Genomic DNA, 57,671 nt, shown 5'->3' with positions numbered 1-57,671 from the left:
CATTGAATCGATTCCTGAAATAACTTGGAAACTGTCATATTCAATTTTTCTTAAATCTCTTAAAGCAACCCGGTAGCTAATACTTTTGTTCACCGCTTTAGTGTTAACAATAAAATTAACAAATTGGTTAATACCTTTTAAATTATTATGTTTGGCAATAACGAAAATAATGCCTCAAAGATAGTGTTTGAATAAACCGTTAAAGAGTTTATTGTGCGCGGCTGTAGTAGCTAATTCGGCGTTCATGTTATTTACTAATACATTATTTCTTAAGCTAAAGAAATAATTTAAATTAGCTTCTACAACATTTGTTTGTAAATCATAAATTGGTTGGGAATTTAAACGAATTTCACGTAAATTTTCGATTAAATCAGGATAATAAGCAAAGTTTTTTGATTCTTTTCCTAAAGAATATTTTTCGGGATAAAGCAATAGGTCGTTCAACATTACAATTTCTTGGTTTTGAATATTTTCAAAAATATTAGCTTTATCAAAAACTTGGTTTTTATAAATACCGGTATCTCAATCTTTATATAACACTTGGTAAACAGTAAAAATAGTAGAGATAAATAACTCGTTATTTTCGTATTGTTCCGTTACGACGTGTAAGTATTTATTTTGTTTCACTTCACTCACTAATTGTTGTTTTTTCTTGTTCAAAGCGATTTCTTTTTTAAAGTTCAATAACAATGAACTTAAGCTATGAACCGTGTCTAATCAATTAGTTGCACCTTTAGTAATCATTGGTTTCACATCACGCGCTAATTCTAATTTTCATGTTGTTGAAGTTTCTAAAGTTTGTTGTAGTCTCTTTAAAATCATCATGATCATTAAAGCGATGCTAGTGATGTTATAAAATAAATCATTTTTAATGTAATTTAATGTATTAGGATCACAATTTACTAACTTATCTTCCACCAAACGGCCTCATTGGTTAACTAAGTCGTTTAAAGTAATTTTGTAGAAGTTAGTGGAATTGAATTTATCAGTGTAGTCAACTTTGACTTGTTCGGACACACTGCAACTAGGTCTTTGTTCAAAGATTTCTAGTAAGTTGAAGAATGATAATGGTAATAATTGTTTTTCAATAAAGTGTTTCATTAAATCAATTAAATACACTTTATTTACTGCATCTAAAAAGGTTAAATTTTGGAATTCGAAGTTAATACCCACTGAGCCTTCTAACATTCTTTTTTTAGGAAAGAAGGTTGTGTAGAAGTCAAAGCTAGGTGTTAAATTACAAAATTGGTTGTTTAAATTGAATGTAGCTCTTAGTTGAGAAACGTGTTCAAATTTGTTAGAAATATCTACGTTTCAGCTACTTTCGTGACTTAAATCAGTTAAATAGTTATTACTATTTTCGATATTAATGAGTTCGAATAACTCTTCGTTATTCAACACATTGGCAATTCTCATTAAGCTGTAATTAATGGAGTTTTTAATTGCGGCTTGAATATCATTTCCTGCGACACTAGGGTTTCCATAATTTGCGTTAATTTTGTTAAATAGGAAAGGCAATAAAACCTTTGGTTTTAATGCAGTTAGCAGGATTTTGTTATCCATGATGAAATTAAATGCTTTCTACAGTGGTTTGTTTAGGTTCGCTTGATGTGTTGGGCGCAAAGAATCTCTTGTTACCCATGAATTTCACTTTTCAACCAATAATTTCTTTTCCTTTTTTATCGCTACCGTCAGCGCCAAGAGTTTGAAGAGAAGTGTAGCCAAAGTAAATGTTGGCATCTTTTCGCTTTTCAACATCTCTCAACTTCTTCCGTCTGATAATCAGATAAGCAAGGGTTGTGGCCAGAATAATGGTGTTAATGATGGCAAAGAAGGTTGCAACACCGATTGAGAAAAGAATTCATTGTCAAGTAATGTTTCCGTATGAACAAGGAGCAACGGAGAAGACACAAGCGAAGAAGTCAATATATCCAATAACTAAAGCGACAACGAAGGCCAAGACAATTGAAAGTCTTTCCCCTTGTCTCTTGTAGATTTCGTCTTCGTTTTTTACCCGAAGTGTTAGACTCTTTAGATTATCATGGAAGCTGTCTTTAGCATCGATTTGTGAAACAATATGTTTAATTTGGGGAATGCCGTTAAAGTGGTCATTTTCATTAAAGTCTAAACTGTGCAAATCACAAATTAATTTTCTAAAAGTAACAATTTTTCACTTTTGATTACTTCTAAATAAGTAGTTTGTAAAGTTTTCGATATCTTTTAATTCAATGATTTTAGATTGCAAGTAAATTTGAGCTCAGAAGTAGTAGTAATGCACTTTTTCTGTAGCACTATTAGATTCTTCAGTGGGGTTTTTTAAAATGATTACTTTATTGTTTTTAATTAAAGACATGTATCAGAAGTTCATTTCGCATAAAGCTTCTTCTAACTGTGCCTTTTTGTTTTGTTCAATGAAGTTTAATTCATCGTTTTGTTTATTTTCTTCAATTAAATCTACTAAAGTTTGGTAATTCATTTGGAATAAGTTGTCGTTACCTAAACCGAATGAGTTAGGGAATAATAAAACGGCTAAGATTGAAGATAAGTTTTTGTTTTTGATAAGTTCGTTAATATCTAAAAAGACTTGTTGTTCGTTTAAAGTCAATTCGTAGAATTCAATTGGTAAAGCAATTGTGTAGTTATCGAACTTATAGTATGATTGGTTACCTTGGGTTCTGATGGTATTAATATCAGTTTCTTGGTTTAAATAATTAATTAAACATCTTAAGTCTTCGATTTGGTTTTGGTCATCATTATGAATTAATGATAATTTCTTGTTTTGCTCTTCTAGTAAACTAGCAGCATTATCGCAAGTGAAGTATTCATCGATTTGTTCCAAAATGTGAATCATCACGAAAATTAAGATTAAGAATGTTTCAAAGAACTTTGTTTTATTAGTGTTAATGTATTGAATTTCTGGATCACTACTTGTCAAGTCATAGCTTGATTCAAGTAATTGGAATCATTTGCTTTTGTATTCTTCAAATAATGCTTTTTCACTTTTAAAAATACTTAATAGCGAAGGCATGTTTAAAGGGAAGATTTGGGTTTGTAAGAATGTGTTCACTAAGTTTAAGAAGTAGTAAGTGTTCACAATGTTTTTCTTAACTTTATTGACCCCAAATGATCTTCACACGAAACCACCAGTAATGTGTCTTGTTTCGTGGTCTAGATAGAAGGATAAGTCAATTCCTTCTGCAATATCAGATAAGTAGTTGTTGTCATCGAATTCCATGCTGTAAGAAAATAACATGTCGTCGTGCACGTTACCTAGAACTGATTGCAAATTTTTGTTTACTGATTCTTTTAGGTATAGGTTATTTTGGTAGCTGTCAATACCTTGTTTTTTAAAGAATTCGTTTTTAGAAGCACCTGTTATAGAAACGATTTTGTTAAGAATCAAGTTGATGTTGTTCTTCACGTTGTTTCTATCTAATAAAAATTCAAGGTTTAATAATTTGGCATCATTTTTATTTGATTTTTGAGACTTGATGTCATCTAAACCTTCATCATGGGTAGCAAAGAATAAAGAATTCACGTTTCTAATGTAGAACGGGAACACGTTATTAAACTCGAACCCACTGAAATTATTATTGCGATTCATAAAAACTCCTTTCTACTGAGAAAATAGTTCATTAAGGAACTTAAGAGGCACACTTGCTCAAAAGTTCTCATTATTTATATAAGAAAAAATAATATTTGACATGAAAAAGGTATATCAAAAAACACGTAATTTCGTGTTCTACGAAAAAATGTAAAATTGTTCTACTATTTTACTTATTTTTTAAAAGAAATCTGCTATGTTTTTTCGTTATTTTTTTAATGAGGATAGATGAGTAATATATTACTCATCCATCAATAAGGAGGCTTTTATGGAAAATAAACATGTAGCTAAACAATTATTTTGTCAGTACTTTCAACAGTGAATTCACGTCTATAAAGAGGGAGCTATTCGCCCTGTTACTTTAAAGAAATATTGAATGACGTACAAATGATTAACTAAATTAATTCCGGATTTAAAAATTTCCGAATTAACTCGAATTAGTTATCAAACACTATTAAATGAATACGCGTTAACGCACGAAAGACAAACCACTTTAGACTTTCATCGGCAAATTAAAGGCTGTATTTTAGACTGTTTAGAAGAAGGTTTATTAACAAAAGATCCGACTCGTAAAGCCATCATTAAAGGAGTGGTCAGTAGACATAAAAAACCTAAATTTCTTAACCAATTTCAACTCCAAACTTTATTAAATCACCTTAATTTAAACCATGAAATTAATTGAGATTATTTAATTTTATTAATAGCTAAAACAGGACTAAGATTTTCTGAAGCTTTAGCTTTAACACCACAGGATTTTGATTTTAAAACTCAGACTTTAAGTGTGAATAAAACTTGAGATTACAAAAATCACACTGGATTTTTACCTACCAAAAATAAAAGTTCAGTGCGTAAAATTACTATTGATTGGATGATTAGTATGCAATTTATTAATTTAATTAAAGATAAAGCGATAGATTATCCTATTTTTATAAAACCTAGGCAGTGTGTTTATAATGCTACAATTAACGAACGTTTACAAAAACTGTGTAAACATGCTAATATCCCTGTTATTTCCATTCATGGTCTAAGACATACACACGCCTCTCTTTTGTTGTTTGCTGGGGTTTCTATGGCGTCGGTAGCACAAAGGTTAGGACACTCTAGTATTAATACCACTCAAAAAACTTATATTCACGTAATTCAAGAGTTAGAAAATAAAGATGTGGATCTTATTATGAGAACACTTACTGCACTAACTTAATAAACAAAAAATGAGACGTCTTTTAAACATCTCATTTTTAAGCTAAATTTTGTAACCAATAATTTCTTGCGACACAGTCGCTAAAGTTATATCATCAATTTCGCTGATAGATAACAAGCTCACCGTATTAGTACGGGGATTAAAAAAACCTAAACTAGTTAGTTGCTGATAGATGTTTGAATCTTCAGAATGTAACCCCATCAAATAATACATTAAAAGTTGTAAAGTGTGTACTTTTGTAAAACTGCGATTATCCTTTAATACCTTTAAATCTCATAACGTTTCTGCAGTTAAAAAATCACCATCACCAGTCGTAACTTTAGGTGTGTAGGCACCAGGAAAGATAAACCCTTCCATAACTATTGGCCCGTATTTTTTAAAAAACTGTACCATCCTGTTCATCATTATTTGAATGTGTTGAATAGTCTTAGAATCCGGTTGAATTTTAGAGACAGGAAAATAAGTTTTTACGCCGGCACGAAAAGCAGTATCAAAACCTGCTAGCTGACAAGCAGCAATAATCGTGTCAGAATCATTTATGTTCTTAATTTGTTGTACTAAACCCGACGCTTGCTTTACATGCATTTTAGTGAAATAAAATTTATCCAAACATTTTGCACCTTGCAAAGAGATAATAAAAGCGTTTTCGGCGTCGTTTGTCAAATAAAACCGAGTTAAATAGTCAATAGTCATGCCAACTAAACTAGCTGGAATATTTTCTTCTTCAGGATTTAAATAATCGTATTCGTCGCTTAAAAAAATATTTTGAAACTTTTGTGGCGATAAATATCCACCGTAAGGTTGCTTAACCGTTTTACAAATTTGAGTAACTGATGGCATTATATATACTTTATCCTTTAAAAAGTAAAAACTCCTCCCAGAGGAGAAGTTATAGTTTTATAAGATTATTTTATTACTTTAGCGTATTCCACAGCAATTAAGGCAGCTACTTTAGCGTTATTAAATACTAATTGAATATTAGTTTCTAATGATCTTGAGGCTGTTTTTTCTACGATAGTTTTCAGTAAGAATGGGGTAATTTCTTTTCCATTAATATTTTGTTGAACACTATCTGCAATAGCTTGATCAATAACTGCACCAATTTCTTCGTTTGGAATTGAATATTGTTCAGGAACCGGATTAGCCACTAAGATACCAGAATTTAAAATATCTCATTTAGCATTCATAATATGAGCTACTTCGTTAGCGTTATTAACTGAATGAACTACATCTAAATCTGAGGTATTAGAATAGAATGCTGGAAGTTTTTTAGTTTGGTAGCCTAAAACTTCTACCCCTTTAGTTTCTAAGTATTCTAAAGTTAAAGGAATATCTAAAATAGCTTTAGGTCCAGCACAGACTACTAAAATTTTATGGTTGCCTAAAACTTCTAAATCGTTACTAATATCGAAAGTTTGTTGTGCATTTCTGTGTACACCACCAATTCCTCCGGTAGCAAACACTTTAATACCTACCATTTCACTAATTAGTGATGTAGTAGCTACAGTTGTAGCACCAGTCTTCTTTAAGCCGATAACATAACCTAAGTCACGTGTGCTAGTCTTAATTACGTTGTCTGCTGTTGCTAAGTATTCTAAATCAGCATCAGATAAACCGACCTTAACAACGCCGTTGATAATAGCAATAGTTGCTGGTACAGCGCCATTTTCTCTTACAATAGCTTCACATTGTTTAGCCATTTGTACATTTTGCGGATAAGGCATACCGTGAGAAATAATTGTTGATTCTAAACTTACAACTGGTAAGTTATTTGCGATTGCATCTTGAATTTCTTTTAAAATTTCGATTTTCATTTTAACACCTCATTTTCAAGTAATTTAGGAGATAATTCAGGATTATTAGTGTATGGCGATTCTAAAGTAATCTTAGATGCAGCGGTTGCATATTTCAATAAATCTAGATGGCACGCATCTGCGTATAAAAAACCACTTATAAAAGCATCGCCAGCTCCAGAAACACTTTTTACCTTTACAGGAATTGTAGTTTCAAATTGATAAGTATTATTTACTTTAGTTGTGTAGTAATAGCTGCCATTAGCACCATCAGTGATCAAAGCACTTCTAATTGAAGAGTTATATAATTTTGTCCACATCTCATCTAAAGTCTTTACCTTAAATAAAGTTAAAGCTTCCAATTTATTCATTTTAATATGCTGTACTTTATCTAAAAAGGGTAAAATTTTGACTACTTTATGAGCAGATACTGCTTCAAAATAAACATTATCAAACGTTTCCATAATGTACTTTATAACATCAGCATTTAAAGTCGCGTCGCAAACGACATAATCATATTTTCTTTTATCTAATCCATACGTTTGCAATGAATCAATTGTAATTCGCTTAACGCAAACCATATCATTAATTGCCACAATCATTTCTTTATGATCATTTAAGACCGATAAATATGTGTCAGTTTTGTTATTTACTTCTTGATAATAAGGTGTTATGTTTAAAGATTTAACGTAATCTACACCTAATTTACCATTTTGATCAGAACCTACATTAAAGACAAAGTCAACTTCAAAACCTAATCTAACTAAATTTTCAGCAATGTTCTTAGCTACTCCACCAAAATTTTGATAAATTTTTCCTGGATTAGAATCAGCTAGTATAACTTCTTCTTCAGCAGCAGCATTAATATCAATATTAAATGCGCCAATAACTAAAATTTTCACTAAATATACCTCACCTTTATATAAAAATATTTTATACAACAATTGGTAAATCGCACCTTTTTTTATGTGTTTTATTGTACAAAAAAAGAAGTCCCCTTTAAAGGACTCCTTTTTTTAAAAATTAATTATTTATTAAAACCGAAAATGTTAAGGTGAGCGTAAGCTACATTAGCACCTGTACCAATTTGTAAAGGAATTGAAATTTCGCCTTTTTGTGCATTGAAATTCATTGTGTTATTGAAGTCAGTGATGCTGTGGCTAATTAATTTAGTAACTTCATTTACAAATGGTTTAAATTCCTTATCAGCGATTCAAGCTTCGAATTTATTAGTATGTTCGTATTTTACTAATTGTTCATTTAAATGATTGCTAAAGTTTTCTAATCATACTTCTTTATCTTGAACGGTTTGTGGTAAGTTTGCTAATTTAGTTCCTTGAACATTTAAATGTAAATCATTAAACATATTTGTCATAAAGTTAGCCAATTGAGTGTTAGCTTCTTTGTATGAAACTGTTTTAAAGCCTTCGATTTTAATTGTAGCTTTTGCCGCATTAGCACCTTGACCAATTACGATTGGTACATTAATTTCACCTTGTGTGCCATTTACAGATACTACACTATTAATTCCGTTAATTACTGAGTTAAAAATAGTTTCAGCAGTGTTGTAAACTTGGATACCTTTATTAACATCATTTATTAAAGCTTCAGCAAAGTTAACAATTGCATAAGCTTCTGGATAAGCTGTTAATAACGTATTGATAATTGTTTTTACAACTGGATAGTTTAATGGTGACTTTGGTCCAAAGATATAGTTGTAGTATTCTAAGACTTTGTTCATGTCTTTGACAAAGCTGTTATTTGCTACTGTAGAATCGTGACTAAATTCACTAATTAGAGTTAACACTGTACCTAAATTTGATAATTTAGTATTTGCAACTGATAAAATACCTAATTTGTTAATAACGTTAGCAACATCATCTAATAAGTATTGATTCTTTTGTTGTTGTGTTAAAACATTGTTGTTTGGTAAGAATAATGTTAATGGAATTGTTACATCTTGGCCTTTGTATTCCATTTGTCATGGTAAATTTAATACTTGTGTTTTTGGATTAAATGTAGCATGGACGATTGATTTCTTAAAGTCTTGGAAGAAAGCTTCTAAGCCTTCTAAAATTAATTGACCATCATGTTCTAAACCAGCTTTGCTGTTTAATCCTAAGTCAGTTAGAATGCTATTAATTGCATTTTTTAAGTGTTGAGCAGCAAATTCAGCTTCAGCTTTTGCATGACTTGTTAAACTTGAAGTGATAACTTTAGCATTCTTTAATAAAGCATTAACATCACTTTCCATTTTGTTTACATTAGCAATAATTTGTTCTTTTGTTTGAGCAAAAGAATGAGCGTCGTGATTTAATACTTCTTTAAACTCATGTTCGATATTGTTAAATGATGCTTTTAAACTAGTACTTTTTACATCTACTTCATGTTCAATGTGTTTAAAATGGCTTTTAAACATTTGTTCTACATTGTTCATGTCATGGTGAACATCATTAGTTAAATGGTTTCATTCACTTTTTGCATGGTTAAAGAATCCTTCAAATGAGAAAAATTCTGCAGCTTTCATTGTTTGCAATGTGTTGCTGTCTTGGTGAACTTTCACAGTTTGAGTTGTTTGAGTTGTGCAAACAACAGTTGGAACTACTACGGCTGTAGTCATTAAGGCAACTCCAGCAAGTGCGAATCCGATTTTAAAATTTTTGGTTAGTTTGTGCATTGTTTAATTCTTCCTATATTTTGAAATCTAAAACAACTAATTAAATTATAAATCTTAAACACAAATTAAGAACTAACATGATAGTCTTAAAAAATAAATAATTTCTTTATTTGCACACAAAATAAATTTTTAGTTTTTATCTTATTTTTCTAATTAAACTATTTAAATCGTTGCATAGGTAATTTAAATTATGTTTAAGCTCAACCATTAGCAACTAATCTTCCTTTTTTATTAATCAATAAGCTAAAATTCCTAAAAAATCTGTTAAACAACTTTCAAAAGCAATAGTGGAGTCAGAAGTTAACGTAATTGCATGAGTAGCCTCATGTAATAAAACCCCTAACAATTCTGATAAATTACTTAGATCTCTTCTTACAATAAGAATTTCTTTCGAACAATAATTAGTTAAACCCTCATATTCTGGATGACTATCTATAATTATCCATTTATACTCATCTAAATATTGTTTTTGTAGTGATAGTTCATTATTAAAAATTAATTTTTTGCGTAATTCGTGAATAAATTTTTGTCCTAATAATCAGTTTTGTTTTTCGACTTCATTCAATTCTTCTACACTAACTTCTATTGGTTTGTAGGCATCGATTTTGTTTCTTCATCAAGCACTAATTGTATAGTCATTATTTTGTTTACTTAAACTGCTGTAATCTTTTTGGTTGAACACTAAAATTTCTTTGCCATCTTTTTCAGCATATTGTAAATACTTCGCACAGTTAGGATCTTGCACTTGTTCTTCAGACACAATTAGATATTTATTGTTTACTTTTGTTAAGTGTTCGAAAATAAGTTTTTTCACGTCGATAAAACTTCACTCATTGTTTTCTGTATCATCTTTATGCTGTAAAATGTATTGAAAAACATCATCTCTTTGTGAGTCGTTATCAATGTTTAATAAAATATTGAGAACACAATCACGATATGCATCTCGTGATACATTTTTTCTTTCTCTGTTTAAATTCTTCTTTAACAATTTATTGGGAGAAGTGATGTTATAAGAAAAAAGTAGTCCACTATCTTCAGAAATTTTTAAACCATTTAAATAAATTGAACTATTAGACGTTTGATAAATTTCACCTTTATTCGATGTTGCTACTGGCCTAACGTTTTGAAATGCCAAAAATAAACTCATTGCTTTTTCATAATCCGCAACAGATAATCCATGTAATTCAATTTTAGTTCCAACAGAAATTAAAGAATATATATCGTATTTGATGTATATTGTTTTCATTTCTTCCTCAATACCAGTTTTTTGACGAATGATTGGTAAGAAAGTACCGTATTTAGACATAATTGATACTTGTATCTTGTTTCGGTTTAAAACGGCTAAAGCATCTTTTAATCCAATACCAAATTTACCAATTACATCAGTTCTTTCGTTCTTTTCCAAACTTTCATTTTGTACAAAATCACTTGGTTTAATGCCTCTACCATAATCTTGAATTATGCAAGTTTGTTGGGTTTTATCGTAACAAACTTGAATGTCTTGGGTTTGTGAAATTAAACGTTCGTCTAATGCGTTAGCAATTAATTCACGTACTGCATCAGCTGGTGTTCAATCACTTAAAATAGTTTTGATATTTAAATCAATTAATTGTTTTTCATATTCTTTCATTGTTGGTTCACCATCAATTAAATATTAATATTTCGTCTAAATTATAAGTTAATACTTATACAAAATAATTAATGGAACTATATAGATTATTACTAGAAAAAGAAAAAAAGAACTCATGAGAGAGTTCTTAATTATTAGGAATAAATTTAAGCAAATTTAATTTTAATTTTTTCTGATTTTACAGAATCTTCATCTAATTCGATTGGTGATCCGGCCGTTAATTTAGCTTCCACTGGTTCTTTAGTATCAACTAATTCATCAATTCTTCTAGTGATTTTCTTTTCAATACTAAAGTTTTCAATTTTATTTTGAACAGTTTGAACGTGTCTATGTAGGACAAGTTCAGCTTTGTCATAGATTCTTAAAGCTCTTTTTTCAATTTCTTGTGCCAATGATAAAATTTCATCTAAATTATTCTTGATGTAAGTTAAAGAATTACTTAAAATGCTGTTTTTAAATTCTTCAAATTCATCTAGAATTTCTTGTTGATTTTTGAAGTTAATAGCTTCGATGGCTACTTCTTTATTTTTTAAAGCTAAGGTTCTAATGATTGTTAATAAAGACACCATACCAAATGGTCTTACCATAATGATATTTGGATATCTTGGATCGCGTTTAATAATGAATTCATCTTGACGTTCTAGTTCAGTAACTAAGATAGCTAAATCAGCGCCTTTTTTAATTCTATCTTTTTCTAATTTATCTAAATGATCAACGTTTTTCTTTCTATTCTTGTCGTCTGAATCAGCCGCTTCAGTTTTCATTTCTAAAACTGCTTTAACTAATAACGGGTTGTCTTTAATTTTCGTGTCATTCAAATCGTGAGCGTAAACTTTGAAAATAAAGTCAGCTTTAGTACCTTCTTTAACTTCGTTATCTTTTACAAACTCAGAATCTGTTAAAATTTGACCTAAACTATTTTGGTACATTGTAAAACATTCTTGTTCTAAAGTTTCACCTAAAAGCTTAACGCTCTTAGTGTGTTTGAAAGTTAGTTCAGCAATTTCGTCGTCTTTTTGTTTCAATTCATATCTGTGTTCTTCTTGCACACTAGATAATTGTTGAGCGTAAGTTTCTTTTAATTGTTGTTCTTGTTTATTTAAGGCTAATTCTAATTTAGTACGGAATTGTTCTTGTTGGATATTATTTTGAGCTTTCAATTCAAAATATTGTGTTTCTACTTTCTTTAAATTCATAAAGTCAGTAGATTGTCTAAATTCATTTATTGCTTGCGTTTTAGCTTCTTGAACTTTAATCACTGTTTCTGTTTGAATTTTAGACAATTGTTCTTTTAATTGTTCTTTAGTTTGGACCAATTCTTTGTATTCACTAGATTCTTTGTACTTATCTAACGCTAATTGTTCAGCGGTTTGTAATTGAATATTTAATTTAGAATTTGCTAATTTTAAATCATTATTTTCAACACTCATTTTTTCTTGACTGTTTTTTAAATTAAGGTATTCATTAGAACGTCTAAAAGCTTGTTCAGCTTCTAATTTCGTTGTTTTAGTCAATTCATTCATTTTTTGTTGATCTAATTTGCTCTGATTTTGAGCATCAGTTAAGCTCTTTTGTAAATTTAAGTATTCGTTACCGTTTTTGTATTCATTAATAATGTTTTGACGGTATTTGCTATCAACTTCAGCACGAACATAATCGCTAAAATCACTTAATGAATCTAATTCAATGTAGTCGCCTTGAGTGACTGAATCGCTTAAAATAATAATTTTTTTGCTATCTTTATCGTAGAAAGCATTCACTTTTTTTGCCATATTTTACCTCTTTTAAATGGATTGAATAAGCTCACCTAAAGAATGTAAATCCATTCCTTGGTTTTTATCTAACTGAGAAGTTGAGCCGTGACCCACAAAGTCTTTGTAGTGGAAACTATAAACTTTTTTAGTTAATTGGTGTTGAGCGATGTATTTATAAACATCTGCCACTAAACCACCATCTCCATAAATCCGTTCATAGCAAACAATGTTGTCGTATTTATTACATAATTCTGCTAAATAGTTTTGGTCATAATTATGTAAATAAGTTGCACAAACTAAGTCAGCTGGTAAATTTTGGGCTTGTAAGTATTCATAGATTGCGTCAGTGTAAGGACCATAAGTTAACACTACCGTTTTATACCCTTGGCTTAACACCGTTTCTCATGAACCGGGTTTAATTATATAACTAGAATTAACATCTATATTTACAAACGGAGACTTAGGATATCTAATCGCAAACATGCCTTTTTCATTCTCGTAAGATAAGTTAATGAGTTGGTCTAATTGTACAAAATTTCTTGGGGAAGTAATTGTAACATTAGGCATACTTTTTAAGTAGTTAACATCAAAAATTCCGTGATGACTCGGTCCGTCACCACCTGATAAATCTGCACGGTCTAATAAGAATGTCATGTTTAAATTGAAACGCGCTACATCATGTACTAATTGATCGTAACTACGTTGTAAAAAAGTTGAATAAAACAAGTTATAAACCTTTAAGCCCTTCAGAGCCATTCCTGATGCTTTAGACACTGTATGTTCTTCATTAATACCAGTATCTTGATAGTGAGGAAGTTTATCTAATAACATTTGGTTAAAACCACTACCTAAATTCATAGCAGGGTTTAAAATTCTTAGTTTTGTGTCTTCTTTAATTTTTTGGTTTAAATTTTGGTAAGCAATAGTTCCAAATGATGGTTTTGCTTTTAAAGAATTAGAGTGATAATTTCCAATTCAATCTTGTTCTGCTGGACTTAAACCCTTGCCTTTATTAGTGCGACAATGTAGTAATACTGGTCCCTTAGCAGCTAATTGTTTAGCTTGTTTTAAGTATTCATCTACAACGGTTAAATCATTACCGTCAATCGGACCTAAATATTGTAAGTTTAGTTCAGTAAAAATATTTTTATTTACTGCATCAGTTTGTAATTGGTTAATGTTTTTGGCGAACTGCCCCACCGCTTTTGAAATACTCATCCCGTTATCATTTAGCAAAATAATTAACGGATCTTGACTAGTACCTAAATCATTTAAAGCTTCAAATGCCACCCCGTTAGTTAATGCTGCATCACCAATAATAGCAACATGATATTTATCGTTTTGGTAAATTCCGTCAGGATTTTTATTAACATCGGCGATAGCTTGATACATCCCGTCTAAAACACTAATAGAATTACTACTATGACCCGGTGAGTAATGGTCGTAGGGCGATTCAAACATATCTAGTAAGCCACTTAATCCGTTATCTGAACGAATTGTAGCAATCCTATCTTTTCTATCAGTCAGCATTTTATGTACATAACTTTGGTGGCCTGTATCATAAATAACGACATCGTGTAGTAAATTAAAGTTTAATAAAATAGCCAAAGTAATTTCCACAATCCCTAAATTAGAAGATAGGTGAATTTCTTTGGTTTGAGATAAAGTAATCAAGTAACTACGTACTTCTTGCGCTAATTGACGTAGTTCTTGAAACGAAAGATTTTTAAGGTCTGCAACCCCTTGGTAACCTTTCAAGATATTTATAGTATCGATTGGTTCCATGGTTTTAATTCATTTCTTTGAAGTTTTTATTAATTAAGAAGGTCAAATCATTAAAACTAGTCGGTAAAATTTTCTTTAAAATGTTTTGACAATTTTTGAAATATTCTAATGTAATTTCAATTTGTTCGATGCGGTTATCTAAATCAACATCAGTTTTCTTAGCAAATAAGCTCCGCTTTTTAATGGGCTCAATATTATTGTTCACAATAACAAACGCTAAGTAATTATAAATTAATTCGTAAATTGTTTTGGCATCGCCAATAAAGTTAATTAAAAACTTGTTAAAAATTAAACTAATTGTATAAATGATATGGGTACTTCTTAACAACATGTCTTTAGATTCTAAATTCAGTTTATCATCAAAGACTAATTCGTTCGGATTATGTGAACCGATAAAGGTTTTACCGAAAATATTTTTAGTATAGTTGTTTTGTGTCGATAGTAAAAATAAGGTAACACCTTTTAATAAGGCAAAATAATTATCTTTACTTAACTTATTAATATCAAAGTCATCTCCAAAATTTTCTACCCGATAAAAATATAAAAATCCGTGAAAAAAATTGATAATTTGGTTACCAATTTTTGTATTTAAAATTTGACTAAATGGTGCTAAGGCATACTCTTGGTTCATATATTGAATGAAAGCATCGTAGTAAGGTTTAAAAGCTTTGTGAGCCTTATGTAAAGGTTTATTAAATCTATCTAGTTTCATGTTTTAATCCGTTTTGTTCGTCTACAATTTTTTCAATTTCTTCTTTCAAGAAGTTTAAAATCCCTTTAATTTGTGATAATTCCACTCTGGTTGGACCTAATACAGAAATTTCTCTTTGAACGTTATTAGCCAATCTAATGCTTGTAGAAGCCACCAAGATTGTATTATGGTTGTTTTCGTCAGGACTCTTAAATTCGATTCTAACGTTGTTATCGCTTTCTACTTTGTTTAATTCATTTTCGTCAGCTCTTTCAAAATCACTTTCTAATTGTTTTCAAATGTTACCATTTTCTAACATCGTTAAGATCTTTTGTAAAAAATCAGAGTCTTTAAATTCTTCGTAATTAAACAAGTTAGCCATTCCGATCACTTTGGGTTGTGTGGCGCATTTAATTGTTGTATCAAATAACTTACGAATAATTTCTTTTGTAATGTAATCGTATTCTTTTACCCGTTCACGAATGATGGGCTGTACTTCTGCCAGTTTTTCGTCTAAGTTAATTAACTTTGTACCCACTAAGTGTTTATTAAATAGTTTAATACACGTTTTTACGTCATTAAATTGACTTTGGTTTTTAATTTGGATAAAAGTTTTATAAACGTTGGCAAAGCTAGTAACCACCATTAAAATGGCGTTAGTATCATCTAACTGTACCATACTCACTTCTCTTAAATTTTCGGATAGGTTGTAAGTACTGCTCACACTTGGTAGTTTAGTGATATCCGATAACATGGTTAAAGCATCAGAAAATACTTGGTCAATACTTTCTTCGCGTTTAATAAAAATCGATTTTAATCTACCTTCAATTAAAGCGTCAATTTGGGGTAAGGCCATGTTTTTGTTGTAGTATTCTAATCCTAATTTAGAAGGAATCCGACCACTAGAGATATGGGTTTTTTCAATTAAACCATTTTTTTCTAAAAAACCCATTTCGTTTCTAATAGTTTGAGCGGATACTTTTAGGTTATAGTTTTGGGCAACTAATTTAGAAGAAATCGGTTCCCCGTTAGCTGTATATTCATCCACGATGATTTTTAAAATATTAAACTGTCTCTCAGTTAATTTCATTTTCCACTCCGTTTCTGCTCAAAGTTACTAGATTTTTGAACTAAGATATTCTTTATATTATATTATTAAATAATGTACTTTTCTAAAATCTAGAAATTGTTTAAGGAGTTAAATATGGATTATAAAAATACCCTAAATATGCCTTCGACTAAATTTGAAATGAAGGCTAATTTAAAAACTAAAGAACCAAAAATTCAACAAGAATGATTAGCAAGTGATTTATATAGTAAGGTTTTATTAAAAAACCAACATAAACCACTTTTCTTCTTACACGATGGGCCACCTTACGCTAACGGTAACTTACACGTTGGTCACGCCCTAAATAAAACATTAAAAGACATCATTGTAAGATCAAAAAACTTACAAGGTTTTAACGCCCCATTTATCCCTGGTTGAGATACACACGGTTTACCAATTGAAATCGCAATGTTAAAAAAATACGGTAAATCAACCAATGATTCTGTGGTAGAAACTAGACAAAAATGTAAAGAATACGCTTTAAGTCAAGTAGCTAACCAAAAAGAGCAATTCAGAAGAATTGGTCTATTATCTGATTTAAAACACGATTACTTAACTTTATACCCAGAATTTGAAATTCAACAATTAAATCTATACCTAGAAATGGTAAGACAAAACTTAATTTTTAGAGATTTAAAACCCGTATACTGATCATGATCTTCACAATCAGCTTTAGCCGAAGCTGAAATTGAATACGCTGATGTAGAAAGCCACAGTATTTACGTTTCATTCAAAGCAGAAAACAACAGTGTTTTACCAGAAAACACATACTTTGTAATCTGAACAACAACACCTTGAACAATTCCTGCCAACTTAGCAATTGCTGTTCACCCAAACTTAGAATACCTTGTTATTGCAGTGAACGGTGTTCATTACGTAATTGCTAAAGTTTTACTTGATAAATTCGCAGCTAACTTAAACATTAACAAATCTGACATTACTATCGTAAAAGAATTACACGGTACTGATTTAGAAAACATCCAATACAAACATCCATTTATTGACAGAACTTCACCAATTATCTTAGCTGAATACGTTTCAGCTGAAGATGGTACAGGTTTAGTTCATAACGCCCCTGGTTTTGGTATGGATGACTACTTAGCTTGCAAAAAATACAACATTAGTCCTTACACACCAATCAACCAATTCGGTAAATACGACGCTTCAATTAACGACGCTGAACTTGAAGGCATGTTCTATGTAGATGCTAACCCAATCGTTATTGAACGTTTACAAGCTTGCAACGCCTTATTAAAACAAGAAAAAATTGTTCACTCAGCCGCTCATGACTGAAGAACAAAAAAACCAGTTATTTACAGAGCTACTGCGCAATGATTCGTTAACTTAGAAAAAATCCAAGCTGACGTTATTAAAACTTTAAAAGAAGACGTAAAATCACCAAGTCAAAAAAACACTGACAGAATGATTGAAATGATTTCAAAAAGAGTGGAATGATGTATTAGCCGTCAAAGAGTTTGAGGCGTTCCAATTCCAATGATCTTTGATGAAAACCACGAACCAATTTATGACGTGGAATTAATCCAAAACATTATCAGCATCTTAGCTGAAAACGGTACTGACGTTTGATTTGAATGACCAGTAGAAAAATTCTTAACTGAAAAATACTTAGCAACAGGCAAAGCATATACTAAAGAAAAAGACATCATGGACGTATGATTTGACTCAGGTTCATCACACATGATGTTAAGAGAATGAGGCTTTGACTATCCAGCTGATATTTACTTAGAAGGTAGTGACCAATACCGTGGATGATTCAACTCATCATTAATTACTGGTACAATTTACAACAAAAAAGCCCCTTACAAAGCCATCTTACAACACGGTTTCACATTAGATGAAAAAGGCTTTAAGATGTCTAAATCAGTAGGTAACGTTATTGATCCTCAAAAAGTCTTTGATGAATACGGCGCTGATGTCTTTAGATTGTGAGTAGCTTCAACTGAATACATGGAAGACCAAAGATTCGGTATGAACATCTTAAAACAAATCTCAGAAATCTACAGAAGAATTAGAAACACATTATTCAAATACTCATTATCAATGATTAATGATTTAGACGTTGAACACGGTTTAGCAACAAGCTTTGAATTAGAAGACCAATTCGTGTTAAACGAATTACACAAAGTGTTAAACAAAATTTCAGAAGCTTACACAACTTACCAATTCTCAACAATCGTGAAAACAGTGAACCAATTCACTTTAGATTTATCTGCATGATACTTCGATATCATTAAAGACCCAATGTACTGTGACGCTTTAACAAGTGTAAGAAGAAACCAAATTCAAACTGTTTTATACTACATTGTAAAAAACATGATTATTGCTTTAGCGCCAATCATGCCACATACTTGTGAAGAAGCTTACTCATTCTTACCATACAAGAAATACGAATCAGTTCACTTAGAAGACTGATTAAACTTAGAACCATTTACAGCATTCAATGATGAAGCATTATTCAACCAATTCTTCACATTGAAAGACAGCATTTACAACAAATTAGAAGAAGCGAGAAAAGCTGGTTTATTAAAGAAAAATAACGAAGCTCACGTAATCTTAAAAGCTAACCCAACAAGTTTATCATTAGCAAAATTAGCTCAATGATTAAACGTTGCAGCTGTTTCAGTAGATGCTAACGCTATTGACGACGTAACAATTGAATTAACACAATTCAAAAAGTGTGAACGTTGCTGAAACTACAAAGCTGAAGCTGACATGGCAACTGAAGACTTATGTACAAGATGTCACCACGTTGTTAACAAATAATTTCTAATTATCTTTTTTATGATTTACAAGTTCTTTTAAAACTTGTAAATCATTTTTTATTTAGGTATAAGTTTTATGGTCATCTTAATTATTTTTAATTTACAATTAAAAAAGGTGTTTCCAATGAAAAATATTTTTAAAAAAACCAAAACAGTTGAGTCACAACAAACTCACGCACCTAAAAAGGTGCCTTTTTCCAAATTAAAAACTTTATTAAAACCCTTAACAGAAAAAGAATATAATGAAGCTTACAAAGATTATTATTTAGCAGTAGTTAATTTAACTAAACAATATAAGAAAAATATGCCCCCTGCAATTAATAATCTAAACTTTAAAGTGGGACCAGGAGAATTCCATGCTTTTATCGGGGGGAATGGGGCCGGGAAAACTACAACTATTAAATCCATTGTAGGAGCGTACGCCAAATATCAAGGTTCTATTTATATGCAAGGTTATTTAAATAAAACCGCGGAAGCCAAAAGAAACATTGGATATATTCCTGAAATTGCTAGATTTCCAGAAGGTATGTCCACTAAAACTTATTTAATTCAAATGGCTGAATTAAGTGGTGTCGAACATAAAGCGGCAGTCAAATTCTGTGAAGAAACTTTAGTGAAACTAAAAATGGATAAGTTGGCTTCTAAATCACCTAACACCTTTAGTAGTGGACAAAAAAAGAAAATTTTACTTGCACAAGCGTTAGTTCATGATCCAAAAATTCTAATTATGGACGAACCAGCCGCTAACTTAGACCCTAGAGCTAGATTGGATTTCTTTGATACTTTAAAAGAATTACAAAAAGAAGGTAAATCAATCTTCATTAGTAGTCACATCTTATCAGAATTAGATAAATACGCTACACACGCAACTATTTTAGATGGTGGCCATATTGTCTTCAGTAATAATTTAAGTGTTTTTGACAGAGAAAATTCTACTGAACTATTATTAAAAGTAGATGACAGTGCTCAATTGGTCAGTTACTTAGAAAAAGAACAATACAAATTCTTCTTTGATAATGAACACCATCTATACCACGTAAAAAACGTAGATGCACAAGCGACACAAAAAATTCTAGATGATTTAATGTTATTGAAATTAGAAATTCTCTTATTTGAAAAATTCATCCCTACTCTAGAAGATATTTATAAAGAATATGTTATTAAAGGTTCTGTACACACTATGGACGCTTAATAATTAACCATCAAGATGATTCTTGATGGTTTTTATTTACCAAAGTTTATAAAAAAATACCAAGGAATCACATCCTTGGTATTGTCTAACTAATAATTGGTTTATTAAGCTTTTGACTCAGGATTTAAAACTAACGTGTAGTTGTTTTCTTGTTGTAGTTTTTTAACTACATCATCCTTAATCGAACCATTTCATTGTCCATTATCAGACACTTGTGGACTCGTTAATAAGGTTACTGCATTACCTAATTCGTAAATGTTATCATTATCAGTAATTTCTAGATTACCATAAATTAGTTTGTAAACTAAACCTACTGGTTCAAAGCGTGAATTAATAACTAAAGAGCCAGACGCTCCTCCTTGTAAATAATTATCACGGTGATTCTTTAGTGCTGTTTCACTAAACTCACCCTTTCTGACTGCCAGTGTGGCATTTTCTAATACACTCGGAATAGACATACCACGTTTTTGGTTCATTGGTGTGTAATCTGATAAATGATCTTGGAATTTCTTAAAATCAGCCTGTTGTTGAACCGTTGCATTAGAACTTAACTGAACCTTATTTATAGCCTTTTTGATATATTCAGGATTAGTTCAGTCAATTTGATATTTTTGATATCTAACGTCATTAATTGTTTTATTGTAGAACGTATTTTCTTGTTCGTTGTATTTCATTCATGCACTTTGTACGTCATTCAACGTTACTTGGCGATTTTTTACTCGTAAAATACCAGCGCTAGTATGAATATTATCTCAGGTTGTACTTGGGAAACCGGCTAAGAATAAAGTATCATTACTGTTTACAACTTGATTAGTACCTAAACCAGTATATCATTGACTTTCTTGAGGTGTATCCAACTTATCGTATAATGTTGGGAATAATTCTTTTACTGCGGCCCCAGTAATTTCAATTTTAGTAAACGCAATATCAGCACCACCGTTATCAACACTACCAATTTGGTTGTTTTGATAATTTTTTTGTGTGAAAATTTGTTCGTATTCATTTCCTACATAAGAACGAATATTTTCACTTCTAAATCTTGGAGTGTATCAAATAGCATCTAAATAATTATCTGAATTAATTGAACTATCTACATGATAATTAATATCGCTAAAAGTTACTGAAGCATTTTTATCGATGTCACTAATCTTTTGTGCCTTTGGCTTAGATAAATAAATCGGTGCTCTAGTTTTAGCTTTATGTAAATAAGGATTGTTTGGATCTAAAATACTGATTGCAGTCATAGTTCTACGTTTTTGAACATTAAAATTTAAACGATTTTCTACTAAATTTCTATTAGTATTGTTTCTATCTCTTAAACCAGAATTTCAGAACGCATTATAGCTATCAGAAGCGCCATAAATAGAATTACTGTAATATTTGTCATAAATCGGAGATAAATCTAAGACGTGTAAATTAGTAGCTGCTAAAAACTGATACTTTCTCTTTAATTTATCTGGTTGTAATTTATTTTCTGCTTCTAATTTTTGGTTTAATACCCGGTCAAATATTCAACCAGTACCACCAGTACTGCTAGGTTGAATGCTAAACTCTTTAGGTCTATTACTTTCTACTGGTTTGAACATTTTAATGTCAAAAAAGAAAGAACGGTCATATTGGTATTGGTAAAAATCATTTACCTTTTTTAAGCTGTGTTCTGTATTCTCAGAGTTTAAGTTAGCTAAATATAAACTACCATTAGTAGTTTCAACTAACAGTTCAGCCGTACCTAAATCATCATTAAAATTCATTCATATATTTTTAATATTATGAATTTTTAGCACTTCTTCAATTAATGAATAACTTGAATAATATAGCAACTGTGATAAATTAGATGGCAAAAAACCAAAGGGGTTGTCTTTAATCAATTTAGTTAATTGCGTATTTTGTACATTAATTTCTACAGTATTTTTAGTGTTAGTGAAGTGCGGCAAATATTGTTGTTCTAACATTGCCCGGTCATTCATTATATTATCCGGACTATATTGAATTTTTTCTAAGCCTGTTTGACCAAAATCACCATAATACCCTAAAGAAGATACCTCAGAACTAAAGTCTCTCAACATTTGTCCATCATCTGAGTTAGGTATGTAATTAATGAAATCAATTCCCTTAGTACTCATACTATCATTTTGATAGTTAACTAAAAAATTTTGAAAATTAGTTTGTAATTTTTGCGTTAATGGAGCAGATTCAAAGATTTTGCGTGAAGTTAATTTCTTTAAACCTTCTAAATCTTTAATATAATGACTTGAAGTCGTAGATTTAAAGTGGAAAATTTTTGTAAACATTCATGGTGTCGTAAATTCCACATCATGTGATTTCATGTATATGCGGTAATAAAATCCAATGTATCCTAAGTCATTGTCATATTCTATTTGGTCTGAAATTGCATACTTATAATCTCTAGGATGTTGTGAATCTAATTGAATATTTTGATTACTTCATAAAATTTGGTCTTTGGTAACTTCTGAAGGATATTGATCTTTATTTTTCACAATAAATTCAGCGCGACTAGCATCTGATTTTAATAAATCACGATCATTACGATAAGACTGGTTATCATAAGGAGTGTGTGCCAAATCTTGCGATACTAAAAAAATCTTGTCATTTAATGTCAAGGCTGGTTTAGCAATGCTGGGTTTACCTGGAATATTACTAGATTTAATACTGTTGGCAGCTACCGGAATCACTACTGGATGATCGGGCAACTTCACATCTGGATTTAACGGAGTTTTATCAGTTGATTCTTTTTTAGCTGGTGTATTCGTTTTATCACTAGGATGATCTTCGTGTTTTACCACCGGATTGTTAGGATTTACATCTTGAGTAGAAGATGATTTGTCTGTCGTTTCTTTTTCTGTTTCTTTTGTATCTGTATCTTTGTCTTTTATGTCCACAGTAGATGAACAAGATGTTGCAACAATAGGAACACCTAAAACCGCAGCTGAACCTAGTCCAACACCTAAAAATTTAAAAATTCTTTTTAATGAGTTTTTCTTTGCCATATTATTTTTCCTTATCACAATAGGAACTTTATTATACCAAAATCAATAATAAAAATATTTGAGAAAATAGATTAAAAAACACATAGAAACGACTAATTTATTTGGCCATAAAAACTATTTGTCAAAATGCCTTTTTAACTCAAATAAGTAAAGAAAAAACTAAGTTTTAGAACTTAGTTTTTTCTTTCTAATTTAGTGAAGCAGATTCAATTTCTTGTTTAATCTTTTCGCGATATTCTAAAGTATTCATCTTGTTTGCTTTAAGCAAAAGAGCGTTCACTTTAGTTTGTAATCTATCTATTTCTCAAGCTAACGGATCGTTAGAATTCACCACAGAATTTTGAGAAATATTACAATCTAAATCATGTTGAATTTTCTTGATATTGTATTTTAAAGTACAAATTTCTGCTTGTACAGCTGCTTTAGCCGTGTCTAAGATGTCGAACTGCGCTTTAATAATCATATTCTTTTTAATTAATTCTTTTAGCCTTAAGAAATACTGCAAATCATAACCGTTATCGTCAATAAATTTTGCTAACGCTTGGATGTTCACACCACTAATATAATTTCATTCTGGGAAGGCTTCATAAAATTCATATATTAAATTTAACAAGAATTTAAATTCCACAGTTTTTTGCCCATTGAAATATTTATTAATAATGATCACCGCACGCTTATCTAATAAATAAAATTTCAGTAAACTGTACTGCGCCTTATTCTTGGCCATTTCAGAAGCTTGCAAATCTAAAGTATTAGCTTGAGCTACTCTAGTTTTCGGCTTATATGTAGGATTATTAAATTGATATCTAGCTCGATTAGGTGTCTTAGCAGAGGTAAAAGAACTGGTTGTAGAATCGTTATATGCTTTATTGGTTTTAAAGGTATTTGTGACTTTATAAGTTTTTAAAGCAGTATTGCGAACAAACTCAATTTCTTGCGCCACAATTTGTTCATCAAAATCTGTGGCTGATACAATTATCTTTAAATATTCTTCAAAGTATAACTTATTAGCGTAACCCTCTTTCAAGAAGGAAATAGCTTCGTTTAAATATGTTTCTCTTACAGATTCATTTTTTAAATTTAAAGAGTCTTGTAAATTTTTTAAGTAATATACCGAAAAGTGTTCCATATTCTCTGCGGTATTTTTTACTTCGTTAACGCTTGTATTCTTTAATAATTCATCAAAGTCTTTAGCGTTAGCATAATCTTTTACCACAAAAGTATTAAAGTGTTTAGCAATAAATAAACCGTTTTTAATTTTAGCGATTTTCCCAGCATTATCGTTATCGTACGCTAAAACCACACTTTCAATATTATTCTTTTTCAAAGCATTGACTTGGTTCATGCCAAACGCTGTACCCATCCCTGCTACGGCGTTAGTTAAACCCACACGATAAAGTGCAATAACATCCATAAAACCTTCCACCAAGTAAACTTGTGTCAGATTATCCATTTTTTTAACATCACTTCAGTGGTATAAAATTTGGTTCTTATGGAACAAATTAGTTTCTGGAGTATTTAAATATTTTGGTTCTTGATCTTTTTCAATAGCACGGCCACTGAAACCGACCACTTTATCGTTATCATCTTTAATGCTAAAGATAACACGACCACGATATAAATCTAACACTGTTCCGTTATCACTAATGCTTACTAATCCGTTATCTAACATTTGTTGTCTGTTATACACCTTATTAGGGTCGGGATTAGCTAAAAACTCACCTTCATTAGTTAAGATTTTATACATTTCGTTCGCACTGGTATTAGGGCAATAACCAATACCAAAGTGTTTTATAATATCTGAATCTAACCCTCTAGCAGTTACATACTCTAAACCTGGTGACTGTTTTTGATTTAAGAACATTTTGGCTAGTTCTAAAAAATCATTATTCAACTGATATGCTTTTTGTAATTCAGCATCAAATTGGTGATTATGAGAAAAATCTTTAATCAGTTCGGCGCTAATATGAAAATCTTTACCGATTTGAATTGCTGCTTCTACATAAGAAATATCTTTTAGTCGAGATACAAAATTAATTGCGTCCCCCGCCACATTACAAGTGAAACATTTAAACATTTGTCTTTGTGGGTTGACAGATAATGACGCATTCGTATCATTATGAAAGGGACAAATCCCTCAGAAATTTGCCCCTTTTTTATTTAATTGGAGGTAATTTTGAATAACCTCAACGATATCTAAAGCTTTGATTTGATCAATTAAATTATTCGCCATAATTATTCGCTACCTCCTTTGTTCTTTTATAAATTTATCTTATTTTTGATTCATGAAGAAACTTGGAATTTCGTCTACAGAAATTGTAACTTGTTCCATTGTGTCTCTATTTCTGATTGTTACTGTGTTCTTTTCAACTGTATCAAAGTCTACAGTTAAACAGAATGGTGTACCAATTGCATCTTGTCTTCTATAACGTTTACCGATTGAACCTGATACATCAAATGTACATTCAATACCTAAGTCAATTAATTTCATGAAGACATCGTTAGCAGCATCTTTTAGTTTGTTTACTAATGGTAAAACAGCTACTTTGTATGGTGCTAATTTGTATGGTAAGTGCATTACTACTCTTGTGTCATCTTCAGCAAGTTGTTCTTCATCATAAGCGTTACAGCAGATTGCGTAAAGTAAACGTTCAACCCCAACTGATGGTTCAACAACGTGTGGAATGAATTTTTCGTTAGTTGTTGGATCTAAGTAAGTTAAATCTTTTTTAGAAGATTCCATATGAGTTTTTAAATCGTAGTCAGTACGGTATGCTAAACCTCATAATTCGCTAAAACCATGTGGGAAATCATACACGTAGTCTACTGTTTTTTTAGAGTAGTGGCTTAATTCTTCTTTAGCGTGTTCTTTTTGTTTTAAGCTATTTGGGTTTAAACCACATTGTTCTGTTAAGAACTTGTTAATTTTGTTTAAGAATCTGTCGAAATCTTCGTAAGCTAAATCTTCTCTTGTGAAGTATTCTAATTCCATTTGTTCAAATTCTCTGGTTCTGAAAATAAAGTTACCTGGAGTAATTTCGTTTCTAAATGACTTACCAATTTGGCCGATTCCAAAAGGCACTTTCATTCTCATACTTCTTTGAACGTTTTTAAAGTTTACAAAAATTCCTTGTGCAGTTTCAGGTCTTAAATATAAAGTTGAAGAAGCGTCTTCTAAAACCCCTTGGAAAGTTTTAAACATTAAGTTAAAGTGTCTTACATCTGTTCAATCGAAAGCGTGACAGTTAGGACAAACAATGTTGTATTTTTCTAATACAGCTTTAATTTCTTCATTTGAAGTAGCTTCTGAAATAATTTCAGTCACTCCTTCATGTTCTTCGATTAATTTGTCAGCACGGTATCTTGTTTGACATTTTTTACAGTCAATTAATGGGTCACTGAAGTTAGCTAAGTGACCACTAGCCTTTCAAATTAATGGGTTCATTAAGATTGATGAATCTAATCCCACTACTGTGTGGTCTTTAGTTACAAATTCTGTTCATCATAATTTTTTTAAGTTGTTTTTTAAGTTAACACCTAATGGACCGTAGTCTCAAGCGTTAGCTAATCCGTTGTAAATTTCACTGTTAGCAAACACAAAACCATAATTTTTCATGTGGTTTACAATGACATCTTGAGCATAAGATTTATTTTTAATGTTCATCTTTTTTACTCCTTATTTTTCATTCTTTTAATTAATGTTCTTTTAAAGTTGCTTCATTCATAATGTAATTTTTTAAACATCTGTTCGTAATTAATTTCATAGCAACTCTCTATAATTTTATCTAAGCTATTCAAATTTTCACTATCTAAAAGCTCTTTAACTAACCGTAATTCTTCTTTTGAAAATTGTGGTTCAAAAGCCATACAGTTTTGACATACAAATCCGTGTCTTGCAAAACTTAACGTAATTAAATCAAATTCGCTGTAACACTTTGTACAACATTTAGTTTCAAACCTTAAATTACTGATTTTAATAAATTTAATAAAGGCATAACATGCCAAAATATATTCATCTTTTTGCAATAAGACTTCAGCTAAAATTTCTTGGTAAAATGCGTATAAATTTCTGCTAAATTTATGAGCAAAAGCTAATAAATCATTCACCACTGTTAGTGCGACTGAGCAAGATTGCTTAAAGTCAATTGCAGTAATAGTAGTAACTTTTTTTAAACGACTCATTTTTTTAGTTGAATAGAAAAATTCGTATTCTAAATAATTACCATAGATTAAAGCCCGGGCATTTTTAGAAGTAATTTTTCTTACACCTGGTGCAAAACAAGTAAAGCGATTACCAAATTCGTTAATGAATGTTAAGATTTCGTCAAACACATCGTAGTCTTGACGGTTAATTAAATAGCCTTTGGTGACAACTAAAGCCATAGTTTTACTTAGAGTAACCGAACTCTTTTAATTTTTGTGCATTATCTCTTCAGTCTTTATCAACTTTCACAAATAACTTTAAGTTGATCTTACTGTCGTAAATTTCTAGTAATTGTTGTCTTGCAGCAGTTCCAATTTTTTTAATCATGCTGCCAGATTTACCAATTACAATTGCCTTTTGACTGTCTTTTTCCACGACGATTGCAGCATCAATGTTATAAACATTGGTTTCAGCATTATAAGATGCTGATTCCACCATAACAGCAACACCGTAAGGAACTTCTTTGTTCAATAAGTTTAAACATTGTTCTCTTACAATTTCTTTAACTAAGAAGTTATCTTCTTGTAAAGTAGATTCGTTTTCATTCACGTAAACATCTTGGTAATCTAAGAAAGGTTTAGTGATGTTTAATAATTTATCAATGTTAATTTTATGTAAAGCTGAAATAATAATTGATTCTTTAAAATCAGCGTGTGCTTTTCAATCAAAGATTCTTTCATCAATTTTATCTTGAGTTGAAGTTTCGGCTTTAGTAATAACTAAAATAATGTTTTCTACACCGTAATCTTTTACAAAGTTCAGTAAATCTAAATCTTCATCATCGATTGGTCTAGTAATATCAGTCAAGAAATAAACAACGTTAGCTTCTTTTAAGGAAGCTTTTGCTTGACTGTTTAAAAATACGTCTAATTTATTACGTGGCACGTGAAAACCTGGCGTATCCATAAAGGTTAAATAAAATTCTCCACGATTGTAAACCGCATCAATTTTATCTCTTGTAGTTTGAGGTTTTTGGTTAACGATTGAGATTTTTTCGTTAAAAATTGCATTGATTAATGTTGATTTTCCGACATTTGGTTTTCCAACAATTGCAATATTTCCAATATATTTTTTAATAGCTTCTAATTCCATCCGTGATATCCATATCCATGTTGTGCAAATAAAACAATTCGAGGTACAAAAATTAAGAGACCAACGATTACAGCTACAATCGCTAAAATCAAGGTAGCAGCAGCAGCAATGTCTTTAATTTTTTTGGCGTTAAAGTTAAATTTAAAAGCTACCATATCCACTACGTTTTCGATTGCTGTATTAACTAATTCACTACTAATAACTAAACCAATCATAACAATTACAATAGCTCAAGAAGTTGGGCCTAATTGTAAGACTGCAGAAATAATAATTGTTAATAAAGCAATAACACAGTGAATAACTAAACTTTTTTCTTCTTTTAATGAAGTTCTTAAACCTCTTAAAGCATAACCAAATTTTCTAAAAATCGCACCCGAATGCTTTTTCTTTTCAATCATTGTTATTACCTATCTGTTAATGTGTAATTGATCTAAAATTTTGTTTTGTAAACCAAACATAATTTCTTCATCCGCTTTTTCCATGTGGTCGTAACCTAACATGTGCAATAAACCGTGCAAGAATAAGAAACATAATTCTCTTCTAAAAGAATGACCATATTCTTCTGCTTGCATTTTTACTTTTTCATAACAAATATACAATTCACCTAATAACGGTGTTTTGATACCTCCATCTCAAAAAGCGAACGAAATAACATCTGTGGGACGATCTACATTTCTTTTTTCGCGGTTAATGACATGAATTTCATCTAAATCTACAAAAGTGCAATCAAAGTAAATTGGACCGTCTAACTTTAATTCTTGATAAACGGCAGCTGCTACACTTTGTAGATCTTTTTTATATCTGTACAGTTTTTTACCGTACTGTGTGTAATCTAAATTAAATTCGAACATTACTTTACCATTTCTTTCACTGAATATTTGTAAATTAAACCGTCAGATCCGTCTTGATAATAGGCTTTTCTACGGTGAATGAATTGGAAACCATGGTACTCATAAAAGCTGATTGCATTTGTATTGTTTGCACTCACTTCCAAGAAGATGTCTTTTGGCCCTTCTTTAATGATGCTCATTAACTTAGTTCCAATACCTTTGCCTTGTGCTAACGGTGATACACCGATTTTAATTAGTTCTACTTCATCAGCAGTTTCTAAAACAATCATGTATCCCAATACAATATCGTTTTCTTTAAAAGTGTAGAAAACGTAATTTTGGTCAGCGTACATGTCTTCTAATTGTTCTAAACTATAACAGTGGTTTTTAAATAACGCTTGTTCTAATTCGGATAGAGCACGTAGTTCTGACTTATCTTGTATACGTGTCAACATTTTATAAAGCTTCCTTGATGTACAGCGGTTCTAACTCAATTCAGTTTTCCACTGGTTCGAATTGGTCTAACATTTTATAAGCAAACTCTGCTCTCTTAATGTCAGTAATTTCTTCGTCAGAATAGTATCTTAAATCTTTATGAGCTTGAATCAGTTGGTTTTTTTCTTCTTCAAAAACCATTGTTAACGGTAAAACTTCTTTATTGTCTTGGTAACCAGCAATATATCATTTTTTACCTTTAGCATCTAACGTTGCTAAACCGTTACCTAAACACATAGCTTTTAAAGTGTTCATTACTAAGATTTCTACATCTGAATAAACTGATTTAATAGTTTTAGCTAAATTCACACCAACTCTAACACCGGTAAAACTACCCGGTCCATAGATGACATAAATTTTGGCTAAATCAGCAAAACTAATGTTGTTTCTTTGCATTAATTCTTCTAATTTAGGGTTTACTAATTCAATCAGATTGTTGTTTGTTTGTGTAATAGATTCATCAATTAATTGGTTATCACTATTAAATAACGTTAAAATGCAAGTTTTTGCTGTAACGTCAACGTATAAATTACATTTTTTCATTAGTTAACTCATTAATTCTTTCTTGAAATTCTTGAGGAATCGGTAAATTAATATGTACTAATTTTTGGTCCATAGGGTTATAGAATTGGACTTCGTGACACATCAAGTATTGACCGAAATCGCTTGGATTTTTTTCAATACCATACACTTTATCATTTACCACTGGGTGGTTAATAAATTGCATGTGCGCTCTAATTTGGTGTGTTCTACCAGTCATTAATTCACATTCAACTAAAGCGTTAGTATTAGAGATGTTTTGTACCACTTTCACGATTGTGATCGCTTCTTTTGCATCTTTGCTTGAATTAACTTGCATTTTTGATTTATTTTGTAAACTACGACCAATAGGAGCGTTTACTCTAAAAATTTTGTTATTTTTTAAATCAAAACAGTTATGAACTAACGCGTAGTATTTTCTTTTCACTAAGTTTTTTTGCATCATTTGTTGCAATTTTTCTAAAGTCACTTGGTTTTTGGCCACAATAATTAAACCTGATGTATCTTTGTCTAAACGGTGGACAATTCCAGGACGAATTGAGTTATCAAATTCGTGGTTATTATTTTGAATAAAGTAGTGTTTTAATCTGGCTGCCAAAGTATCGGGTTCGTTATGTTCCGTTGGGTGAATTAATAAACCAGTCGGTTTATTTAACACCATTAAATCTTCAGTTTCCAACAAAATATCTAGCGGAGCATCTAGCGGTTGTAACACTATTGCTGCTTTATCAGTTTGTAAACTATCTTTAATCACAATCACTGCATCTTTTTCTAAAGCCATGCCGGATTTAGATACTAGTTCGTCATTTACATAAATTAAGTTATCGTCAATCATTTTCTTAATTTGACTACGACTAATGGCTAATTCTTCAGTTAAAAATTTGTCTAAACGGTCCACTTTTCAAGGGACTATAATTGTTTTCTCCATATATTTGGTTTGTTTGTTCTTTCTTCTTGTTATTTTTTACAACACCATAAGCAATTAGTACAAAAAGGTTTGAGCCAGAAATTTTTGTACAGTGGGCGGTGTTACAGAATTCGGTTCGTTGTTATCAGATAAATCTGCTTCGGTTAAATCTGTTTCAAACGCTTCATCTAAAGGATCGTAATCGCCTTCTTCATGACGTTGCGCTTCAGTTTTTTTGTCTCTTAAATACACTAAGATAGCATACAAGAATAAGCTTGCTACAGCAAAGCATACTCCTGTCACAATAAAGACGTCAGCAATATTAAAAACAGAACTGCCGCCGTTAAAGTAGTCTACCACTTTCCCAGCCATGCTAATTTTTTGCAACATACCATTAGGTCCGTACTGAATTAAATAGCCAGCCATGCTCCGGTCGATAATATTCATTAATCCACCGCAGAACATCATGACAAAGCCAAAGCTAATTCACCACTGGGGTACAAACACAAAAATGAAAAAAGCAATGATGCACGGAATGGCTTGTACAAAGTAAACTACTGAAGAACTATCATGCGCTAAGTGACTAAAAGCGACTCCCGGATTCAACACAACAGCACCTGGGTCATAAGTTAAGAAATAATGTCTTAAACCAAATCCTAACCCAAAGATTAAAGCCGCAAAAATAATTAATAAAATTGTTTTAAAAATGACGTTTTTACTCAAAAAGATTGAAGATAAGTATTTCTTCAATCCTTTCTTTTGTAATTTTGCAATTAAATTATGAAAGATAACATAGTTTAAAACTTTATTTTCGTTTCAAAATTTAATAAATTTTTTCATTAAGCTTCGTATTTTTCTGGGTGAAGTTGTTTCATTTTTTCAACGAATTCTTCACTTGGTAATTTACCAAATTCGTTCATTAATTTTACACATTCGTTGTATTCGTGTTCAGCTCAAACTTCGTCTTGGAAACCTTTCACGATTACAGTTTTCTTTTGTAAAATTTTGTAGTTTTGGAAGAAGTTTTGAATTTCTTTTAATAAGTGTTCTGGAACATCACTTAATTTTTGGATACCACTGTAACGTGGGTCGCAGTCAATAACACCGATTAATTTAGTATCAGTTTCACCTGAGTCAATCATTTCCATAGCTCCTAATAATCTAACAGGAACTCTTACACCTGGTTGGAATGCTTGGTCAGCGATGATTAACATATCTAATTCATCACCATCTCAGTCTAAAGCTTCAGGAATGAAGCCGTAGTTTTGTGGGTAAACTTCTGAACCGTATAAGATTCTGTCTACAGCGATTTCGCCTGTACCACGTTTGTATTCATATTTCACATTACTGTGTTTTGGGATTTCAATAATAGCTTCTAATTTCATATTTTACTCCTCTTAAAAATCTATAAATAAGTACATATTACTTTCTATTTTACTAAAAAAGCTGAATGATTTTTTTAGCAATCTTGCTTTTACAATTTCTTACTTCCTGATTCAAGTCTTTTTGTAATAGACATAAAATAATACTGTATAATTATATATAGTTGTATCCTTTTTTGATATTTAAATAGAATTTGGAAACAATTTGTAGAAAGAAATTAAGGTCATAATGGCAACAAGAGCTGAATTTTTTAGAAGCGCCTTTATTGATAAGAAAAAAGCTAAAAAAATTCGGAAAATTTGGATTGTTGAAGCTAAAGTAATTAAAATTAATTCAAAATCAGTAGATGTTATCGTCAAAGATAACGGATACTTTGGTAAATGTAACATTAAAGATATTAGCGACTTTTCAGTCATGAATTTAGGTAATATTTTTAAAATTAACTTTACTTATAAGTTTATTGTAAAAGCCTTTAACCGCGAAACAAAAATTTATAGTTTGAATTATAAATCTTTACATCCTGAACAAATGAAGCACAAACTAAGACCAGTGCCCACGGCAAGTCATTACCGTAACTTATCTTTCTTTTTAGAAGAACAGATCGCTTTATATAAAGCACACTAGTTTTTAGGGGGTACTTAATAATATGAAAAAAATTGCAATCATTTTAGCCAATGAAATGGATGATGTAGAATTATTTATTCCATTAGCCATCTGAAGAAAAGCTAAAATTTCTGTAGATTTAATCTCAGTAGAAAAAAAGAACTCAGTTATGATGTCTTCTGGGGTTAAAGTAGGCTGTACATCAATTTTTGAATCAGTCAATTTAACGCAATACCACGCCATCTATATCCCTGGTGGTGTTGGTGTTAACCGCCTTAATAAAGAAAATTGACCAGTGAAAACTGGTGGTGGTGCAGTTAAGTTAGCGACATATTTAGAAAAATTTAGAATGGAAACTGACAAGTACATTTTTGTTACAGGAAGTAGTGCCACTTTATTGCACAACTTAGGTTTAATTGGCAATGCCAGAATTGCTGGATACACAAAAGATTTTGAAGAAGATGTAGAAATTGACGAAGAAATTTTAGTGAACAACAACTTAATCTCAGTTGTGGGTTATTGAGCTCTAACTGACTTTGCTGTTGAAATTGTCGGCATTTTAATGGGCCAAAAAATTAAAGAACAAATTAGTAAGAATTATAATTAATTCTTTCAATAAAGCGACCTCTTGCCGTGCAAGGGGTTTTGTTTTTTTTATACACAAAATTGTTTTATAATAGAAAAACATACTAGCATTTCACATGCAATATTATGAAGAAAGTAAATTCAGACATGAATTTCACAACTTTTGATGATCCCGACATTATTGGTTCAATGGTCGAGATTATAGAATTAGACTTTCCAGAAGATATTTTATTAAAGTTTGAAAACATCGGAGTATACCTTGGACAACGAGTACAATTGCAAACTTATACCAAATATACATCTTCTAAAAAACAGGTCAAAAAAACTCAAAATTCGTCTGACCAACCAGCGTTATTATGCTGTCAGCATAAGGTTTCTAAAACAAAACTTTGAAACCATGATCAAAACGAATGGTTACCACATGAGTTTGCTACTTATGTGTCAGTGCCTGTTGATCGAACTGATTTGGATGTTCAGCCAAAATCAGTAACTAATAATCTTTCTATGAATGTACCTTGTTTACAAGTGCACGTAGAAGAAACTATTTATAAACAGACATCTAAAAAACGTCGTCGTCAATCCAACATTGTACTTTTCTTAGTGAACGGTGTTGAATATGGAATGCGTCGTAGAGATGCCGTAAAAATCAAGGTGAAGAAAGTGGTAGATTAATGTCTGCTTGCTGTGGCAAAGAAACTGACGCAATTGAGTGTCAGCATCACAAACAAAACAAACTTGTTAACTTAAAACAAAAACTTTTTGGCAAAGTAGCCAAAAAACCAAATTGTCACTCGGAAGATTTTGTGGTAGATAATCCAGTATCGGATAAACCGCAACAATATTTATTAATTGGAGCGCCAAATGTAGGTAAATCTACATTGTTCAACAAAATCACATGACAAAATGCACCAGTAGGAAACATCGACAGAATTACTGTAAGTGCTAAAGCCGGTAAATTAAGAAGTGATTCTAAAATTAAAGTAATTGACTTACCTGGAGTATACACTATTAACCCTTCTACTAAAGATGAAGAAGTAGTGATTAAAAATTTAGTGCACGGAACTTATAATTCTGTTTTAAATATTATTGGTGCTCCTTCTATGAAACGGGACTTATTATTAACAACACAATTACTAGAAGCTGGTGTTGTTAACGATATTGCCGTTAACATGATTGATGAAGTGCCTCATTTAAATATTGACGCCTTTAAGTTAAGTCGAAAATTAGGTGTACCAGTCCATTTAATTTCAGCCGCAAAAAACCAAGGTATCAAAGAAACTGTTAAAAGTTTATTATTTGATCACGGTAAAAGTAAAGTATTCACAATTACATATTGTGATGTCATAGAAAAAGCTTGCCAAGAAATGGTGGTTATTATGCCACAATTTGGTAACTTAAACAATAAATTCTTAGCCTTACAATATATGGAAGGTAACGTATGATTGCACCAAAAATTCTATGACTTAAAAATTAAAGAAGATTTAGATGCAATCTTAACAAAATACAGCATTCAAATTGCTGATGCCAAAGTGCATATCAGAAACAAACGGAATGAATTTATTGAAATGGTGTACAATTTCTGTTTATCTCAAAAACCTAATGTACGCGATAAAAAATTTGAACGAAGCAAAAAAATTGATAAATACATCACTAACCCTTGGATTGGAATTCCACTCTTTATCATAGTTGTTGCCGCAATTTATTACATTGCATTCGGTAACTATGCAGGAGCGTGAATAACTAACCAGTGGACCGATTTATTATCTAGAGGACAAGATGCTATTAGACACGCCATTCATAGTGGTTTGTGGTCTAACGAATGAATCCAAAACTTTGTTGCAGATGGTTTGTTAGGTGGAATCTTCACTGTTATCGGATTCTTACCTTACATCATTATTTTGTTCTTCTTAGTCAGTTTTTTAGAACAAACTGGTTTCTTAGCCAGAGTATCGTTGTTATTAGACAAACAATTAGAAAGATTTGGTATTAGTGGTAAAAGTGTAGTTACTTTAATTACTGGTATCGGTTGTAACATCCCTGCAGTAATGATGGCGAGAAACTGTCACTCTACTAAAGAAAGAACAATAGTCTTTTTAATTGCTCCATTCATGTCTTGTAGTGCTAGACTAGTGGTATTCGTGTGAATTGCACAAGCCTTAGTAAATCCTAATTTAGCTTGATTAGTAGGTTTAGGTTTCACGGCTTTCAGTGGTTTATTTACACTGTTAATGGGTTTAATGTTCTCACAAACTATGTTTAGAAATAGTAAAACTTTCTTACTAACTGAACTACCACGTTGAAGATTCCCAGACATGTTATTAATTTTAAAGAAATTAGTATTAGAAGTTTGAGACTTTATTAAAAGAGTAATGACAATTATTTTCATCGTAAACATTGTGATGTTCTTCTTGATGTACATTTCACCAACTAAAGGATTAATCTTAAATCCTGATTATTTACATGAATCTAAAATTGACTACTCTAACGCTTCATTATTACAATACATTTCAATTCCATTCCAATACTTGTTCTATCCAATTGGATTAGGTCAAGATTGACGGTTCGCTTCTTCTTTATTAGCTGCAGCGCCAGCTAAAGAATTAGCTGCTTCTAACTTATCATTAATGTTTACTGGTAACTCTGACAATGATAACGCTTTAACAGCAGTGGGATTACACAACGCTTTATTTGGTCAAGGTTCAGATATCACCTTACCAATTGCAACCATTATTTCATACTTAATGTTCTTCTCATTCTATACACCTTGTTTATCAACAACAGTTGTTATGAAAAAAGAAGGTGGTTGAAAAAAAGCTGGTATCCACTTAATTACTGCATTTGCAGTATCTTACGCATTATCTTTATTTACTTATGTAGGTATTGGTAGTGTTGAAAAATGTGTTTTAGAACCTCAAGCAGCAGCTAACGGTTTCATGATCGTTGCATGAATTGTTTTTGCAATTGCTCTTAGTCTAATTGTTGTGCCACAAGTATACCAATTAATTAGATTCACTTTGGGCCAACCAATGTACAAAAATTATCACGATGGTTTTGCGGCGTTATTAATTGCCGGATTAGGATTATGCATTGTTGCTAGTGTTCTTACATTGGTCTTTATATTTGCGTATTAAGCATAGTTAATATAAAATATTAAGTATTATTGAATAAATAATGCTAATTATTAAAAATATGATGAATATGCAATTAGAACAAAAAATAAATAAATTTAATCAATCTAAATACATATGGAAGCTGATTTCATATGTATTTATTCTTTTAATGGTAGGACTGAATATCTGATTAGTGGTATTTGTGAATGCAAAGCCCGTCCAAATTGGAAATAACTTATCGTGAAGTTTCCTTTACGGTAACAAAGCGTTTGATCCGGATACAGGAATGCGTTCTATTAGCGTGACTGCGCAAGGACTCGCTTTCTATATTGTTTCTTCCATTATTTTTATTTTAGGTGTGGCATACGGGGTCGGTTTATACCGTCTGTACCGGTCAAAAGCCATGTGAACGTACTTTGTAGCGTTAAACTTTTATGCTTTATCTTTTGTTGCGACTTATATTTTAATAAACGGAATTGGCTTGAACGGAGTCGGAATTTATGAAATTCTGGTCGGTAATAAAACCGGTTCAACTAATTTAAATCTCTTCTGAAAAGTAACTTTAAAAGATGGAATGATGGTTTATTCTAAACTATCTTCTCAATGAATTTACAATTCTGCAGAAATTATTTGTTTTATCGTTAGCTTGCCAATGATTTACGTTTATATTAAGTCTAGAAAACATGTGGAGGCATAATTATGTCAACAATGTCAATGAAATTTGAAAGACTCGGGTCTTTCAAAAAAGAGCAAGATAATCCACAAGTAATTATTAAATGAATTTACTTCATTGCGATTATTTGCGTAGCAATTACTTCTATTTTAGGAATCGTCTTAATTGCTTGCAAACCACAATTGTATTTAATTTCGGAAACCTCTGCGTGAAAAACTAATATTGGATTTTGAAATATACAAATTGTGAATTTTAAACTAAACCATGATTACACAGCCACTTATGCATCCTATGATGTAACCAAACATTTATCTGTTGGTGGTATCGTGTACATCGCTTTATCAAGTTTTAACCAATTTTTGGTTGTAGTATCTTTCTTGTTAATTAGATATTTAAAATCTAAAAACAATATTTACCACCACATGTTCTCTTCATGATTCGTAATTCTGTTTACTGGAGTTTTCGTCATGATTTTAGTGGTAGGATTGTTAAACCATCCTTATAACCAAAATGCGGTTTATTACCAATTGCACAAGACTTATAAATTTAACATTATTTTCAGCTTTAATTTTGATTTAGTCGAAAAAAATGTATTAGGTTTTCACTTTGGTTGAAATCAAGGTGGTATTGCTTTTATTGGTTTTGTGTCAGCCTTACTTTTTTTGTTAATGATTCTGTTTATCTGATTTGCTACTAAAATGCTTTTTAGAAAACCACATTACAGAAACGAACCCTATTACAGTGTCACTGAACATGACAAAGAAATTAGAGGTTTAGTAACTAACTCTAGAGGTAATTAATTATGTTGTTGAAATACATAAAGTTCCTCTTTAGCACGTTGCTCAAAAAATGGTCCTTTTACATCACCACGCTGTTCTACATTTTCTTGTTATGTTTGATTATGTACATCTTGCCAGCGATTATGGATAAAAATTTAATTATTGTATCCAAGTATACTTTCATTTATATGATTGTCTTATTATTTGCTGTACTAAGCGTGTCAATCATTGCTATCCAGTTGTTTAGAGCAGGAGTGGATGATGGATCAGAGATCATTATTATTGCAAAACCTTTAACCAGAAGCCAGATTGTCTGAGGTAAGATTATTGTTTTCTTAGCTGTGACTCTAGTAATTTCTGGCTTAGCTGCATTCTTTTGCTGTTTTAGTATCTGGTACCGTTATGGTGGTACCGTTATCGGTCATAGTGTTACATTAGGTGCTTTCTTGGGTACCTTTGTAATTTACTCTTTATTTGGTTCGATCGCAATTTTACTATCACTCATTACCAAAAAATTAGGAGCTTTATTAATTAACATCGGTTTATTCTGTGTTTTATTAATCTATGGTATGGTGGCAACCTTCACTATTACCACACCTTCTAAAACTTTTAACGAAACCAAAGGGGTATCTTTAAACTCTGTGTCGTTAGTTAAAAAACAAAAAGTAATGGGTCCCAACGGTCAAACTAACTACCAGTTAAGTTACCAATGAGGAGCAACAGCTAACGTGTCACAAGCAGTATTAGATAATGATGAAAGTCACAACAAAGATCTAACTGCAGGTAATTATTTATCTACAATGTGAAACGAATCCATGAATAATCCAACTTACCAAGGGGTCATGTATACGAACTTACTCTACCAATTAGTAAACTTATATACTTTAAATTGACAAGAGCAATTTAACGTTCCGTTTGATATTTATAAAACAATTATTCAAATGAACGCTTCACCGTTTGTGACGTTGAAATTTAAAAACGTTAACTTTGAAGAAGCTAATAACAGTTTTAAAAAGAACTTAATTTCGTTTAATTATTCTTACGATAATAACGAACAAAACTTAGCTACTTATTATTTAACTAACCATATCAGATTCATTGCGATGAAGTTATCGGATAAACAAAAATTTATCACAGATTACGGGACTTCTTATGCTCATGGGTCAATTGATTATTTAAACGATCGTCATGTTAGCTTACCGTGAATGAACGTTACTGGTTTTATTAACCGTGAATTTAGTGTGAATAACACTAGCGCTAACCCTTATCAAGAATTCATTGATGTTTACTTTAATTCAAACGTTATTACTACGATTAAAAAATGAACTCAAACAATCGAAAAGAGTATGCCAGGTAAACACATTAATCCGTTAAGTTTCTACGCTTCTTTATTTGCTATTGCAGATATTGATAACTTTATGAGTGATGAAACTCCAATTCAGTTAACTGATACTGATAGTTTAAAGAAGTTATTCAATATCTTAGGTACCCAAATTTCTCAATTCCAATACTGAACGTTATTAGCGATTTTAAACAGTCCTTATAACCAAGTTTTAAATGGTTTGATTAATAACGAACAATTGCAACAAATGATGTATTGTTTATTACCTAATACCATTCCGGGTAGCAAAAACAGTGAATTATTCCCACAAGTTGATAATGTTGCAGCATGAGTGGTAGCCCCAAGTTATGCGATGGCTACTTTAAAATTATTAACAAGTAACCAAGAGTCTAACAGACAACTTGCCATTAACAATATTAAGAATAACCTATATGGTTTGTACCCATTCTTTACTTTAACCAACGCTAAGAACTTAGCCACTTTCACAATTGCGTCTGGAGCTAACTTCTACAACATGACTGGTTTAGTCGTAGCATGAGTCTTAATCTCATTTGGTTTCTTATTATTAGCAGTGGCAATGTATGCTAAGAGAGACTTCTCATAATAATTAAATCTCACCAATTCCGGGTGAGATTTTTTTCATATTTTAAATAAAATTTTAAAAATAAGATATTATATTAGTGATTAGTATCTTACACATAAAATGAGTTACATAAAGGAGCAGATAATGATTAATTCTAATATTAGAAAATTAACATTGAGTGGATGATTAAAAAAACATTATAGATGTTCTTTTGATAGTTCTTTAAAACTACAAAAGTTCCTACTACTATACGAATCATTTTGTAAAGTTTTTAATGAAAAATATGACTTTAATAACTTAAGAGGTTGAGAACGGGGACCAGTGTTTAGTAATGTCTGGGGTGATTACACCAAAGAAAAAATAGAATTTTTAATGATGAGTAAAGCGTGCTACGAAAATAACTTTCAGCATATAAAAGAAGATATTGCGCAAAAATGCGGTTTTATTGTAAGCAGCTTAACAGAGCAAGAATTATCTAATATTACTCATGAAATGAATATTTGGAAAGCTCAATATTATCGCATACATAATGGCGAACGAAACGTAACTTTATGTGAATTAGATTTCAACCAAAATGACGAACAAATAATCCGTTCTTTAGATGAGATGTATCCTATTGAAATGATTAATAATTCTGAAATTATTAATTTAAAAGAAAAGTATTTTATTATCTCTAAGTCTAATATCACCAAACTAAAATCAAAACATTTTAATGTTTTAACACGTTTATCAGAATGCGAAGAATTAAATAATCCTGTATTTGTAGATATTGATGAGGAAGGTAGGCTCTTAATTGATTAATCCCAAAGATGTAATTACTATGAAAATTCCCTTTCCATCTATATCAGATAAATTAGCAGTTTCTTCTCATATGTATATATGCAGACGCCATGATGGTGCTACTTATGAATATGTTAAATGTCAAACAAAAAAGCCTTGTATGCTTTATAAAAGTCCAATATCTAACTATTTGGATGAACAGCCGAATATTCAACGTAATCCGTTTATTAATCCCACCAGAATCGACTGCGATAAACTATTTTTTACTAAATCTGCGCAGTATGATGACAAACTAAAAACTAATAAGCGCAATGATGTGTGTGATGATTTGTTTAACCAAATTCAACGTAAGTTATCTACAACTTCTATCACTTACATTCATATTAACGAAGCAGAATTAGCTTCGATCAATCCGTTAATTTCTGTCTTAAAAAATTAATTTGTAGAAATAAAACAACAGTTATACGTGCATACCATTCACGTATATTTTTGAAAGAATATATACAAAAAAGGAAAACAAAAAAAGAAACACTATGGCAAATTACACATATCAAGATTCTAGAACAGAACTAGAACAACAATATTTAAACGCCTGCAAGAAATATAGAACTACAGCAATTTGAGCTTGTATTTCTTGATGAACTTTTATCTTAGCACCCTTTGCATTAATCATTCAAATTGTGTTAATTGTAAGAGCCTCTAAAGTAAATAAATTAGCGAGGCAATTAGGTTTACAAGAATCTGCTCACACTATACTAGCCATTGTAGCATTGTTTGCCTTAGCTTGATTATTATCAATTATTATTGCAGTACAGTCTAAAAATACTTTAATGACGGCGCAATATTTACCAGCCAACCAAGCCATATTAGCTAATTACTAATTGCTTAACTAAATAATTAATAACTTGTACGCAAAACTACGTACAAGTTATTTTTTTAAAATAAGGGCAACAAAAACACCATTCTTCCGGACTGAATGGTGTAGTTGTGTGTTATTAATTATTAGTCATATATTCTAACAATACCAAAATATTGCTAATTTTGCAACTGAAAGCTAAAAACGTATTAAGTAATTTTGACTTTATTAGTATGTGTTTCCTTAATTTATTGTTGTTTCAAATCTACAATGCCAAAATCTTTGCAGTTACGTAATTTTTCTTTAGAATCAATGCCAAAGCCAGCTACTCATTGGTTAGGAATTTTAAAACCTACATAGTCTACAAAAACATGTTTATCTCTCGCTTGAACTTCTTTTTCAAAAAGCACACAAACTTTAACGCTCCGAGCACCAAAGTTTTTTAAATAGTCAATAAACATCGATAATGTATGACCTGTATCAATCATATCATCCACCAAAATAATATCTTTATTTTGGACTAATTCTTTTGTAAATGGGGTTAAAATTTTAGGCTCTTTACTGCTAGTGGTATTAAAAGAATAAGATGAAATCTTGGTAGAATACGTCATCACATCAATATCTAATTCTAATAATAACTGTCCAGCAAACACTAAAGCCCCATCCATAATTGGAACCATAATGACGTTTTGACAATCTTTGTAGTCTTGGTTAATTGTTTGAGCTAACTCACGAATACGTTGTGTTAGCTCTTGGTTAGTATATAAAATTTGTTTAAACGGTTGTTTCATCATCAATTAATCTACTGTAAATAACATCAATATACTTTAATTCGTTAATGAAATCTAAGAATTCTGTTCATCTCTGCGTTAAGACCGGTTCAAATAACGGATCATGTTTTACAGCTTCTAAGAAATTATCTGCATGCATTGCATATTTTTGTAATGAATCATAAATTTCTTCACGAGAAAGCGTTGTGTATCTAATTAAAAATAACATCACTGCTTGTGATAAGTTTTTACTATTAGATAAGTTAATGTTTTTGTTAATTTGGTCCAAATTAATGGTTAAGTTATTTAAGACTTGGTTCATTTTTCTTATTAAATAAATAACTAAACTAGTAGCGTCACAGAAAATGATTCTTTCGTTAGATGAATGAGAAATATCTCTTTCATGTCATAAATTAACATTTTCTCAAGTTGTATGACATAAGCTAGTTAATAGTCGACTCATACCACAAATATTTTCACAAGTAATTGGGTTCTTTTTGTGAGGCATGGCCGAACTACCTTTTTGGTTGTTGCTAAAGCCTTCGCAAACTTCAGATACTTCAGTTCTGTGTAAGTGTCTAATTTCTGTTGCTAATTGGTTCATTACTAAACCAAAATTCGCTAAACAACTAAAGTATAAACTGAAACGGTCCCGGCTTACCACTTGAGTGGAAAAATAGGCAACTTGTAACCCTAATTTTTGTGCTACATATTCTTCAATTCTCGGATCTTGGAAGGCATAATTCCCAATTGCGCCGCTAAGTTTTACAACTTCCACATCTTTTCTTAATAATTTAAAATGTTCTTCTCAACGTTCTATCATCGCTAAGAAATTTAAGAATTTTAAGCCCAAGGATTGAATTTGTGCATGTACCCCATGCGTACGCCCCATAATTCTAACTTGTTTATAACTTTGAGCTAACTGCTTCAAAGTACTTTTTAATGGTTGTAATTCTTGTAGAATTAGTTCATTTACTTTATAGAAGTTCATCCCGTTAGATGTATCTACTAGATCTGTCGAAGTTAAACCATAATGAATTCATCTAGCGGTTTTATCGTTCATAACTTCAGTAACAGTACGAGTAAACGCAATGACATCATGTTTATAAATTGCTTCTAATTCATAAATACGGTTGTAATTAACACCGATTTTGGCGTTAATTGTTGCCATATCTTCATCACTAATCACTTGAAGGTGATTAAGTGCTTCACAAACATATTTTTCAATTAACAATCAGTTATCAAATTTTTGTTGTTCTGACCAAATTTGTTCTACTTCTTTAATACTATAACGATCAATCATTAGTTTCTTTCAACCTTGATTGTTTGTTCTCTGTCTGGTCCAACAGAAACATAAGATACAGGGATTTCTAAGAAATCACTGATAAAGTTAACGTATTGTTTACATAATTCAGGGATTTCTGAATAACTTGTCATTTTTGAAATATCTTCATCTCAACCAAGTAAAGTTTTGTAAACTGGTTTTAATTTAGCGCTAAGTACTTCGTCTTGTACATAGTTATAAATTGCTTTACCATTTTCATCTTCATAGTGTGTACATACTTTGATTTCTTCAAAACCAGTTAAAACATCTAGCAATGTTAATACGATTTCGTTACATCCAGAAATCATCGTTGTGTATTTTAGTTGGACTAAATCTAATCAACCAATTCTTCTTGGTCTCTTAGTTACTACACCGTATTCGTGCCCTCTTTCACGAATCGTATGAGCTACTTCGTCATGTAACTCAGTTGGCATTGGCCCAGCACCAACTCTTGTTAAATAAGCTTTTACAATTCCAACAACATTTGTAAATTTACCACAAGATAAACCTGTACCTTGACTCATCATTGTCATTGGAGATGATGAAGTTACAAATGGATAAGTTCCAAAGTTAATGTCTAACATTGAGCCTTGTGCACCTTCTAATAAAATGTTTTTACCTGATTTGTATGCTTCATTTAACACAAGAATTGTGTCAGCTGTATATCTTTTAATTCTTTGACCTAATTGGAAGTATTCTTGAGCTACTTCTACTGGATCAAATTCTGGCATATTATTTGCTTTAAATAATACATTTTTATGTATTAAAGCGACTGTTACTTTATCTAACAATTGGTCGTAGTTAAATAAATCTTTAACTTTGATGCCAACTCTTTCGTAGCTATCTGTGTAACATGGACCAATCCCTCTCTTAGTTGTTCCAATTTTGTGTTCGTCATCTTTAGTAGATTCATTCAACACATCCATTGCAATGTGATATGGCATAATCACATTGGCTAATTCAGAAATGAATAATTTATCATTAACTGAAGTTCAGTTTTCGTTAACATATTCAATTTCTTGTAACAAGATATTGATGTTGATACAAGTACCATTACCAATCACTACTTTTTTATTACTAAAGATTCCTGATGGCATAATTCTGCAGTGCATTTTTTTACCGTTGATATTAATTGAGTGACCTGCATTGTCACCACCTTGATAACGGACAATGTAATCAAAATCTTTAGCAAAGAAGTCTGTAAGTTTACCCTTACCCTCGTCACCGAATTGTAGACCTAAGACTGTTTTTAACATAAATTCTCCCTTTATTTTTTCGTCTGATTTTAAGTTTAAAAATATAAAAAGAGGGTGTATTGCAACATCCTCTTTACATTTTTATTATAAAGAAAGTTGAGACATTTTTTCGCAGTAATTTATTTTTATTAGTAGTGTGTTTCTTGTGTGGTTACACAAAAAGTTTTTATAACAATTAGTTATTTTTGATAACACTAGTTATATATAACTAGTATTCTGTCAAAATAAGGTATTAATACCAAAATTCGAATAAAACTTATGTTCTAAAAATAATTTAATTTATTCATCTTTTTTTCAAAAAATAACGTTCTTGTTAAGAATAAATAATCTAATTCGGTGAACACAAAAGAAATAACGCAATAAAAAAGTTCACCTCTTTACAGAGATGAACTAAATATAAAGTTATATTATCAAGATTTAATACCAAAATCGTAATTTAAATTAACAAGTTTATTACCGTAGTAATATGAAGTGTAAATTCAAGGTTGGTTATCTGGGTTATATTTAATGAAATTACCTCAAGATGGATTAATTTTAAAAATTGTGTTGCCAATATTTGTTTGAACGCTACCGTAACATGAATTTAAAGACGCCGTAATTGGATTAAATTGTTCCGGAGGAGTAAGATTATTGGTTTCTGGATCGGCTGATACAATTTGACCCCTTCAATTCTTTTGAGTGTAAGCACTCAAAATACCATTAAAGTTTACATCAAATACACAGGTTCCTGCATACGTATTAAATAATTGATTTCGAGCAGCGTCTGATAAACCATTAAAAATAATTGATTTAACTGTATATGGTGATTCACCTACAGTTGTTGACGATTGCAATTCTGCATCAATTCTTTTATCAAATTCAATATCTGGTTGCAGTTTAATGATGTTATTTTGATTTTTGTAAGAATATGTCACTGTACTATTGAAAGATAATGATAATACCACTGAAGATTGTGTGTAATCATAATAATAAGTGTAAGCAGGTGAGTGTAATTCGTTACCTCAAATTTGCTGTTGAATTAAACAACTGTTTTGAGTATTCATTTGTTGATTATAAATTAATTTATAGTTTGCGTATTGTGCGAAGAAATCAGCCTGTTTTTTTGTAAAAGCAACACCACTGTAAGATAAATAGCACAATAGTCATCATGATAACCATGAACCATCAAAGCCTGTAGATGAGTTAAATCCTTTTTGGTTTGCTAAAACATTAAACATTTTTAAGAAATAGTTAACAGGTGATGTTCTTTGGTAATCTTTGGTATAGAACAAAGCATCAGTCGATAGATATCAACTTGGTTCACTAGGATTCTTTTCTTGAATAAATGTAGCTAAAGACGGAATAGATGTTCCGTTATTAAATGCACGCGTTTCTGTTGTACTGCCGTTACTAGAAGTAGTGAAATTAAAACCATTTAAAGTGTTTTGAATAAATTGTTCTTTATTGTAAGTTCCAAAATCATTCTTTACATTTTTTCCTTCATTTAAACCAATTAACAACGGTACTAATAAGTCAGCACCTACTACACTACCATTAATAATAGCTGAAGAGTTTTTAATGTAAGCACCACTACCATTAAATGAATTATTCATTAAAGTGGCCAACACTTTACCAAAATAATTAGCATTTTGTAAGAAATCAGTTGCTGTTTGTTTGGCATCTTGCATATTTTTGATTTCTTTTTGGTTTTGCGTTAGTTGATCATTTAACTGTTTATTTTTTTGTTGCAATTGTTGTTGTGAATCGGTCAAATTTTTAATTTCTTGTTTATTAGCTGCAATTTGTTGGTTCACAATACTTTGCGTTTTCTTTAACTCTTTATTTGTTGCTTGCGCTTGTGTTTGTTGTGGAGTTAAATTATTAATTTGGTCTTGTAAAGTTTTATTAGTTTGAGCTACTTTTTGAGAGTTTTGTAATTGACCTTGCAAACTCTTAATTTGTTGGTTGATGCTATCCACCGCTTTAGTTTGGTTAGCTACTTGAGTTTGTTGTTCGCTGTTAGTTTGGTTTACTTGATCATTGATACTCTTAATTGAGTTTTGTAACTTATTAATTGTCGCTTTTTGTGCGTTAATTAATTGGTTGTTAGCAGCTGCTGGAGTATCACTAAAAGTGTCTTGAACTGTAGCTTTACTTTGAGCTCTTATAGTTTTGACATCATCTAAAGCTTTAGTGTCGTTTTGTAAAGCAGTTTGAGCGGTTGTTAAATTATCTTGTGCAGCTTTAACATTGGCTTGTAATTTTAAAATCTCTGCGTTAGTTGTTTGAGGATTATTTAACGCTGTTGCTAAAGCTTGTTGAGCACTTTGTAAAGCAGTTTGTTGTTTATTAACGTTAGTTAAATCATTAATAACAGTTTGTAATTTATTGTTGACATCAGTTAAGCTAGCATTTTTACCAGCAGGACCATTTTGTAAGTTTTCTAAAGATTTTAATCAAACTTGTCATTCTGCTTTGGGTTCTAAATTAGGGTTGGCTAATTCTTGTTGCGCTTGGTTAATCAAACTATCTACAGTAGCTTTTGTGGCTGTATTTGCTTTAATTTGGTTTTGCAACGCTTGAATAGTTGCAGTGTTAGAAGCAATACTTTGAGCTAATTTGTTAGCACTAGCAGTTTCAGCAGCTGCTTGGGCTTTTCTAATGCTTGTTAAATCGTTTTGTAAACTTTGAGATTGAGTTTGGTTTTCTAAAACTTGATTTTTTAAAGCACTAACTACTTGGCTTTCTGCTTGAATTAACGCTTGTTCGTTTGCGATAAAAGCGGGCACATTAGTTTTTAATGAGTTAACAGCACTGGTGTTTACTGAATTGATACTGTTGATAATTGATGCGAATGGGTTAGTTGATGTTGTAATATCACCACTAATACCTAAAGTTTTTAAAATCGTATCAATTTGGGTTGCATTGGCTTTTAATTGATCTTCAGTCGTTGTATCGCTAGTATTAGTGTTGATATTGTCTAGTAACGTTTTATTTAACTGGCTATTGCTTGTATACAATCCTGCTAATTTAGTTAATTCGTTCACTAAATTTGGAATGTTAGTAGATACATTTGTTGTGCAATTTTGAGCTTCAGTTTGGTACGCTGTAATCACAGCTTTTCCGGTTTGGTCTAAACCGTTTAATTTATCAATCACCACTTGTTCTAGCTTATTAATTTCTGGATTTTGACTTGCTGTAGCTAGTAAACTCTTAGCTTTGTTTGCTGCATTAGTAGTCATCGTTTGATAAGTAGTTACTTGAGCGTTTGCCACTGCAGCTTTTTTCGTTAAATATGGTTTTAACACGTTATTTAAGTAGTTAATAATTTGTTGGCAAGAGTTTGCCGCCAATAAATTATCGGCTTGTTTTTGCTTATAAATGGCCGTGTTTCTTGCGTTAATTTTTGCTTCTAATTGTTTAATTTGGTCTTTTAGACTCTTTAATTGTTCTTGTGTTTGCGTAGTTAACTTTTGTAAAGCTGCTTGTTTAGCACTAATTTGGTTGTTTAAATCTTGTTCTTGTGTTTGGTATTGTGCTTGTAATGCTTTATTAGCTGCAGTTTGTTTATTTAAAGCGTCTGTTGCATTGGCAATTTGAGTGTTTAAATTTTTAATAGTTGCAGCATTTTTATCGTTAATTGCATTATTTAAAGCAGCTTTAGCTTGATTTAATTGTTGTTGAGCAGTCGTTAAACCGTTTTTAGCATTGTTAATAGCACTTTCACCAGAAGTTAATTGTTGGTTTAAACCTTCAATAGTTTTGTTTAAAGCCTTTACTTGAGTTTGAGCACTAGCAATGTTTTGGTTGGCTTGAGTTAACGCTTGTTGTGTAGCTGGTGAAATTTTACCAGTTGCACTAATTTCAGCGGCTTCCTTTTTCAAAGCTTGAGCTTGAGCTTGTTCAGCTTGACTTAAAGCTGTTTGTTGTTTAGCTAAGTCTTGGTTTTGACTTGCAATCTGACCTAATAAAGCCTTTTTAGCCTCTTGTAATTTATTAACATTATCTGCTTGTTTTGCTACTGCATCAGCGTCATTAGCTACAGCTTTTCTTAGAGGATTTAAAGTTGTATCTTGTGGATTTTTAGTTTCATCCGCTTGCATTTGTTTACTTAAAGCTTGCGCTGCTATTTTAGCTGCAGTGTTTTGAGCGATATTTTGCGTAACCGTTTCTGCTTCTCCGTTAGCTAAATTAGCATTACCAGTTGCTACTTGACTGTTAGCTTCAGCCACCTTGGCATTATTAGTTGCAGTTTGAGCTTGGGTTGTATTAGCGTTTACATCTGTCGCCTTTTGGGCACTTGTGTTTTGTTGATCATTATATTGATCTACAGCATTTTGTAAACTATTTTGTAATGTGTTTAGTTTACCTAATTGGTCAGTAATTTGGTTAGCTAAATCTTCTAACGTCTTTTGGTCATTAACCACTTTTGTATTAGTGGCTGCAATTTGCCCTTCAGCAGCTTGAATAATTTTGTTTTGTGCTGTAATTTGGGCTTCAGCTTGCGCTTTAGCTTCAGGAGTTTTGGCGTTAGCTAATTCTTTTTCAGCAGCTGCTTTAGCTGTATAAGCATTGGCTAACTTATCTTCTAAATCATGTAAAGCAGTGCTATCTTTATTTAAATCAGTTAATTTTTGAGCTTTTTCAGTTTCTAAATTATTTAATTGCGCTAACGGACTTGGAGTTGTTTTTGAGCCAGTTGAAGAACCGTTCACTAATTGGTTTAAAGCGTTTTTAATGGCTTGAACTTCAGATGGATTATAGTTTTGAGCATCTGAGTATTGTGCTAGTTCTTTTTTATATTGCTTTAATAAGTTATTGTAATTTGTTGCTTTGCTTGTAGCTACTGGGGCTGCTTGGTTAGCTGCATCAGCTACTGCTTGTGCATTATTTGCTACATCTTGCGCAATATTAGCTTGGTTGTTAGCAATGTTTGATAATGTATTAGCTTTAGTTTGGTTAGCGTTGGCTAATGCTTTTTTAGTATTACTAATAGTGTTATTTAATTTTTGTTCTTCTGCTTGGTATTTCGCTTTAGCTTGAGTTAATTGATCTTGTGTATTAGCAATTTCTTGTTTTAACGAATCGATTGTTTTGGCGTTTTTATCAGCTTGAGCTTGAGCGGCTTGTTGGGCAGCTTGCAACGCTTTTTTATCGTTTGCTAATTGGTTTTGTAAGTTTGTAGTTTTTTCTTGTGTTAATGCTTGTTGGGCATCAGACAATTCTTTTTGAGCATTAGCTAAATTAGTTTTATCAGTGTTGATTGTATTTTGAATAGCAGCAATGCCGGCTGCAACAGACTTAACTTCATTATCAGCAGCAACCACGTTAGCTTGGGCTTCAGTGATTTTTTGGTTCGCTGATTTTAAAGCTGCTTGCGCTTGAGCGATTTGGTCTTTAGTTGCATCAGGATTGCTTAAAATTTCTTGTTGTTTAATTTCTTCTTTATAAGCATTGGCTAAACTAGTTTGAGCTGTACTTAATTTTTTATCGGCATTGGCTAAATCTGAATAAGCTTTAGCTTTTTGCAATTGAGCGTTTTGCAATGCTTCAGCAGCAGTTTTCACAGCTTGAGCTTTATCAGCAATTTTTTGTTGTAATTTTTGTTCAGTTGGAGATGATGAAGCGGTTGGAGAGGCTTGCGCTGCAGCTGAAGCCGATGCAGCAATCTTTTCTGCGTTAGCTGCAACACTAGCCGCTTGTTGGGCTTGTTGTGTCGCGAAAACATTTTCGTTATTAGCAGTATCAGCATTTTTGCTAGAAACTGTTGAATTATCTAAGGCTGTTTGTTCAGCTGCACCATCTAAAGTTTTGGCTGTATTCGCTAAATTAACTCTATTAGCAGTGTATAACTTTTGATTTTTAGTATTTTGGTTATTAATTAAAGCGTTTACATTGTTGATTAAATCATTTTGGTTGCTACCAACTGCTGCAATATCAGTGGATAATTCTTTATTAGCCGCTGCAATCGCTTTTTGAGCAGCAATTGCTGATTGGTTTTGTTCTTGAATTGGTTTTGATAATTTAGCAATTTGAGCATTTAAAGTCTTTAATTGACCTTCAATGCTAGCTTCTTTATCTGTACCTAAATTTGCTTTTAGTTCTTTTAATAATTGTTCTTTTTGGTTGTAATCTTGAGCTAAAGCAGTGTTGCTATCAGCTAAACTCTTGCTAGCTGTCGCACTTTCTTGGTAAGCTTGAGCAAGGGTTTGATAAGTCGATAAGACCTTGTCAATTTTCGTTACGATATTTTTTAAAGCTGTTAAAGCTTTTTGACCACTATGATTAGCGTCATCATTTTTAAAGTTAGGACCTAATTGAGCTGTCAATTTGTTAATCAAGTCTTGATAAGATTGTTTAGCACTCGTTCATTTTGCAGCACTTGCCGCATTATATGTATTATTGAAAGCGGTACTTTCTTGATTTATAGCTGTCGCATTTTGTGCGGCCGCTTTTGCTAAACTGTTAGCGTTATCCGCTTGCAGAATTTGTGCAGCAATTTGACTTGCTTTAATTTGGTTAATTTTAGCTTGTTGTTGAGCAATTTGTTGATTTAAAGCAGCAATTTTCTTAGCGTTTGCTTGTTTAGTTTGTGTTAACTGGTTAGTTACGTCGTTTAGTTTTTGCTTTAAGCCGTTAAGTTTGTTTGTTAAATCTTGAATATCTTGTTTTGATTTAGCTTTAGAAGCTGTCAATTCTTTTTCTAACTTTTGAATTTGATCAGTTAATTTTTGTGAATTGATTTCTTGCTGATTAATATCAGATGTTAATTTATTTTTTAACTCTTCTAAATGTTTAGTGTTACTTAACAGTTTTTTAATTTGGTTATTACTATTTAATAATTGTTGTTGAATACTATTTTTATTAGAAGTTAAGCCGTCAATGTCTTTTTGTACTTCACCGATTTGATTATTCAACTCTTTAATCGTGCTGTAATGTTTGTTTTCCTTGTGGATAATTTCTTCTTTATTTTTAGCTAAAACAGTAAAGTAAACAATTGGTCCAACAGAACCAGCCGTTACTAAAGCTGCCGCTGTTCCAACAAGCGTCTTTTTAGTAGATTGTTTCATGTTCTGAATCTCCTATATTTAATTGTTTCTTTCTTCTATTAGTTTGTTCAGTAATCAGAGCTTAGCGGACTGTAGTTAGGGGCGGAATTAGTGCTAATACCAAGAGTTTGTGGGACGTTTCATAATGTCGTTCAAGAAACTGAGCTACTTAAAATTGATGTTTGTCAGTTTGGATTGTTAAACAATGTTTCTTGGTTATTTCAGTAACTATAAGTTCCTTGTGTGAACTGGTTCGCAGTTTGTCACAAATCAGGTGTGTAACCAGTCAGTGACGCTGTTTGTCCTTCAGAAGTTGTGTAATTAGTTTGTGCGTAACCGTTAAAGTTCACATCAAAAATAATACCGTTATTGTTTGTACTGTCAGTTAATAACATATTTTGAGTAATAGAATCGTTTAAAACAAAGTGTTCACTGACACCTGGATTTTTAAAGCTCGAATTACCTGCACCAATGTTTTCTTTTACAAATTTACCGATCTTTAAATCTTGCGGTTTAATAATGTACTTCTTATTGTTTCATACAAAAGTTGGGTTAAAAGTTAAATTAATTAATGCATCTTGGGTATTGTAGAAATATTGTACTTGGGGATTTACAGCAGAACTGAAATTAGTGCCAATAGTTCCAGCAGTATTACTTGAACTAATAAAGTTATATTTAGCTCAGTTGTAGAAGAATTGGGTTTGTTCATCAGTCAATGGAGCTAATGTTTTGCCTGTGCTTACAACCTCACCTTGTGAATTCGTTGTTAATTCTGGCAAGTTGTATAAAGATAATCATTGTGCTAATCAATATGTTAGTCATGATGGACCTAAATCAGGGTTAGTGTATTTTACATCGTAAGGCGTGTTTGTGGCGCCACTAGTTGTAGAAGTGCCAGTAGAGCTTGAAGATGTTGTAGGAACCCCATCAGACTTATTAATTGGTTGCCCGTAGTTACCAGTTGAATCGTTCATACTCAATAATGAGAAATATTTTAAGAAGAACTTCAATGGGTTCATAGAACCGTCAAATGAATAATAGTAATTTGATGAGAATGTCTTGTTATACGCTGACATGAAATTACCTAACGCGTAATTTAAGTTTAGGTTACTATTAGCAACTCCTTGTTGTTGTAAATACGTTGACAAGTGTCCGTTAGCCATACCATTAGAATCACTAGTTAAAGAATTATAGTTAAAGCTATTAGTTGCTGTTAATTGTGTAACTAACGGTAAGAATAAGTTAAATCCGGTTGAAGCGATGTCTGCTTGTAATTGTTGACTTGTACCGCTGTAATCATTAATACTTGATTGGTAGTTATTAAAATAGTTTTGCATTTGTTCATAAGTGAAGTAAGAGAATGCTTGAATATGATTAATGATTGCTGTTTCATTATCCACAATGGTTGCAATTTGTTTATTAGCATTTTTAATATTATTAATTTGTGGTTGGATTTTGGCAATTTGTTTGTTAACTTCTTGGTTAGCTGTATCAATTTTTTGGTTAGCAGATTTTAATTTTTGAATTTGTGAATTTTGATCACTAATTACTTGTTGGTTAGCTTGGTTGGCAGTTTGTAAAGTTTTGTTTTCTGAACCTAATTGTTTGATTTGGTTTTGTAAACTTTGTACTTGTTTTTGAGCCTGTTGAGCTTTAGTTACTTGTGGTTGTAATTGTGAAATTTCTTGTTGTAATTTTTGCTTTTGGTCGTTTAAACTATTTAATTCTTTTTGGTTGGCTGCCTTTGTATCTTCTAAAGTTTTATTAGCACTATCTAACTTACCTTGAGCAGTAGTTTGTTGTGCCTGTAAGTTTTTAATGACATCTTGATTTGCATTATTTAAACCAATCACCGCTTGTAAAACCTTATCTTTTTGAGTTTGTAAAGCAACATCAGCTTGGGCAGCATTGTTTTTTAAAGTGACTAATTGTTTTTGGTCTGCAGCAATTTGTGTTTCCGCAGCTTGTACTTGACTTAAAGCGGTTTTTGCGGCAGCATTTGCGGTTTCTAATTGTTTTAAAGCAGCTGCTTGAGCCGTTACATCGCCCTTAGCTGCTTCGTAAGCTTTTTGAGCTTTAGCTATGTTTTCATAAGCAGTAGCTAAAGATTTTTGTGGGCCGTTAGCTAGGTTAGATTCTTCCTGAGCTAAGTTTTTCATAGCTGCACTTAATTTTTGGTTAGCTGTTGCAGCAGTTTGTGCAAGCGGAATGACAGCTTGAGCAGCTTGCTTAATGTTGTTAACAGCTTGAGTTTGTGCAGAATTTAGACTACCTGTAGGAGTTAATTCGGCTGTCATATTTTTTACCACACCTTGAGCTCAGGTTACTGTAGCGCCGCTTTGATTATTAGCTTGAGTAGCAGCATTAGCCGCTTCTTTACTCATTTGAGCCTGTTTTAATTCGTTATTACTAATGGCTTTATTAGTTATATCAATATTGTTTTGTGTAACTGCAGTGTCAAACGGAATGGTTGGTGTGTTAGCTGCTTGTAAAGTTTTAGTTAAGTTATTTAAAGCTTCTACTAAACCTAATTTACCGTTAATATTTAAATTTTCTTGTTGTTGGATTTGCGATTGTGCAGCGTTGAAGTTATTTCCTGAGGTTGTAGCACTATCAAATGCCTGTTTAAATTGGCTAATTTCAGCATTTAAAGCTGATACTTTTTCTGAATAATTTGCGTATTGAGTTTGGAAATCTGAATCATACGTTGCTGAACTTGGACTTAAAGCGTTGATTTTTTCTACGATTGGACTTAAAGCATTATAGCCAGTAGCAACGTTATCAGCTTGCGTTTTTAAACTAGAATTTGCCACAATTAAACTATCTAAATTTTTAATTGCATCTTGATAATCACTAATCAATGTATCAACTTTTGATTGGTAAGTTTTTACTGTCTGAATTACTTCTTGATAAGCTTGAACCACTTTTGGTGGAAGAGTAGATTTGGCCCCAATATCAGCGGATAAACTAGTTACTAAAGTTTGTAAATAATTTTTTAAACTAGTTTCTTTATTTAAATCGGCTGTTAATGTTGTCTTTTCGTTAGTTTCTTGAGTAACTAAAGCAGATAATTGTTGTGCTCAATCAGTGTACAGGTTAGCACTAGCTTTAATTGTATTTGCATTAAATTTAGAATTATTTTGCGCTGCTTGCAATTGTTGCTGAGCAGTTTTTAAAGCTTGTTGTTGCGTAGCAATTTCTTGTTGAGCCTGTTTTTCAGCAGAAGCTAATTTAGCTTTAGCATCATTTAAACTGTCTTGCAATTGTTTTACCTTAGCATTACCAGCATTTGTAATATTTTTATTTTCTGCTTGAGCTTGAGTTAAGCTTTGGTTTACATCTTGTAATTGTTTTTGTAAAGCGGAAATTTTGCTTTGAGCTGTGGTTTGGTTTGCGGCTTGATTATTTTGTTGTGCAGTTTGCAATTGGTTTTGAGCCGCGGTCAAATCTTTATCAGCGTTATTAGCTAACGTTTTCAACCCAACAGTTGCAGGGTCAGCTTTAGGATTACCATTAATTTCGTTTTGTAATTGGTTAACAGCTGTAGCTTTTTGAATCACATCACTTTGGGCTTGTTGAATTTCTGGATCAATGGTATCTTTAATAGCTTTTTTAGCAGCAGCAATTTGTGCTGGAGTTGAAGCTGGATTGGCAATAATTCCTTCTTCTTGAGCTTTTTTAGTTAAAGCTTGACTCAACGTATTTTGAGCAGTAGATAAATTATGGTTCGCTGTTTGTAGACTATTTAATGCATTAGCTAATTTTTGGTTAGCAGCTATTGCAGCATTCGCTTTTTGACTCACTTCATTAGCTGCCGAATTAACTGCTTGAAGATTTTTATTATCCGGTTCAGTTTTTAGCTGGTTAGCTGAATCTGCAGCAATTTGTGCAGCAGCTTTTTTAATATTTGCAATGTTTGGTAATTGATTTTGTGTAATTGTGTCTGCAGCCACTTTGTTAGCAGCAGCATTGCTTGCACTCATTTGTGAGTTAGATTCAGCAACACCTGCATCAATATTCAATGGATCAACTTTGCTTGAATGTTGGTGGTTACCTAAATCTTGTTGTAAAGTTTTTTGTGCTTCTGGTAAAGCGTCATTTGCTTGTTGTAAGGCAGCTTTCGCTGTTTGTACAGCAGTCGCATCATCATGCAATTTATTTTGGTCTGCAATAACTTTATCATTTAAAGTTTTTACTGCCGGAATCAATGTTTTAATTTTACCATCAGCTGTAGTAAGAGCTTCTTGAGCACTAGCAATGTCATTTGCACTAGCCTTAGGGTTGGCCAAAGTATTTTCAGCTTGGGCTTTAGCTTTTAATGCATTAGCTAATTGTTGTTCTTTGTTACTTAAAGATTGACTATCTGTAGCTAATTGTTTTAAGTCATCGGCTTGAGCAGTAATTTTGTCATTTAAATTGTTAGCAGCGGTAGTGACTGCATTAGCAGCTTTAATTAAGGCTTGTTTATCTTTAGTGATCTTACTGTTTGTAGAATTTGAGACACCATTAGCTTCTGCTAAAGCCTTTTTAGCGTTATTTAATGCAGTATTTTGGAATGCTTTGGTAGCGTTCACAGTTTGAGCTTGAGCAGTAGCAGTTTGAGATACTTGAGTTGCATTTTGTGCGGCAGCTTGAGCGTTTTCACTGTTAGTTGTTGCAGCTTGTGCAGCTGCTGTATGCATTTGTTGCTGAGTATCGCTTAATTGTTTTGTTAATTGTTGCTTTTGGTTAGTTAAAGCTTGGACTTTTTGTTTTGCTTGATCATTGTAGTCATTTAAAGCTTTTTTAGCCTCAGCTAATTTATGTTCATCTTGGGTAATTTCTTCTTGAGCTTTTTTATTAGCAGCATCAGCAGCAGTTTGAGTTTGAGTTAACTCTTGTTTTTTCTCAGCAATCGCTTGTTTTAATGCTGCAATCTTAGCCGCATTAGTATCATTATCTAATTTGGCTTGGGCTTGGTTTAAATCATTTTTATTTGTATTTAAATCCGCTTGGGCTTGGTTTAAACCAGTTTGTTCACCGTTAATCTTGTCTTGTAAAGCATTAATATTTTTATCAGTTGTTTGAATGTCTTGTTGAGCTTGAGTAATTTCTGGTACTAATGTATTTAAAGCTTTTTGAGCAGCTTGTTTTTGAGCTTCGCTAGACTTTGGATCATTAATAATATTTTCTTGTTTAATTTTGTCGCCTAAAAAGTTAGCTAAAGCTTTATTTTGCTGAGCTAATGTATTGTTTTCGTCGGATAATTCTTTGAAATTTTTTGCTAATGAGTTATGTAAAGTTTCTACTTGTTGAGCTGCAGTTG

Annotated in this window: 41 protein-coding genes (2 of these 41 cut by a window edge); 13 read left to right on the top strand and 28 right to left on the bottom strand. The window is 31.5% G+C overall.

Annotation, left to right across the window (positions count from 1 at the left end; translation table 4 throughout):
- Both ABWU82_RS00385 and ABWU82_RS00380 read right to left on the bottom strand, forming a co-directional pair.
- A protein-coding gene (locus ABWU82_RS00385; protein ID WP_353289532.1) for a hypothetical protein crosses the window boundary here: on the bottom strand, window positions 1-1,563 show its 5' portion. The gene continues 372 nt to the left of window position 1, outside the view; 1,563 of the gene's 1,935 nt are visible here — the first part of the coding sequence; the start codon lies at window positions 1,561-1,563; the stop codon falls past the left edge of the window.
- 7 nt (window positions 1,564-1,570) lie between these two features.
- A complete protein-coding gene (locus ABWU82_RS00380; protein WP_353289531.1) occupies window positions 1,571-3,604 on the bottom strand; it encodes a hypothetical protein in 2,034 nt (677 codons plus the stop codon).
- Between the two features lie 268 nt (window positions 3,605-3,872).
- Between ABWU82_RS00380 and ABWU82_RS00375 the strand changes: the two genes are divergently transcribed.
- Window positions 3,873-4,805 carry a site-specific integrase gene (locus ABWU82_RS00375; protein ID WP_353289530.1) on the top strand — a complete coding sequence of 311 codons (933 nt, stop codon included), beginning with the start codon at window positions 3,873-3,875 and terminating at the stop codon, window positions 4,803-4,805.
- Between the two features lie 42 nt (window positions 4,806-4,847).
- On the opposite strand, the gene ABWU82_RS00370 is transcribed toward ABWU82_RS00375, so the two are convergent.
- The 9 genes from ABWU82_RS00370 to hrcA all read right to left on the bottom strand — a co-directional run bounded on the left by ABWU82_RS00370 (window position 4,848) and on the right by hrcA (window position 16,225).
- Complete coding sequence (locus ABWU82_RS00370; RefSeq protein ID WP_353289529.1) at window positions 4,848-5,645, bottom strand: hypothetical protein; 798 nt, start codon at window positions 5,643-5,645, stop codon at window positions 4,848-4,850.
- A gap of 65 nt (window positions 5,646-5,710) precedes the next feature.
- On the bottom strand, window positions 5,711-6,619 hold the full coding sequence (locus ABWU82_RS00365; protein ID WP_353289528.1) for a pseudouridine-5'-phosphate glycosidase: 909 nt from the start codon (window positions 6,617-6,619) through the stop codon (window positions 5,711-5,713).
- The gene (locus ABWU82_RS00360) at window positions 6,601-7,500 is read right to left on the bottom strand and encodes a PfkB family carbohydrate kinase (RefSeq protein ID WP_353289527.1); all 900 of its coding nucleotides are present in this window, start codon (window positions 7,498-7,500) and stop codon (window positions 6,601-6,603) included. Before ABWU82_RS00360 ends, ABWU82_RS00365 begins: the two co-directional genes overlap by 19 nt.
- A 125-nt stretch (window positions 7,501-7,625) precedes the next feature.
- Window positions 7,626-9,275: a hypothetical protein gene (locus ABWU82_RS00355; RefSeq protein WP_353289526.1), complete on the bottom strand. Its 1,650-nt coding sequence runs from the start codon at window positions 9,273-9,275 to the stop codon at window positions 7,626-7,628.
- A 214-nt stretch (window positions 9,276-9,489) separates the two neighbouring features.
- Window positions 9,490-10,905: an ATP-binding protein gene (locus ABWU82_RS00350; RefSeq protein WP_353289525.1), complete on the bottom strand. Its 1,416-nt coding sequence runs from the start codon at window positions 10,903-10,905 to the stop codon at window positions 9,490-9,492.
- A 146-nt stretch (window positions 10,906-11,051) separates the two neighbouring features.
- Window positions 11,052-12,677, bottom strand: a complete 1,626-nt coding sequence (locus ABWU82_RS00345) for a DUF2130 domain-containing protein (protein ID WP_353289524.1) — start codon at window positions 12,675-12,677, stop codon at window positions 11,052-11,054.
- A gap of 12 nt (window positions 12,678-12,689) precedes the next feature.
- Window positions 12,690-14,444 carry a 1-deoxy-D-xylulose-5-phosphate synthase gene (locus ABWU82_RS00340; protein ID WP_353289523.1) on the bottom strand — a complete coding sequence of 585 codons (1,755 nt, stop codon included), beginning with the start codon at window positions 14,442-14,444 and terminating at the stop codon, window positions 12,690-12,692.
- 4 nt (window positions 14,445-14,448) lie between these two features.
- Window positions 14,449-15,156 carry a hypothetical protein gene (locus ABWU82_RS00335; RefSeq protein WP_353289522.1) on the bottom strand — a complete coding sequence of 236 codons (708 nt, stop codon included), beginning with the start codon at window positions 15,154-15,156 and terminating at the stop codon, window positions 14,449-14,451.
- Window positions 15,143-16,225: a heat-inducible transcriptional repressor HrcA gene (gene hrcA, locus ABWU82_RS00330; protein ID WP_353289521.1), complete on the bottom strand. Its 1,083-nt coding sequence runs from the start codon at window positions 16,223-16,225 to the stop codon at window positions 15,143-15,145. The genes ABWU82_RS00335 and hrcA overlap by 14 nt, the downstream gene beginning before the upstream one ends.
- A 114-nt stretch (window positions 16,226-16,339) precedes the next feature.
- Here hrcA and ileS point away from each other — a divergent pair, with 114 nt between their 5' ends.
- Both ileS and ABWU82_RS00320 read left to right on the top strand, forming a co-directional pair.
- The gene (gene ileS / locus ABWU82_RS00325; protein WP_353289520.1) at window positions 16,340-19,027 is read left to right on the top strand and encodes an isoleucine--tRNA ligase; all 2,688 of its coding nucleotides are present in this window, start codon (window positions 16,340-16,342) and stop codon (window positions 19,025-19,027) included.
- Between the two features lie 123 nt (window positions 19,028-19,150).
- A complete protein-coding gene (locus tag ABWU82_RS00320) occupies window positions 19,151-20,218 on the top strand; it encodes an ABC transporter ATP-binding protein (protein WP_353289519.1) in 1,068 nt (355 codons plus the stop codon).
- Window positions 20,219-20,322: 104 nt separating this feature from the next.
- Here ABWU82_RS00320 and ABWU82_RS00315 read toward each other — a convergent pair whose 3' ends face one another.
- From ABWU82_RS00315 to ABWU82_RS00260, 12 genes are all read right to left on the bottom strand, one after another.
- A complete protein-coding gene (locus ABWU82_RS00315) occupies window positions 20,323-23,226 on the bottom strand; it encodes a DUF31 family putative serine protease (protein WP_353289518.1) in 2,904 nt (967 codons plus the stop codon).
- 187 nt (window positions 23,227-23,413) lie between these two features.
- A complete protein-coding gene (gene dnaG, locus ABWU82_RS00310; RefSeq protein ID WP_353289517.1) occupies window positions 23,414-25,459 on the bottom strand; it encodes a DNA primase in 2,046 nt (681 codons plus the stop codon).
- Window positions 25,460-25,498: 39 nt separating this feature from the next.
- Window positions 25,499-26,884, bottom strand: a complete 1,386-nt coding sequence (locus ABWU82_RS00305) for a glycine--tRNA ligase (RefSeq protein ID WP_420017792.1) — start codon at window positions 26,882-26,884, stop codon at window positions 25,499-25,501.
- A gap of 11 nt (window positions 26,885-26,895) precedes the next feature.
- Window positions 26,896-27,609 carry a DNA repair protein RecO gene (gene recO / locus ABWU82_RS00300; protein WP_353289515.1) on the bottom strand — a complete coding sequence of 238 codons (714 nt, stop codon included), beginning with the start codon at window positions 27,607-27,609 and terminating at the stop codon, window positions 26,896-26,898.
- A gap of 4 nt (window positions 27,610-27,613) precedes the next feature.
- A complete protein-coding gene (gene era, locus ABWU82_RS00295) occupies window positions 27,614-28,522 on the bottom strand; it encodes a GTPase Era (protein ID WP_353289514.1) in 909 nt (302 codons plus the stop codon).
- The gene (locus ABWU82_RS00290) at window positions 28,513-28,920 is read right to left on the bottom strand and encodes a diacylglycerol kinase family protein (protein WP_353289513.1); all 408 of its coding nucleotides are present in this window, start codon (window positions 28,918-28,920) and stop codon (window positions 28,513-28,515) included. The genes era and ABWU82_RS00290 overlap by 10 nt, the downstream gene beginning before the upstream one ends.
- Window positions 28,921-28,929: 9 nt before the next feature.
- The gene (gene ybeY, locus ABWU82_RS00285; RefSeq protein WP_353289512.1) at window positions 28,930-29,373 is read right to left on the bottom strand and encodes an rRNA maturation RNase YbeY; all 444 of its coding nucleotides are present in this window, start codon (window positions 29,371-29,373) and stop codon (window positions 28,930-28,932) included.
- On the bottom strand, window positions 29,373-29,807 hold the full coding sequence (locus tag ABWU82_RS00280; RefSeq protein WP_353289511.1) for a GNAT family N-acetyltransferase: 435 nt from the start codon (window positions 29,805-29,807) through the stop codon (window positions 29,373-29,375). The genes ybeY and ABWU82_RS00280 overlap by 1 nt, the downstream gene beginning before the upstream one ends.
- A gap of 1 nt (window position 29,808) precedes the next feature.
- Window positions 29,809-30,390 (bottom strand): tRNA (adenosine(37)-N6)-threonylcarbamoyltransferase complex dimerization subunit type 1 TsaB, encoded by a 582-nt coding sequence (gene tsaB / locus ABWU82_RS00275; protein ID WP_353289510.1) that lies wholly within the window; start codon window positions 30,388-30,390, stop codon window positions 29,809-29,811.
- The gene (locus ABWU82_RS00270) at window positions 30,377-31,315 is read right to left on the bottom strand and encodes an RluA family pseudouridine synthase (RefSeq protein WP_353289509.1); all 939 of its coding nucleotides are present in this window, start codon (window positions 31,313-31,315) and stop codon (window positions 30,377-30,379) included. Before ABWU82_RS00270 ends, tsaB begins: the two co-directional genes overlap by 14 nt.
- Window positions 31,316-31,369: 54 nt before the next feature.
- Entirely contained in the window at window positions 31,370-32,134 is a 765-nt protein-coding gene (locus tag ABWU82_RS00265) for a signal peptidase II (RefSeq protein ID WP_353289508.1), read from the bottom strand.
- Window positions 32,134-32,679 (bottom strand): inorganic diphosphatase, encoded by a 546-nt coding sequence (locus ABWU82_RS00260; protein ID WP_353289507.1) that lies wholly within the window; start codon window positions 32,677-32,679, stop codon window positions 32,134-32,136. Before ABWU82_RS00260 ends, ABWU82_RS00265 begins: the two co-directional genes overlap by 1 nt.
- A gap of 226 nt (window positions 32,680-32,905) precedes the next feature.
- Between ABWU82_RS00260 and ABWU82_RS00255 the strand changes: the two genes are divergently transcribed.
- The 10 genes from ABWU82_RS00255 to ABWU82_RS00210 all read left to right on the top strand — a co-directional run bounded on the left by ABWU82_RS00255 (window position 32,906) and on the right by ABWU82_RS00210 (window position 42,013).
- Window positions 32,906-33,301, top strand: a complete 396-nt coding sequence (locus ABWU82_RS00255) for a hypothetical protein (protein WP_353289506.1) — start codon at window positions 32,906-32,908, stop codon at window positions 33,299-33,301.
- Window positions 33,302-33,323: 22 nt separating this feature from the next.
- Window positions 33,324-33,887, top strand: coding sequence for a DJ-1/PfpI family protein (locus ABWU82_RS00250; protein ID WP_353289505.1), 564 nt, complete (start codon window positions 33,324-33,326; stop codon window positions 33,885-33,887).
- Window positions 33,888-33,991: 104 nt separating this feature from the next.
- Window positions 33,992-34,537 (top strand): hypothetical protein, encoded by a 546-nt coding sequence (locus ABWU82_RS00245; protein ID WP_353289504.1) that lies wholly within the window; start codon window positions 33,992-33,994, stop codon window positions 34,535-34,537.
- On the top strand, window positions 34,537-36,996 hold the full coding sequence (gene feoB, locus ABWU82_RS00240) for a ferrous iron transport protein B (RefSeq protein ID WP_353289503.1): 2,460 nt from the start codon (window positions 34,537-34,539) through the stop codon (window positions 36,994-36,996). The genes ABWU82_RS00245 and feoB overlap by 1 nt, the downstream gene beginning before the upstream one ends.
- A gap of 181 nt (window positions 36,997-37,177) precedes the next feature.
- Window positions 37,178-37,672 carry a hypothetical protein gene (locus tag ABWU82_RS00235; protein WP_353289502.1) on the top strand — a complete coding sequence of 165 codons (495 nt, stop codon included), beginning with the start codon at window positions 37,178-37,180 and terminating at the stop codon, window positions 37,670-37,672.
- A 2-nt stretch (window positions 37,673-37,674) separates the two neighbouring features.
- Entirely contained in the window at window positions 37,675-38,448 is a 774-nt protein-coding gene (locus ABWU82_RS00230) for a hypothetical protein (RefSeq protein WP_353289501.1), read from the top strand.
- Window positions 38,449-38,549: 101 nt separating this feature from the next.
- On the top strand, window positions 38,550-40,373 hold the full coding sequence (locus ABWU82_RS00225; RefSeq protein WP_353289500.1) for an ABC transporter permease: 1,824 nt from the start codon (window positions 38,550-38,552) through the stop codon (window positions 40,371-40,373).
- 123 nt (window positions 40,374-40,496) lie between these two features.
- Window positions 40,497-41,153, top strand: coding sequence for a hypothetical protein (locus ABWU82_RS00220; protein ID WP_353289499.1), 657 nt, complete (start codon window positions 40,497-40,499; stop codon window positions 41,151-41,153).
- Window positions 41,154-41,292: 139 nt separating this feature from the next.
- Window positions 41,293-41,571, top strand: coding sequence for a hypothetical protein (locus tag ABWU82_RS00215; RefSeq protein WP_353289498.1), 279 nt, complete (start codon window positions 41,293-41,295; stop codon window positions 41,569-41,571).
- A gap of 94 nt (window positions 41,572-41,665) precedes the next feature.
- Window positions 41,666-42,013, top strand: a complete 348-nt coding sequence (locus tag ABWU82_RS00210) for a hypothetical protein (RefSeq protein WP_353289497.1) — start codon at window positions 41,666-41,668, stop codon at window positions 42,011-42,013.
- Window positions 42,014-42,236: 223 nt separating this feature from the next.
- Here ABWU82_RS00210 and ABWU82_RS00205 read toward each other — a convergent pair whose 3' ends face one another.
- The 5 genes from ABWU82_RS00205 to ABWU82_RS00185 form a co-directional block, all read right to left on the bottom strand.
- The gene (locus ABWU82_RS00205) at window positions 42,237-42,782 is read right to left on the bottom strand and encodes a phosphoribosyltransferase (RefSeq protein WP_353289496.1); all 546 of its coding nucleotides are present in this window, start codon (window positions 42,780-42,782) and stop codon (window positions 42,237-42,239) included.
- Window positions 42,763-44,061 carry an adenylosuccinate lyase gene (gene purB / locus ABWU82_RS00200; protein ID WP_353289495.1) on the bottom strand — a complete coding sequence of 433 codons (1,299 nt, stop codon included), beginning with the start codon at window positions 44,059-44,061 and terminating at the stop codon, window positions 42,763-42,765. The genes ABWU82_RS00205 and purB overlap by 20 nt, the downstream gene beginning before the upstream one ends.
- Window positions 44,061-45,338: an adenylosuccinate synthase gene (locus tag ABWU82_RS00195; protein WP_353289494.1), complete on the bottom strand. Its 1,278-nt coding sequence runs from the start codon at window positions 45,336-45,338 to the stop codon at window positions 44,061-44,063. The genes purB and ABWU82_RS00195 overlap by 1 nt, the downstream gene beginning before the upstream one ends.
- Before the next feature lie 407 nt (window positions 45,339-45,745).
- On the bottom strand, window positions 45,746-52,387 hold the full coding sequence (locus tag ABWU82_RS00190) for a coiled-coil domain-containing protein (RefSeq protein ID WP_353289493.1): 6,642 nt from the start codon (window positions 52,385-52,387) through the stop codon (window positions 45,746-45,748).
- 38 nt (window positions 52,388-52,425) lie between these two features.
- Window positions 52,426-57,671, bottom strand: the 3' portion of a protein-coding gene (locus ABWU82_RS00185; protein ID WP_353289492.1) for a hypothetical protein. Its footprint extends 1,510 nt past the window's final position; only the last 5,246 of its 6,756 coding nucleotides appear in the window; its start codon lies beyond the right edge, outside the window; the stop codon is at window positions 52,426-52,428.

Source organism: Ureaplasma ceti, from assembly GCF_040369755.1.
In the GTDB taxonomy this organism is placed as follows: Bacteria; Bacillota_I; Bacilli_A; order Mycoplasmatales; family Mycoplasmoidaceae; genus Ureaplasma; species Ureaplasma ceti.
The sequence above is the reverse complement of the archived record's forward strand: the minus strand, read 5'-3'. Positions and strand labels throughout refer to the sequence as shown.